This window comes from Pseudomonas sp. 1 (assembly GCF_056626735.1).
In genome coordinates this window covers 1-52907 of record NZ_JBWXMQ010000015.1, presented here as the reverse complement: position 1 = coordinate 52907, position 52907 = coordinate 1, and the positions used below count along the sequence as shown (strand labels likewise).

General features: G+C 61.2%; 60 protein-coding genes and 4 pseudogenes (1 of these 64 running past the window's edge). 35 read left to right on the top strand and 29 right to left on the bottom strand.

Annotated elements, in window-relative coordinates; genetic code table 11:
• The 5 genes in view from lolA to cysG are tightly spaced (at most 24 nt apart) and all read left to right on the top strand, a layout consistent with a single transcriptional unit that may run on beyond the window.
• Positions 1-325: the 3' portion of an outer membrane lipoprotein periplasmic chaperone LolA gene (gene lolA / locus AC1MDC_RS21655; protein WP_011334944.1), read on the top strand. It extends 296 nt beyond the left edge of the window; the window shows 325 of its 621 coding nt (coding positions 297-621); its start codon lies beyond the left edge, outside the window; the stop codon is at positions 323-325.
• Between the two features lie 24 nt (positions 326-349).
• Positions 350-1672: a replication-associated recombination protein A gene (locus tag AC1MDC_RS21650; protein WP_064597723.1), complete on the top strand. Its 1323-nt coding sequence runs from the start codon at positions 350-352 to the stop codon at positions 1670-1672.
• Positions 1672-2046, top strand: coding sequence for a fluoride efflux transporter CrcB (gene crcB / locus AC1MDC_RS21645; protein ID WP_085699148.1), 375 nt, complete (start codon positions 1672-1674; stop codon positions 2044-2046). Before AC1MDC_RS21650 ends, crcB begins: the two co-directional genes overlap by 1 nt.
• Positions 2047-2061: 15 nt before the next feature.
• Positions 2062-3342: a serine--tRNA ligase gene (gene serS / locus AC1MDC_RS21640; RefSeq protein WP_085703231.1), complete on the top strand. Its 1281-nt coding sequence runs from the start codon at positions 2062-2064 to the stop codon at positions 3340-3342.
• Complete coding sequence (cysG, locus tag AC1MDC_RS21635) at positions 3343-4737, top strand: siroheme synthase CysG (RefSeq protein ID WP_085699152.1); 1395 nt, start codon at positions 3343-3345, stop codon at positions 4735-4737. It begins immediately after the preceding gene.
• A 45-nt stretch (positions 4738-4782) separates the two neighbouring features.
• Here the strand turns inward: cysG and AC1MDC_RS21630 are convergent, their stop codons facing one another.
• The 8 genes from AC1MDC_RS21630 to AC1MDC_RS21595 all read right to left on the bottom strand — a co-directional run bounded on the left by AC1MDC_RS21630 (position 4783) and on the right by AC1MDC_RS21595 (position 9405).
• Positions 4783-5784 carry a glutathione S-transferase family protein gene (locus AC1MDC_RS21630; protein WP_085699155.1) on the bottom strand — a complete coding sequence of 334 codons (1002 nt, stop codon included), beginning with the start codon at positions 5782-5784 and terminating at the stop codon, positions 4783-4785.
• 91 nt (positions 5785-5875) lie between these two features.
• The gene (locus AC1MDC_RS21625; protein WP_480393619.1) at positions 5876-6877 is read right to left on the bottom strand and encodes a glycosyl transferase family protein; all 1002 of its coding nucleotides are present in this window, start codon (positions 6875-6877) and stop codon (positions 5876-5878) included.
• A complete protein-coding gene (locus AC1MDC_RS21620; RefSeq protein WP_085699159.1) occupies positions 6874-7209 on the bottom strand; it encodes a TusE/DsrC/DsvC family sulfur relay protein in 336 nt (111 codons plus the stop codon). The genes AC1MDC_RS21625 and AC1MDC_RS21620 overlap by 4 nt, the downstream gene beginning before the upstream one ends.
• Positions 7206-7499: a sulfurtransferase complex subunit TusB gene (gene tusB, locus AC1MDC_RS21615; RefSeq protein WP_085699161.1), complete on the bottom strand. Its 294-nt coding sequence runs from the start codon at positions 7497-7499 to the stop codon at positions 7206-7208. The genes AC1MDC_RS21620 and tusB overlap by 4 nt, the downstream gene beginning before the upstream one ends.
• Positions 7499-7855 (bottom strand): sulfurtransferase complex subunit TusC, encoded by a 357-nt coding sequence (tusC, locus tag AC1MDC_RS21610; protein WP_085703228.1) that lies wholly within the window; start codon positions 7853-7855, stop codon positions 7499-7501. The genes tusB and tusC overlap by 1 nt, the downstream gene beginning before the upstream one ends.
• A 1-nt stretch (position 7856) precedes the next feature.
• Positions 7857-8249 carry a sulfurtransferase complex subunit TusD gene (gene tusD / locus AC1MDC_RS21605; protein ID WP_085699276.1) on the bottom strand — a complete coding sequence of 131 codons (393 nt, stop codon included), beginning with the start codon at positions 8247-8249 and terminating at the stop codon, positions 7857-7859.
• Positions 8250-8349: 100 nt separating this feature from the next.
• Entirely contained in the window at positions 8350-9051 is a 702-nt protein-coding gene (locus AC1MDC_RS21600) for a YoaK family protein (protein WP_085699165.1), read from the bottom strand.
• A 24-nt stretch (positions 9052-9075) separates the two neighbouring features.
• Positions 9076-9405, bottom strand: a complete 330-nt coding sequence (locus AC1MDC_RS21595; protein ID WP_085703226.1) for a DUF6388 family protein — start codon at positions 9403-9405, stop codon at positions 9076-9078.
• A 135-nt stretch (positions 9406-9540) separates the two neighbouring features.
• Here AC1MDC_RS21595 and AC1MDC_RS21590 point away from each other — a divergent pair, with 135 nt between their 5' ends.
• Complete coding sequence (locus tag AC1MDC_RS21590; protein ID WP_085699169.1) at positions 9541-9891, top strand: hypothetical protein; 351 nt, start codon at positions 9541-9543, stop codon at positions 9889-9891.
• Positions 9892-9955: 64 nt separating this feature from the next.
• Here AC1MDC_RS21590 and AC1MDC_RS21585 read toward each other — a convergent pair whose 3' ends face one another.
• A complete protein-coding gene (locus AC1MDC_RS21585; RefSeq protein ID WP_234205604.1) occupies positions 9956-10381 on the bottom strand; it encodes a GNAT family N-acetyltransferase in 426 nt (141 codons plus the stop codon).
• A gap of 137 nt (positions 10382-10518) precedes the next feature.
• Here AC1MDC_RS21585 and AC1MDC_RS21580 point away from each other — a divergent pair, with 137 nt between their 5' ends.
• The 4 genes and pseudogenes from AC1MDC_RS21580 to AC1MDC_RS21565 all read left to right on the top strand — a co-directional run bounded on the left by AC1MDC_RS21580 (position 10519) and on the right by AC1MDC_RS21565 (position 13615).
• Positions 10519-10956 (top strand): hemerythrin domain-containing protein, encoded by a 438-nt coding sequence (locus tag AC1MDC_RS21580; protein ID WP_480393618.1) that lies wholly within the window; start codon positions 10519-10521, stop codon positions 10954-10956.
• A 223-nt stretch (positions 10957-11179) separates the two neighbouring features.
• Positions 11180-11815 (top strand): lytic polysaccharide monooxygenase auxiliary activity family 9 protein, encoded by a 636-nt coding sequence (locus AC1MDC_RS21575; protein WP_007958235.1) that lies wholly within the window; start codon positions 11180-11182, stop codon positions 11813-11815.
• A gap of 40 nt (positions 11816-11855) precedes the next feature.
• Positions 11856-12881, top strand: a pseudogene (locus AC1MDC_RS21570) (chitinase); the annotation flags it as partial.
• Positions 12882-13024: 143 nt separating this feature from the next.
• Positions 13025-13615 (top strand): NUDIX domain-containing protein, encoded by a 591-nt coding sequence (locus tag AC1MDC_RS21565; protein WP_085703222.1) that lies wholly within the window; start codon positions 13025-13027, stop codon positions 13613-13615.
• Here AC1MDC_RS21565 and AC1MDC_RS21560 read toward each other — a convergent pair.
• The gene (locus AC1MDC_RS21560; RefSeq protein WP_480393617.1) at positions 13612-14127 is read right to left on the bottom strand and encodes a methylated-DNA--[protein]-cysteine S-methyltransferase; all 516 of its coding nucleotides are present in this window, start codon (positions 14125-14127) and stop codon (positions 13612-13614) included. The genes AC1MDC_RS21565 and AC1MDC_RS21560 overlap by 4 nt on opposite strands.
• Positions 14128-14263: 136 nt before the next feature.
• Here AC1MDC_RS21560 and ggt point away from each other — a divergent pair, with 136 nt between their 5' ends.
• Together ggt and AC1MDC_RS21550 are read left to right on the top strand one after the other, a co-directional pair.
• A complete protein-coding gene (gene ggt, locus AC1MDC_RS21555; protein WP_085703221.1) occupies positions 14264-15991 on the top strand; it encodes a gamma-glutamyltransferase in 1728 nt (575 codons plus the stop codon).
• Positions 15992-16056: 65 nt separating this feature from the next.
• Positions 16057-16590 (top strand): cysteine hydrolase family protein, encoded by a 534-nt coding sequence (locus tag AC1MDC_RS21550; RefSeq protein WP_085703220.1) that lies wholly within the window; start codon positions 16057-16059, stop codon positions 16588-16590.
• Between the two features lie 121 nt (positions 16591-16711).
• Here AC1MDC_RS21550 and AC1MDC_RS21545 read toward each other — a convergent pair whose 3' ends face one another.
• Positions 16712-16984 carry a DUF3630 family protein gene (locus tag AC1MDC_RS21545; RefSeq protein ID WP_227232926.1) on the bottom strand — a complete coding sequence of 91 codons (273 nt, stop codon included), beginning with the start codon at positions 16982-16984 and terminating at the stop codon, positions 16712-16714.
• Between the two features lie 57 nt (positions 16985-17041).
• The gene (locus AC1MDC_RS21540; RefSeq protein WP_480393668.1) at positions 17042-17683 is read right to left on the bottom strand and encodes a TetR family transcriptional regulator C-terminal domain-containing protein; all 642 of its coding nucleotides are present in this window, start codon (positions 17681-17683) and stop codon (positions 17042-17044) included.
• Positions 17684-17807: 124 nt separating this feature from the next.
• Between AC1MDC_RS21540 and AC1MDC_RS21535 the strand changes: the two genes are divergently transcribed.
• Together AC1MDC_RS21535 and AC1MDC_RS21530 are read left to right on the top strand one after the other, a co-directional pair.
• Complete coding sequence (locus AC1MDC_RS21535; RefSeq protein ID WP_480393667.1) at positions 17808-18266, top strand: GNAT family N-acetyltransferase; 459 nt, start codon at positions 17808-17810, stop codon at positions 18264-18266.
• 116 nt (positions 18267-18382) lie between these two features.
• Positions 18383-18997 (top strand): hypothetical protein, encoded by a 615-nt coding sequence (locus tag AC1MDC_RS21530; RefSeq protein ID WP_085699189.1) that lies wholly within the window; start codon positions 18383-18385, stop codon positions 18995-18997.
• Between the two features lie 51 nt (positions 18998-19048).
• Here the strand turns inward: AC1MDC_RS21530 and AC1MDC_RS21525 are convergent, their stop codons facing one another.
• Positions 19049-19594: a hypothetical protein gene (locus AC1MDC_RS21525; RefSeq protein ID WP_085703217.1), complete on the bottom strand. Its 546-nt coding sequence runs from the start codon at positions 19592-19594 to the stop codon at positions 19049-19051.
• 76 nt (positions 19595-19670) lie between these two features.
• Positions 19671-19967: a DUF7693 family protein gene (locus AC1MDC_RS21520; RefSeq protein WP_085699193.1), complete on the bottom strand. Its 297-nt coding sequence runs from the start codon at positions 19965-19967 to the stop codon at positions 19671-19673.
• Between the two features lie 174 nt (positions 19968-20141).
• On the opposite strand from AC1MDC_RS21520, the gene AC1MDC_RS21515 reads away from it, so the two are divergent.
• Positions 20142-21587: a SulP family inorganic anion transporter gene (locus AC1MDC_RS21515; protein ID WP_480393616.1), complete on the top strand. Its 1446-nt coding sequence runs from the start codon at positions 20142-20144 to the stop codon at positions 21585-21587.
• A 126-nt stretch (positions 21588-21713) separates the two neighbouring features.
• Here AC1MDC_RS21515 and AC1MDC_RS21510 read toward each other — a convergent pair whose 3' ends face one another.
• On the bottom strand, positions 21714-22238 hold the full coding sequence (locus AC1MDC_RS21510; RefSeq protein ID WP_085699197.1) for a carboxymuconolactone decarboxylase family protein: 525 nt from the start codon (positions 22236-22238) through the stop codon (positions 21714-21716).
• A gap of 134 nt (positions 22239-22372) precedes the next feature.
• On the opposite strand from AC1MDC_RS21510, the gene AC1MDC_RS21505 reads away from it, so the two are divergent.
• A complete protein-coding gene (locus AC1MDC_RS21505; protein ID WP_085699199.1) occupies positions 22373-23194 on the top strand; it encodes an AraC family transcriptional regulator in 822 nt (273 codons plus the stop codon).
• A 3-nt stretch (positions 23195-23197) separates the two neighbouring features.
• Here the strand turns inward: AC1MDC_RS21505 and AC1MDC_RS21500 are convergent, their stop codons facing one another.
• Positions 23198-24091 (bottom strand): DMT family transporter, encoded by an 894-nt coding sequence (locus AC1MDC_RS21500; protein ID WP_480393615.1) that lies wholly within the window; start codon positions 24089-24091, stop codon positions 23198-23200.
• Positions 24092-24180: 89 nt separating this feature from the next.
• On the opposite strand from AC1MDC_RS21500, the gene AC1MDC_RS21495 reads away from it, so the two are divergent.
• Positions 24181-25512, top strand: coding sequence for an aminotransferase-like domain-containing protein (locus AC1MDC_RS21495; protein WP_480393614.1), 1332 nt, complete (start codon positions 24181-24183; stop codon positions 25510-25512).
• A 56-nt stretch (positions 25513-25568) separates the two neighbouring features.
• Positions 25569-25955, top strand: a complete 387-nt coding sequence (locus AC1MDC_RS21490) for a c-type cytochrome (protein ID WP_480393613.1) — start codon at positions 25569-25571, stop codon at positions 25953-25955.
• Between the two features lie 141 nt (positions 25956-26096).
• Here the strand turns inward: AC1MDC_RS21490 and AC1MDC_RS21485 are convergent.
• Positions 26097-26339: pseudogene (locus AC1MDC_RS21485) on the bottom strand (hypothetical protein); the annotation flags it as partial.
• A 126-nt stretch (positions 26340-26465) separates the two neighbouring features.
• Positions 26466-27032 (bottom strand): chorismate mutase, encoded by a 567-nt coding sequence (locus AC1MDC_RS21480; RefSeq protein ID WP_085699217.1) that lies wholly within the window; start codon positions 27030-27032, stop codon positions 26466-26468.
• Between the two features lie 148 nt (positions 27033-27180).
• On the opposite strand from AC1MDC_RS21480, the gene AC1MDC_RS21475 reads away from it, so the two are divergent.
• The 3 genes from AC1MDC_RS21475 to AC1MDC_RS21465 all read left to right on the top strand — a co-directional run bounded on the left by AC1MDC_RS21475 (position 27181) and on the right by AC1MDC_RS21465 (position 30337).
• The gene (locus tag AC1MDC_RS21475; RefSeq protein ID WP_085699219.1) at positions 27181-28536 is read left to right on the top strand and encodes an MATE family efflux transporter; all 1356 of its coding nucleotides are present in this window, start codon (positions 27181-27183) and stop codon (positions 28534-28536) included.
• A gap of 83 nt (positions 28537-28619) precedes the next feature.
• Positions 28620-29618 (top strand): acyltransferase family protein, encoded by a 999-nt coding sequence (locus AC1MDC_RS21470; protein ID WP_085699221.1) that lies wholly within the window; start codon positions 28620-28622, stop codon positions 29616-29618.
• Between the two features lie 161 nt (positions 29619-29779).
• Positions 29780-30337 carry a YceI family protein gene (locus tag AC1MDC_RS21465; RefSeq protein ID WP_085699223.1) on the top strand — a complete coding sequence of 186 codons (558 nt, stop codon included), beginning with the start codon at positions 29780-29782 and terminating at the stop codon, positions 30335-30337.
• A gap of 6 nt (positions 30338-30343) precedes the next feature.
• Here the strand turns inward: AC1MDC_RS21465 and AC1MDC_RS21460 are convergent, their stop codons facing one another.
• Positions 30344-30571 (bottom strand): YXWGXW repeat-containing protein, encoded by a 228-nt coding sequence (locus tag AC1MDC_RS21460; RefSeq protein WP_085699224.1) that lies wholly within the window; start codon positions 30569-30571, stop codon positions 30344-30346.
• 182 nt (positions 30572-30753) lie between these two features.
• Here AC1MDC_RS21460 and AC1MDC_RS21455 point away from each other — a divergent pair, with 182 nt between their 5' ends.
• Positions 30754-31440, top strand: coding sequence for a GNAT family N-acetyltransferase (locus tag AC1MDC_RS21455; RefSeq protein WP_085699225.1), 687 nt, complete (start codon positions 30754-30756; stop codon positions 31438-31440).
• Positions 31441-31507: 67 nt separating this feature from the next.
• Here the strand turns inward: AC1MDC_RS21455 and AC1MDC_RS21450 are convergent, their stop codons facing one another.
• A complete protein-coding gene (locus tag AC1MDC_RS21450) occupies positions 31508-31948 on the bottom strand; it encodes a hotdog fold domain-containing protein (protein WP_085699226.1) in 441 nt (146 codons plus the stop codon).
• A 156-nt stretch (positions 31949-32104) separates the two neighbouring features.
• On the opposite strand from AC1MDC_RS21450, the gene AC1MDC_RS21445 reads away from it, so the two are divergent.
• Positions 32105-32731: a TetR/AcrR family transcriptional regulator gene (locus AC1MDC_RS21445; RefSeq protein ID WP_227232922.1), complete on the top strand. Its 627-nt coding sequence runs from the start codon at positions 32105-32107 to the stop codon at positions 32729-32731.
• A 250-nt stretch (positions 32732-32981) separates the two neighbouring features.
• On the opposite strand, the gene AC1MDC_RS21440 is transcribed toward AC1MDC_RS21445, so the two are convergent.
• Complete coding sequence (locus AC1MDC_RS21440) at positions 32982-34100, bottom strand: DmpA family aminopeptidase (protein WP_480393612.1); 1119 nt, start codon at positions 34098-34100, stop codon at positions 32982-32984.
• Positions 34101-34140: 40 nt separating this feature from the next.
• On the bottom strand, positions 34141-35244 hold the full coding sequence (locus tag AC1MDC_RS21435; protein ID WP_085699229.1) for a polyamine ABC transporter substrate-binding protein: 1104 nt from the start codon (positions 35242-35244) through the stop codon (positions 34141-34143).
• A 112-nt stretch (positions 35245-35356) separates the two neighbouring features.
• Between AC1MDC_RS21435 and AC1MDC_RS21430 the strand changes: the two genes are divergently transcribed.
• On the top strand, positions 35357-36130 hold the full coding sequence (locus tag AC1MDC_RS21430; protein ID WP_480393611.1) for a helix-turn-helix transcriptional regulator: 774 nt from the start codon (positions 35357-35359) through the stop codon (positions 36128-36130).
• A 5-nt stretch (positions 36131-36135) separates the two neighbouring features.
• On the opposite strand, the gene AC1MDC_RS21425 is transcribed toward AC1MDC_RS21430, so the two are convergent.
• A complete protein-coding gene (locus tag AC1MDC_RS21425; RefSeq protein ID WP_085703206.1) occupies positions 36136-37077 on the bottom strand; it encodes a class I SAM-dependent methyltransferase in 942 nt (313 codons plus the stop codon).
• 188 nt (positions 37078-37265) lie between these two features.
• Here AC1MDC_RS21425 and AC1MDC_RS21420 point away from each other — a divergent pair, with 188 nt between their 5' ends.
• Together AC1MDC_RS21420 and AC1MDC_RS21415 are read left to right on the top strand one after the other, a co-directional pair.
• Positions 37266-37679, top strand: a complete 414-nt coding sequence (locus AC1MDC_RS21420) for a response regulator (RefSeq protein WP_085699232.1) — start codon at positions 37266-37268, stop codon at positions 37677-37679.
• A gap of 63 nt (positions 37680-37742) precedes the next feature.
• Complete coding sequence (locus AC1MDC_RS21415; RefSeq protein ID WP_480393610.1) at positions 37743-38411, top strand: HAD family hydrolase; 669 nt, start codon at positions 37743-37745, stop codon at positions 38409-38411.
• On the opposite strand, the gene AC1MDC_RS21410 is transcribed toward AC1MDC_RS21415, so the two are convergent.
• Positions 38405-39064, bottom strand: coding sequence for a methyltransferase family protein (locus AC1MDC_RS21410; protein WP_085703204.1), 660 nt, complete (start codon positions 39062-39064; stop codon positions 38405-38407). The two genes, AC1MDC_RS21415 and AC1MDC_RS21410, sit on opposite strands and share 7 nt — an antisense overlap.
• Positions 39065-39196: 132 nt before the next feature.
• Here AC1MDC_RS21410 and AC1MDC_RS21405 point away from each other — a divergent pair.
• The 4 genes and pseudogenes from AC1MDC_RS21405 to AC1MDC_RS21390 all read left to right on the top strand — a co-directional run.
• Positions 39197-39295 (top strand): annotated as a pseudogene (locus AC1MDC_RS21405) (pyridoxal-phosphate dependent enzyme); the annotation flags it as partial.
• Between the two features lie 132 nt (positions 39296-39427).
• A pseudogene (locus AC1MDC_RS21400) lies at positions 39428-39535 on the top strand (aldo/keto reductase); the annotation flags it as partial.
• A 32-nt stretch (positions 39536-39567) separates the two neighbouring features.
• Positions 39568-40365, top strand: a complete 798-nt coding sequence (locus tag AC1MDC_RS21395; protein ID WP_085703203.1) for an SDR family NAD(P)-dependent oxidoreductase — start codon at positions 39568-39570, stop codon at positions 40363-40365.
• Between the two features lie 25 nt (positions 40366-40390).
• A complete protein-coding gene (locus AC1MDC_RS21390) occupies positions 40391-40801 on the top strand; it encodes an SRPBCC family protein (protein ID WP_085703202.1) in 411 nt (136 codons plus the stop codon).
• Positions 40802-40928: 127 nt separating this feature from the next.
• On the opposite strand, the gene AC1MDC_RS21385 is transcribed toward AC1MDC_RS21390, so the two are convergent.
• Positions 40929-42323 (bottom strand): sensor histidine kinase, encoded by a 1395-nt coding sequence (locus AC1MDC_RS21385; protein WP_480393609.1) that lies wholly within the window; start codon positions 42321-42323, stop codon positions 40929-40931.
• Positions 42301-42984: a response regulator transcription factor gene (locus tag AC1MDC_RS21380; RefSeq protein WP_007952956.1), complete on the bottom strand. Its 684-nt coding sequence runs from the start codon at positions 42982-42984 to the stop codon at positions 42301-42303. Before AC1MDC_RS21380 ends, AC1MDC_RS21385 begins: the two co-directional genes overlap by 23 nt.
• 297 nt (positions 42985-43281) lie before the next feature.
• Here AC1MDC_RS21380 and AC1MDC_RS21375 point away from each other — a divergent pair, with 297 nt between their 5' ends.
• From AC1MDC_RS21375 to hcnC, 4 genes are all read left to right on the top strand, one after another.
• Positions 43282-44220, top strand: coding sequence for a hypothetical protein (locus tag AC1MDC_RS21375; protein WP_085703201.1), 939 nt, complete (start codon positions 43282-43284; stop codon positions 44218-44220).
• Positions 44221-44626: 406 nt separating this feature from the next.
• Complete coding sequence (gene hcnA / locus AC1MDC_RS21370) at positions 44627-44941, top strand: cyanide-forming glycine dehydrogenase subunit HcnA (RefSeq protein ID WP_480393608.1); 315 nt, start codon at positions 44627-44629, stop codon at positions 44939-44941.
• Entirely contained in the window at positions 44938-46347 is a 1410-nt protein-coding gene (gene hcnB, locus AC1MDC_RS21365) for a cyanide-forming glycine dehydrogenase subunit HcnB (RefSeq protein ID WP_480393607.1), read from the top strand. The genes hcnA and hcnB overlap by 4 nt, the downstream gene beginning before the upstream one ends.
• Positions 46340-47599, top strand: a complete 1260-nt coding sequence (gene hcnC / locus AC1MDC_RS21360) for a cyanide-forming glycine dehydrogenase subunit HcnC (RefSeq protein WP_085699246.1) — start codon at positions 46340-46342, stop codon at positions 47597-47599. Before hcnB ends, hcnC begins: the two co-directional genes overlap by 8 nt.
• Before the next feature lie 146 nt (positions 47600-47745).
• Here hcnC and AC1MDC_RS21355 read toward each other — a convergent pair whose 3' ends face one another.
• Positions 47746-49554 (bottom strand): monovalent cation:proton antiporter-2 (CPA2) family protein, encoded by a 1809-nt coding sequence (locus AC1MDC_RS21355; RefSeq protein ID WP_085699248.1) that lies wholly within the window; start codon positions 49552-49554, stop codon positions 47746-47748.
• A 162-nt stretch (positions 49555-49716) separates the two neighbouring features.
• On the opposite strand from AC1MDC_RS21355, the gene AC1MDC_RS21350 reads away from it, so the two are divergent.
• Complete coding sequence (locus AC1MDC_RS21350) at positions 49717-50631, top strand: LysR family transcriptional regulator (protein ID WP_064597602.1); 915 nt, start codon at positions 49717-49719, stop codon at positions 50629-50631.
• Here AC1MDC_RS21350 and AC1MDC_RS21345 read toward each other — a convergent pair.
• Both AC1MDC_RS21345 and tcuC read right to left on the bottom strand, forming a co-directional pair.
• Complete coding sequence (locus AC1MDC_RS21345; protein WP_085687497.1) at positions 50621-51391, bottom strand: substrate-binding domain-containing protein; 771 nt, start codon at positions 51389-51391, stop codon at positions 50621-50623. The genes AC1MDC_RS21350 and AC1MDC_RS21345 overlap by 11 nt on opposite strands.
• A 10-nt stretch (positions 51392-51401) precedes the next feature.
• Complete coding sequence (gene tcuC / locus AC1MDC_RS21340; RefSeq protein ID WP_085687499.1) at positions 51402-52694, bottom strand: MFS transporter; 1293 nt, start codon at positions 52692-52694, stop codon at positions 51402-51404.
• Positions 52695-52907: the final 213 nt, after the last annotated feature.

Genomic DNA, 52907 nt, shown 5'->3' with positions numbered 1-52907 from the left:
CATCAAGAAGCTCGATGAGCGCCTGACTCAGACTCCAGCCCTGTTGCTGTCCGGCGACGTATCGAAGATCAGCCAGAGCTTCGACATCACCGCCAAAGAGGCCGGTGGCGTGATCGACTTCACCCTGAAGCCAAAAACCAAGGACACCCTGTTCGACAGCCTGCGCCTGTCGTTCCGCAACGGTCTGGTCAATGACATGCAACTGATCGACAGCGTCGGCCAGCGCACCAACATCCTGTTTACCGGTGTGAAGGCCAACGAAGCGGTCCCGGCATCGAAGTTCAAGTTCGACATCCCGAAGGGTGCCGATGTGATCCAGGAATAAACACAGAGGTTTCAACGGTTCGTGATGGATCTGTTTCGCAGTGCACCGATTGCCCAGCCATTGGCCGCCCGTTTGCGGGCGACCAATCTGGATGAGTACGTCGGTCAGGAACACGTGCTCGCTCGCGGCAAGCCTTTGCGCGAAGCACTGGAGCAGGGTGCCCTGCATTCGATGATCTTCTGGGGCCCGCCGGGCGTGGGCAAAACCACGCTGGCGCGGTTGCTGGCGGAAGTCTCGGATGCGCACTTCGAAACGGTCTCGGCAGTCCTGGCCGGGGTCAAGGAGATCCGTCAGGCGGTGGAAATCGCCAAGCAGCAGGCCGGCCAGTACGGCAAGCGCACGATTCTGTTTGTCGATGAAGTGCACCGCTTCAACAAGTCTCAACAGGACGCCTTCCTGCCGTACGTTGAAGACGGCACGCTGATCTTCATTGGCGCCACCACCGAAAACCCTTCTTTCGAACTGAACAATGCATTGCTGTCGCGGGCGCGGGTCTACGTGCTCAAGAGCCTCGACGAAGCGGCGTTGCGCAAACTGGTGCATCGCGCGCTGACCGAAGAGCGTGGTCTGGGCAAGCGTCATCTGACCCTCAGCGATGAAGGCTTCCAGATGTTGCTGTCCGCCGCCGATGGCGATGGCCGGCGCCTGCTGAACCTGCTGGAAAATGCCTCGGACCTGGCCGAAGACCACAGCGAAATGGGTACCGAGTTGCTGCAGAGCCTGCTCGGCGACACTCGCCGGCGTTTCGACAAGGGCGGCGAAGCGTTCTACGATCAGATTTCCGCGCTGCACAAGTCAGTGCGCGGTTCCAATCCTGACGGCGCGTTGTACTGGTTTGCGCGAATGATCGATGGCGGCTGCGATCCGCTTTACCTGGCTCGGCGCGTAGTGCGCATGGCCAGTGAAGATATCGGCAACGCCGATCCTCGCGCCCTGAGCCTGTGCCTGGCCGCGTGGGAAGTGCAGGAACGTCTTGGCAGCCCGGAAGGTGAGTTGGCAGTGGCTCAGGCCATCACTTATCTGGCGTGTGCGCCGAAAAGCAATGCGGTGTACATGGGCTTCAAGACCGCGCTGCGCGCCGCCGCCGAGCATGGTTCACTGGAAGTGCCGCTGCACCTGCGCAATGCACCGACCAAATTGATGAAGCAATTGGGCTACGGCGACGAATATCGTTACGCCCACGACGAACCGGATGCTTACGCGGCCGGCGAAGACTATTTCCCGGAAGAACTCGACCCGATTCCGTTCTACCAACCGGTGCCCCGTGGCCTGGAGTTGAAGATCGGCGAAAAGCTCAATCATCTCGCCCAACTTGATCGTTTAAGCCCCCGGCAGCGGAGAAAATAGTGGTTCCATTGATCGTTGCAGTCTCCGTCGGCGGGATGGCCGGCACCTTGTTGCGCTTCGCCACCGGCAATTGGGTCAACGCCAATTGGCCGCGGCACTTCTATACCGCGACGCTGGCCGTTAATATCGTGGGCTGCCTGCTGATTGGCGTGTTGTACGGCCTGTTTTTGATACGCCCGGAAGTGCCGATCGAGGTACGTGCCGGGTTGCTGGTCGGCTTCCTCGGGGGGCTGACGACTTTTTCATCCTTTTCACTGGATACGGTGCGCCTGCTGGAAAGCGGGCAGGTGCCGCTGGCCCTGGGCTATGCGGCCATCAGCGTATTCGGCGGGCTGCTCGCGACCTGGGCCGGCCTGTCCCTGACCAAACTTTGATAACGAGAAACCGACATGCTCGATCCCAAACTGTTACGTAGCAACCTTCAGGACGTAGCGGACCGCCTGGCTTCCCGTGGCTTTGCCCTGGATGTCGCGCGCATCGAAGCGCTGGAAGAACAGCGCAAGACTGTCCAGACCCGCACCGAAGCACTGCAGGCTGAGCGTAACGCGCGTTCCAAATCCATCGGTCAGGCCAAGCAGCGCGGCGAAGACATTGCGCCGCTGATGGCGGACGTCGAGCGCATGGCGGGCGAACTGAGCGCCGGCAAAGTCGAACTGGACGCGATCCAGACCGAACTGGATTCGATCCTGCTGGGCATCCCGAACCTGCCGCACGAATCGGTACCGGTCGGCGAGGACGAAGACGGCAACGTCGAAGTCCGTCGCTGGGGCACTCCGACCGCTTTCGATTTCCCGGTTCAGGACCACGTGGCCCTGGGCGAGAAGTTCGGCTGGCTCGACTTCGAAACCGCCGCCAAGCTGTCTGGCGCCCGTTTCGCCCTGCTGCGCGGCCCGATTGCCCGTCTGCATCGCGCGCTGGCGCAGTTCATGATCAACCTGCACGTCACCGAGCACGGCTATGAAGAGGCCTACACGCCTTATCTGGTTCAGGCCCCGGCGCTGCAAGGTACCGGTCAACTGCCGAAGTTCGAAGAGGACCTGTTCAAGATCGGTCGTGAAGGCGAAGCCGATCTGTATCTGATCCCGACCGCCGAAGTGTCTCTGACCAACATCGTCGCCGGTGAAATCGTCGATTCGAAACAGCTGCCGATCAAATTCGTCGCCCACACTCCGTGCTTCCGCAGCGAAGCCGGCGCGTCGGGTCGTGACACCCGCGGCATGATCCGTCAGCACCAGTTCGACAAGGTCGAGATGGTCCAGATCGTCGAGCCGTCGAAGTCGATGGAAGCGCTGGAAGGCCTGACCGCCAACGCCGAGAAGGTCTTGCAACTGCTGGGTCTGCCATACCGTACCCTGGCGCTGTGCACCGGCGACATGGGCTTCAGCGCGGTCAAGACTTACGACCTGGAAGTGTGGATTCCGAGCCAGGACAAATACCGCGAAATCTCGTCGTGCTCCAACTGCGGCGACTTCCAGGCCCGCCGCATGCAGGCGCGTTTCCGCAACCCGGAAACCGGCAAGCCTGAGCTGGTGCACACCCTGAACGGTTCCGGCCTGGCGGTCGGTCGTACTCTGGTGGCCGTGCTGGAAAACTACCAGCAGGCCGACGGTTCGATCCGTGTGCCGGACGTGCTGAAGCCGTACATGGGTGGCCTTGAGGTCATCGGCTAAATGAAATATCTGCCGCTGTTTCACAACCTGCGCGGCAGTCGTGTGTTGGTTGTCGGTGGGGGGGAGATTGCCTTGCGCAAGTCCCGCCTGCTGGCCGATGCCGGTGCGCTGCTGCGGGTGGTTGCACCTGAAATCGAAGCGCAACTGCGCGAACTGGTTGCCGCCAGCGGTGGCGAATGCCTGCTGCGTGGCTACGCCGAAACGGATCTGGACGGTTGCGGGCTGATCATTGCCGCCACCGATGACGAAGCGTTGAACGCGCAGGTCTCCGCCGATGCTCATCGGCGTTGCGTACCGGTCAATGTGGTGGATGCGCCAGCGTTGTGCAGCGTGATCTTCCCGGCAATTGTCGATCGTTCGCCGCTGATCATCGCGGTCTCCAGTGGCGGCGATGCGCCGGTGCTGGCCCGGTTGATCCGCGCCAAGATCGAAACCTGGATTCCTTCGACCTACGGCCATCTGGCCGGTCTGGCCGCACGGTTTCGCGATCAGGTCAAAGGCCTGTTTCCCGATGTGCAGCAACGTCGCGGTTTTTGGGAGGACGTGTTCCAGGGGCCGATTGCCGATCGCCAGCTGGCTGGGCAGGGCGCCGAGGCCGAGCGTCTGTTGCAGGCGAAAATCGACGGCGAAGCGAGCGTAACCACCGGCGAGGTTTATCTGGTGGGCGCAGGGCCGGGCGATCCGGATCTGCTGACCTTCCGCGCCTTGCGTCTGATGCAGCAAGCCGATGTGGTGCTGTACGACCGCTTGGTGGCTCCGGCGATTCTTGAGCTTTGCCGCCGCGATGCCGAGCGGGTCTACGTCGGCAAGCGACGCGCCGATCACGCCGTGCCGCAGGATCAGATCAACCAGCAACTGGTGAATCTGGCCAAGGCCGGCAAGCGCGTGGTGCGGTTGAAGGGTGGGGATCCGTTCATCTTCGGCCGTGGCGGCGAAGAGATCGAGGAACTGGCGGCCCATGGCATCCCGTTCCAGGTGGTGCCGGGCATCACGGCGGCCAGCGGTTGCGCGGCGTATGCCGGGATTCCGCTGACTCATCGCGATTACGCGCAGTCGGTGCGTTTCGTCACCGGCCACCTGAAGGACGGTTCCAGCGATCTGCCATGGGCCGACCTCGTCGCGCCGGCGCAGACGCTGGTGTTCTACATGGGCCTGGTGGGGTTGCCGATCATTTGCGAGCAGTTGATCAAGCATGGTCGTGCAGCCGAAACGCCGGCCGCGCTGATCCAGCAGGGCACCACGGTCAATCAGCGAGTCTTCACCGGCACGTTGGCCGACCTGCCGCGTCTGGTGGCGGAGCATGAAGTGCATGCGCCGACGCTGGTGATCGTCGGCGAAGTGGTGCAACTGCGCGAGAAACTGGCCTGGTTCGAGGGCGCTCAGGGTCAAATCTGACGACTCTGAAGGGATTGTTCCCACGCTGTGGGAACAATCCTGCTTTCAACCTCTGCGCCAGATCCCTTTCCCGCTCAACCGGTTCCGGTCATGGGCAACAGTGAAATCCTGCTTCGGCCCCTTCGGCACAACTCCGGTCGGGTTGATGGTCTTGTGGCTGCCGTAGTAATGATTCTTGATGTGCTGGAAATCCACGGTCTCGGCAATGCCCGGCCACTGGTACATCTCCCGCAGCCAGTTCGACAGGTTCGGATAATCGCTGATCCGCCGCAGATTGCATTTGAAGTGCCCGTGGTACACCGCGTCGAAACGAATCACCGTGGTGAACAGACGCACGTCCGCCTCAGTCAGGTATTCGCCCGTCAGATAACGGTTGGCGCCCAGAACCTGCTCCAGATGATCCAGTTCGGCAAACACATCGTCGAACGCTTCTTCATAGGCTTTTTGCGAGGTGGCGAACCCGGCGCGATACACGCCGTTGTTCACGGCAGGGTAGATCCGCTCGTTCAGCGCATCGATCTCGCCGCGCAATGGCGCCGGATAGAAGTCCAGATCGTTGCCGGTCAAGTCATCGAAGGCACTGTTGAACATGCGGATGATCTCCGCCGATTCGTTGCTGACGATACGTTTCAGTTTCTTGTCCCATAGCACCGGTACGGTGACGCGGCCGGTGTAGTCGGCGGTGTCGGCGGTGTAGCGCTGATGCATGAAATCGAAGTGGTCGAGTTTGTCGCCGGTCGAACCGAGGTTCTGGTCGAAGGTCCAGCCGTTTTCCAGCATCAGCCAGCTGACGACTGACACGTCGATCAGGCTTTCCAGGCCCTTGAGCTTGCGCAGGATCAGCGTGCGATGAGCCCATGGACACGCCAGGGAGACGTAAAGGTGATAACGCCCGGCTTCGGCGGCAAAACCGCCTTCACCGCTCGGGCCCGGCTCGCCGTTGCGAGTGACCCAATTGCGGCGTTGCGCCTGTTCGCGCTGGAACGCGCCGTCCTTGCTGCTTTCGTACCACTTGTCCTGCCAGCGGCCGTCGACGAGTAAACCCATGATCAAGACTCCATAAACCAATATTCGTTGGAGCCGAGTCTATTCCGATGAGTTCGAACAAAAAGCGCAAAGATCGGGCGTTAATGATCGGTTAAATCGATTTGTCCCGCGCGGCCCAGTATTTCTCGGCGGTTTCGAAAGCCTGTTCACGGGAGTGGCCAAGGCCACGCAGTGCCAGCGCCATGGTCGAAATCAGCGCCATTTGCGGGTAGCTGTCGATCACATCGCCGCGCCAGACCGCCTTCAGATGCTCGACATCCAGCGACGCCGGTTTGACATGACGCTGCGTCGACAGTTGCGGCCATTCCTCGTCCCAGCTCTCGCCGCCGGTGGTGCCGTATAAGTGACTGTCGGCATCCGGGTTGATCTCGATTTCGCCGCCGTCACCCTTGATCACGATCGCCGTGTCACCGAGCAGGCCGCTGGCATCGCGATGCACCGCTTGGTAGCCGGGGTGGAAAATACTCTGCAGGCCGCAACGCGCACCCATTGGATTGAGGATTCGCGCCAGCGAATGGATCGGCGAGCGCAGGCCCAGGGTATTGCGCAGGTCGATCATCCTTTGCAGCTGCGGCGCCCAGTCCACCAGTGGCATGAACGCCAGGCCACCGTTATCCAGCGCCGCACCGACTTGCTGCCAGTTGCGGCACAGCGGAATGTTCAGCTCACCGAGCAACTGTTCGGAATACAAACGCCCGGCGGTGTGGGCGCCACCCCCGTGCATGAAGATGCGCACGCCGTTCTGCGCCAGGCACTTGGCAGCCAGCAGATACCACGGCAGGTGACGCTTCTTGCCTGCGTAGGTCGGCCAGTCCAGATCGACGTTCAGTGCCGGTGCCTGCAAGCGTTCACGCAGAGCTTCGGTGAAGCCGGCCATTTCCTCGGCGCTTTCTTCCTTGTGCCGCAGCAACATCAGGAACGCGCCGAGCTGGGTTTCCTCGACCGCTTCATCGAGCACCATGCCCATGGCTTGCCGGGCTTCCTCGCGGGTCAGGTCTCGGGCGCCGCGCTTGCCCTTGCCGAGGATACGCACGAACTGGGCGAACGGATGCTCGGCGGGCGTTTCGAGGGTCAGCGCTGGATAGTCGGTCATAGGCAATTCGTCGGTTTGGGCAGGCCCGCCAGTTTCGCGGCGAGTTTGGCAGGGGTGCCTTTGAACAGTCGGTTCAGGTGCAGGCTGTTGCCTTTCTCCGCGCCGAGTTTGAGCGCGGTGTACTTGATCAGCGGCCGGGTGGCCGGGGAGAGCTGGAATTCGGCATAGAAGCTGCGCAGCAGCTCGAGGACTTCCCAGTGTTCCGGGCTCAGTTCGATGTCTTCGGCAGCGGCGAGGGCGCTGGCGACTTCGGCCGACCAGTCGTTGAGGTCGACCAGAAAGCCGTCCTTGTCCAGTTCAATGGCGCGAGCGCCGACGGTCAGCGCACTCATAGCCAGCTGTTGACCTTGGCGTGGTGGATCGACAGCTCGACGAAGGCCGGGTAATCGATGGCTTCGGCCCAGTCCGGAACCTGCACGGCGCGGGCTTGCGCATCTTCGGCCAGCACGAACAATTTCACCTTGCGGAATTCCAGCGCACTGAACGGCGCAGTGCCGGGTTGTAGCGCATAAGCGGCATCGCCACACAGCAACAACGCATCGCTGGCACCCAGCAGACGCAGGCAACTGGTCAGGCGTTCGTCGCCGAACGGGGAATGGGACAACACATGCAGAGTCGACATCAGAGGGTGATCACCTGGTCGTAACGGTCAATGAGGGCGGTGATTTGCTCGGCGGCCAAAGGCTGCGCCTCGTCCAGCGAACGATTGACGAGGCCGCGAGCACTGGCGCTGTCGGCGCAGTAGAACAGCTCTTCGACACCGAACATCGGCAATGCTTGCAGGTTGGCGCTCAGGTCTTTCTGTTGCAGGGCCTTGGCATTCTGCCCGGCGGCGAGTTGCAACACACCGTCGTCGAGAAACAGCAGGCCGATCGGCAGATCGAACGCGCCACCGGCCAGCACGATGTCCAGCGCTTCGCGGGCGCCGGGGCCGGACCACGGCGATTGACGGCTGATAATCAGAAGGGACTTGGCCATGTCATGCGCCTCCGAAACAGATCAGGCGGTCGGCATCCTGCACCGCGTCATGCAACTGACCGAGGCCGGACAATTCCCACGGTGCGCTGACTGCCACGGCATCACGCTGATAACGTCCGGCTTCCTCGGCATTCAACACGCCACGGCGCAGGGCCGCGGCGATGCACACCACGCCGTCGAGGTTTTGTTCGGTGATGAAGGTTCGCCACTGCTTGGGCAGGTCCAGTTCGTCCTGCGGCGTGACCACGGCGTCGGACGCGTTGTGGACCCCGTCCTGATAGAAAAACAGCCGGACAATCTCATGCCCGCCAGCCAGCGCAGCCTGGGCGAACAGCAGGGCGCGGCGCGAGGACGGCGCATGGGCGGCGGAAAACAGCGCAATGGCGAACTTCATGACGGACTCGATCAGCAAAACTGCGGCCATGATAAAGCTTTCTCGGCGGGGCGGCGAAGTCGATGTTTCCCGCGCCCGTCTCGATGCGAACAGGAGGTTGTCAGCGCGGCATGTAGCCCAACTGCCAGCGCCGCGGAATTTTCAGGGTCAGTAGCCCCAGAACGCCTGCAAACAGTCCGCTGACCAACATCGCCTTGAGCCCCAGATGATGTTCCAGCACCGCCCCCAGAATGGCCCCGACCAGCATCCCGCTCCACGGCACCAGTTGCACCCGCCAGCCACTTCGCCGTTCGCCTAGCACCCACCGCCCCAATCCCCGGCCGAATCGTGACAGTGCGCCGGTGACATACGTCAGCCCGACCGGCAGACCGTTCACTTCTTCCACCGCCGCGTTGAGCATGCCCATCGCAATGATCGCCGCCAGCAGGGCCGGCAGTTGCGTGTCAAAGGGCCAGGCTGCCAAACAGAGCAGAGCGGCGATGGACAGCAGCAATGGCAGCGCCCGTCGTCCACCCAGTCGGCTGACCACGACACCCAGGGCATTGCCGACAATGAACGTCGCCACCAGCAGGATCAGCCTCAATGTCAGTCCGCTGTCACCCTCGCTGATCGCCACTGCCAGTCGCGTTGTGTTGCCGCTCATGAAGGAAACGAAATCGCCGCTGGCCATGAAGCCGATGGCGTCGGTCATGCCGGCCAATACCGACAGACAGGCAACCAGCGCCAGGCCAACACGGCCGCGCCATTTCTGTATGTGAAGGTGTCCGGGGCTGGCGCGGTGGGTCGAGGTGGAAGGCAGCATCGAGGCAGCATCCTTGTGCAGGGGTTACGGTTCTATGCCATACAGATCGCAATATTCCAGCCAGTCCATCCCGGCCATTTCCGCTACTTCGCGATGCACTTCCAGGCGTTGCGCCTGGTACTCCTCGGGCGTCGCGGCGGTGAGCTGCAACGTCAGTTCCCAGGCAAACAACCCTTGGCTTTCGGCCTCGGCTTCGAAAGCTTCGTGCAGCCGTTCTTCGCGGTACTGCGCCTGGGTTTCGCCCTTGGCCTGGGCCAGTAGCGGGTTGAGGTGGTCGAGGGTTTCGCGCAGTTCCGCATGCGCATCGAGAAACAGTTTCAGGGCCTGTTCGTGTCGCTGTTCAGTAGGCGCCATGGGCTTTCCTTGTAAGGCGGATGACCGTTAATGTGCCGCAGCGGCCCGCCTGTGTCGCGCTCTAAATGCAGTAAAGCAGAACGTTTTTTGGCGTTGCGGTGATACAGTCCGCTTTTTTCCGAATGAGCGAATGCAATGCGAATGCTGATGGTGGCACTGGCGGCAACCCTGCTGGCCGGTTGCGCGGGTTCGGCGATGGAAGATGCCCGCACGCAAACCCCTTACAAGACCCTGAATTCGGACAAGCCCGAAAAAGACGTGGCCCGGTGTGTGCAATTCGCCTGGCAGGACGAAGCGGTGTTCGGCGTGGACGCGGCGGCGTATCTGCAACCGGGCAAGAAGGGCGGTTCGACGGTCTATACGCGCTCGGCGGAGTCGTTTGTCGACTTGACCACGGAGGCGTCCGGCACCGTGCTGAATTACTACGCGCAGAAGGATGATTTTGTGGCCAAGCGCCGCTTGGCGGCACTGGCAACCTGTCTGTAAAGAGGCAGCTGGATGCGTTGACGCTACGCGCCCCGCGCCAGCCTGCGGGCGAGGGGCGCTGAATTCAATCAATCAAGCGCTTCTGGAAGAAATGCCGCTTGTGCCCCAGCGGGTAATCCGCAATCTCGCCACACTCGATATACCCCAGTTTTTTGTAGAACCCGGGCGCCTGAAAATCAAAGGTATCGAGCCAGATCCCTACGCAGTCTTTTTCCCGGGCGAATTCCTCGACCATTTGCATCAGCTTCGAGCCGATTCCCTGTCCCCGACCTTCCTCCGGCACCGCCAGCAACTCGATAAACAGCCACCGATAGAACGTGTGCCCATAAAGGCCACCGAGGATCGCGTCATTATCGTCGCGCACCAGCAGAGCAACCGGTTCGTACAGCGAAGGCCCGGCCTTGGCGATGTTATGGGCACGCAGGGGCGCCAGGATGGCTGCGCGCTGTTCTTCGGTGGGGTCTTGTGACAGCTCGATCCGCAACGTCATGTTGTCTTCCTTGTAGTAATGAATCGGCAGCCTATCGCGCCGCAGCCGATTCAGGCAAACGCTTGGAACCGTCGCTGTTGTGCCGGGGTCTAGCCCTTTAGGGCGTCCATCCGGAACGCGTTTGCCTGGGAGATTCCATGAACATTTTCGAAGCCCTTCGTGAAAGCCACGACCGTCAGCGGACCTACGCGAAATCGTTGATCGAGACCAGCGGTGACACCCCGGAAAGGGTCGAGGCCTACAAGCAGTTGAAGGCTGAGTTGCAGGCCCACGAAACGGCCGAAGAGCGCCACTTCTATATCCCGCTGATGGAGTTCGACAACGGTATCGACCTCAGCCGCCATGCCATTGCCGAACACCATGAAATGGACGAGATGATGGAAGAACTCGACGAGATCGAGATGTCCAGTCCGGCCTGGCTGGCCACGGCGAAAAAGCTTTCGGAGAAAGTCCATCACCACCTGCAGGAAGAAGAGCAGAAGTTCTTCCAGATGGCCGGCAAGCTGCTCGACGACAAGCAAAAGGAACAGCTCGCCGGGCAATATGAAAAGGAGTTCAAGGCACAGCTTTCCTGAACCGCTGAATGCAGGTTTTTGCAATAACGCGGTGTAGTCCTTTTGCCATGCGTTGAGTGAGCCTCATCGCAGTGCACTGTGTTTATATACAGTATTTTCGGCGTTTTTTGAATTTCGTCGAGGCAGACTGCGACAAAACCGCCGATGGACAAAAAATCCTCCTCCGTTAGCTTGAAGGCCTCTCCTTGGACAGGAGAGTTCTTAAATCAACGGAGTGAAAAACATGAATCAACCACAAGCTCAAACTCAACTGCGACACGGTCGCGTCATTTCCCCTGCAAGCCGCGGTGCGGTGGCCATCGAGCAAGGATTGCTCGGCGGCTGGCAGGTCAATGAAATGGAAGGCGGCAAGAACTTCCCGGCACTCGCGGCCGGCCCGTTTCCCGCGCCATTCGAAAGCGACAATCCGAGCGTCGTGCCGCCCGCTGACGGCTATATTCTCAGTGGCGGCAAAAACGACGCACGTGATTGCGTGAACTTCACCGCAGAAGAAATGAGCAAGAAACTCGGACGTCCGTTCTCCTGGCCGCTGCTCAATGTCACCCCCGGCCAGACCCTTGAGGTCAAGTGGGAGTACACCGCGCCGCACACCACCCGCGGTTACCGCTGGCTGATCACCAAGGATGGCTGGGACCCGAAACAACGCATCACGCGAGCGCAACTGGAGGCGCAGCCGTTCGCCGAGGATTTCTATCCGCAAGTGCCTTATTACAGTCACTCGGCGGAATTGAAAGCCAAGGTCAACCACGCCGTGAAACTTCCCGGCAACAAGCAGGGGCATCACGTCATCGTCCTGATGTGGATCGTCGCCAACACCGGCAACGCCTTCTATCAGGCCTTCGATGTGGACTTCAAATAAGCTCGCAATGCCAAACCCACAGGTTCTGAAGGATTAGAACATGTCAAACATCGACTTCACCCTATTGAAAAACCAGGCCAGCGACGCGGCGTCGCTGATGCCGACACTTGCCAGCAAGAAGATCCTCATGGGCTTCTGGCACAACTGGCCAGCCGGACCGAGCGATGGTTACCAGCGCGGCCAGTTCGCCAACATCGCTCTGGAAAACGTGCCGAAGGAATACAACGTGGTCGCGGTGGCCTTCATGAAGGGCAGCGGGATTCCGACCTTCAAGCCGTTCAACGTCTCCGATGCCGAGTTCCGCCGTCAGGTTGGCGTGCTCAACAGTCAGGGGCGGGCCGTGCTGATTTCCCTGGGCGGTGCCGATGCGCACATCGACTTGCGCCCCGGCCAGGAGCAACCGCTGGCCAATGAAATCATCCGTCTGGTGGAAACCTACGGCTTCGACGGCCTGGACATCGATCTTGAACAGAGCGCGATTGATTTCGCTGCCAACAAGACCGTCCTGCCCGCCGCACTGAAACTGGTCAAGGATCATTACGCCGGCCAAGGCAAGCATTTCATCATCAGCATGGCGCCGGAGTTTCCGTACCTGACCACCTCCGGCAAATACGTCGGTTACTTGCAGGCGCTGGAAGGTTATTACGACTTCATCGCTCCGCAGTTCTATAACCAGGGTGGCGACGGGGTCTGGGTGCCGGAAGCCAATAACGGCAAAGGAGCGTGGATCGCCCAGAACAACGATGCGATGAAAGAGGACTTCCTCTATTACCTGACCGAGAGCCTGGTGACCGGCACTCGCGGTTTCACGAAGATCCCGGCGGACAAATTCGTCATCGGCCTGCCGGCCAACGTCGATGCCGCTGCCACCGGTTACGTGATCGACAAGACCGTGGTCGGTAACGCGATGAAACGCCTGGCGGTCAAAGGGCATCCGATCAAGGGGCTGATGACCTGGTCGGTGAACTGGGATAACGGCACCAGCAAGGATCGCGTGTCGTACAACTGGGAGTTCAGTCGGCGTTATGGACCGCTGATTCACGGGGCGCCGTCTGCGGCGCAGGGCACTGATGCAGCAACCATGAACGTGGCTCATCAGTAGTCAATGAAGTAAAAGCCCGGTAGCGCTGCCGGGCTTTTTTTCGTCGGCGGTTCGCATCATTTCACCTACCATGGCCATCTTCCGAATGACAAAAAGGATCAGGCGTCATGTCCAACACAACCGAGCGGGTCAACATCGTCGATACCCAGGTGTTGTCCCACGACTGGTATCTGCTGAAGAAAATCACCTTCGACTATCGCCGCAACAACGGTGACTGGCAGCGTCAGACGCGCGAGGTCTACGACCGTGGCAATGGCGCGGCGATTCTGCTGTTCAACCGCGAGCAACGCACCGTGGTGCTGACCCGACAATTCCGCCTGCCGGTGTTCGTCAACGGTCACGACGGTTTGCTGATTGAAGTGGCGGCCGGGTTGCTTGAAGGTGCGGCGCCTGAGCAGCGCATCCGTGACGAAGCCGAGGAAGAAACCGGCTACCGCGTGCATGACGTGAAGAAGGTGTTCGAGGCCTACATGAGTCCCGGCTCGGTGACCGAGAAGTTGCACTTTTTCATCGCCGAGTACGATGCCTCGTCAAAGGTCAGTGAAGGGGGCGGTCTGGAAGAGGAGACCGAAGAACTTGAAGTGCTGGAGTGGCGTTTCGACGACGCGCTGGCGGCGTTCCAGCGTGGTGAGATCTGCGATGCCAAGACCATCATGCTGCTGCAATATGCGGCGATGAATAACCTGTTTGGCGGTTAAAACAGATCACCGGTTTTGCCAATGTCCGACCACTGGCCACCCTCAAGGGTCAGCAAGCGCTCCTTGGCTTCCAGGCCTCCGGCAAACCCGGTCAGTTTTCCTGATGCGCCGATGACTCGATGGCACGGCGCGATGATCGAAATCGGATTGCGCCCGTTTGCCGCGCCGACCGCACGCACCGCGCTCGGATGGCCGATCTGTTCGGCGATCTTGCGGTAGGTGCGGGTTTCGCCAAACGGAATGGTGAGTAGTGCGTCCCAGACTTTTTTCTGGAACTCGGTGCCGGCAAAGTCCAGCTCCAGATCGAACGCGTTTCGCGTGCCTGCAAAATATTCTTCCAGCTGTCGCGCGGTTTTCATCAACACCGGGTTGTCCGGTGCCTCGCTCATCGGTCCGAGGCGCACCCGGTTCGGTTTGTCGTTTTCCCAGAGGATGGCAGCCAGACGTGAACCGTTCGCGACCAGCTTCAACTCGCCGACGGGCGAGGGCAGGGTGATGAACGTGTAGGCCATGGAAAAAACTCCGGTACGGGGGCGAAAACTGCGCCCAGCATACTGCCGGATCGGGGAGGCGCAAACCGTAAACGCGACCATACTGGCTGATGCTCTTGAAGCGCTTTCCTACCTTATAAAAAGAAGAGACCGACTCATGAAGTACGAACCTTTTGCCAAATCGCTGATTGCGACCTCATTGGCGCTGAGCTGCCTGATGGCCCACGCCGCTTCGGTTGCCCCGGTTGCCGCCGAAAACGGCATGGTGGTCACCGCCCAGCACCTGGCCACTCACGTGGGCGTCGACGTCTTGAAAAGTGGTGGCAACGCGGTGGATGCGGCGGTTGCCGTGGGTTATGCACTGGCGGTGGTTTACCCGGCGGCGGGTAACCTCGGTGGCGGTGGTTTCATGACCATTCAACTGGCGGACGGACGCAAGACCTTCCTCGACTTCCGGGAAAAAGCCCCGCTGGCCGCAACGGCCAACATGTACCTGGACAAGGACGGCAACGTCATTCCGGACCTGAGTACCCGTGGCCACCTCGCGGTGGGCGTTCCGGGCACCGTGTCCGGCATGGAGCTGGCGCTGAGCAAGTACGGCACCAAACCGCGCAAGGACATGATTGCCCCGGCGATCAAACTGGCGGAAGAAGGTTTCGAGCTGCAACAGGGCGACGTCGAACTGCTGGAGTACGCTACCGACGTGTTCAAGAAGGACATCAAGGATTCCGGCGCGATCTTCCTGAGCAACGGCGAGCCGATGCAGGTCGGGCAGAAACTGGTGCAGAAGGATCTGGGCAAAACCCTGCGCACCATTTCCGAAAAAGGCGCCGATGGCTTCTACAAAGGCTGGGTGGCCGACGCCATCGTGACGTCCAGCCAGGCCAACAAGGGCATCATCACCCAGGCCGACCTCGACAAATACAAGACCCGCGAACTGGCCCCGGTGGAGTGCGACTATCGTGGCTACCACGTTGTGTCGGCACCACCACCGAGCTCCGGCGGGGTGGTGATCTGCCAGATCATGAACATTCTCGAAGGCTACCCGATGAAGGATCTGGGCTTCCATTCGGCCCAGGGCATGCACTACCAGATCGAGGCGATGCGCCACGCGTACGTGGATCGCAACAGCTACCTGGGCGACCCGGACTTTGTGAAAAACCCGATCGAGCACCTGCTGGACAAGAACTACGCAACCAAACTGCGTAACGCGATCCAGCCGCAGAAGGCCGGCGTGTCGGCGGAGCTCAAACCCGGTGTCGCACCTCATGAAGGCAGCAACACCACGCACTACTCAATCGTCGACAAATGGGGCAACGCGGTCTCGGTCACCTACACCCTCAACGACTGGTTCGGCGCGGGCGTGATGGCGAGCAAGACCGGGGTGATCCTCAACGATGAAATGGACGACTTCACTTCCAAGGTCGGCGTGCCGAACATGTACGGCCTGGTGCAGGGTGAAGCCAACGCTATCGCCCCGGGCAAGGCGCCGCTGTCATCGATGAGCCCGACCATCGTCACCAAGGACGGCAAGGTGGTGATGGTGGTCGGTACGCCGGGCGGCAGTCGCATCATCACCGCGACGTTGCTGACCATGCTCAACGTCATCGACTACGGCATGGGCCTGCAGGAGGCGGTCGACGCGCCGCGCTTCCACCAGCAGTGGATGCCGGAGGAAACCAACCTCGAAGACTTCGCCGCCAGCCCCGACACGAAGAAGATCCTCGAGAGCTGGGGCCACAAGTTCGCCGGGCCGCAGGACGCCAACCATATCGCCGCGATTCTGGTCGGTGCACCGTCGCTGGGTGGCAAACCGGTCGGCAAGAACCGCTTCTACGGCGCCAACGATCCACGGCGCAACACCGGGTTGTCATTGGGTTACTGAGCGGAGTAAAAAGGGGCGGGCACACGTCCGCCCCTGTCTCAAGGACCGATCAAGGAAGGCTCACCATGACCACCGCATTGCTGATCATCGATGTCCAGCGCGCCCTGTGCGCAGGCGAGTACGAGTGCCACGACGCCAAGCGGGTAATCGACACCATCAACGGCCTCAGCGCCCGCGCCCGCAAGTCGGGCATTCCAGTGGTGCTGATCCAGCACAGCGAAAAGGACAGCCCGTTCGCTCACGGTGCCGAAGGCTGGCAACTGGCTGAAGGACTGGAAACCGCGCCCGGCGATTTGCGCGTCGACAAGACTGCCAACGACTCGTTCTACCAGACCAACCTGCAGAAACTGATCCCCCGGGAGGACTTCGACCGCCTGGTGATCTGCGGTATGCAAACCGATTACTGCGTCAACGCCACCGTGCGTCAGGCCCACCAGCTGGGGTACGACGTGGAACTGGCGGCCGACGCCCATACGACGGTCGACAACGGCAACATGAGCGCCGAAGACATCATCGCCGAGTACAACAAGGATTGGGCGCATCTGAGCGGTTCCGTGGCGCGGATCGATGTGAAGCCGGCGGCCCAGATTACGTTCTGATGGGTTATCACAGTCATTGTGGGAGCGAGCTTGCTCGCGATGGCATTCGTTCAGTCACCGATGATGTTGAATGTGCTGCCCTTATCGCGAGCAAGCTCGCTCCCACACTGACGCGTGTGAATCACGCCATTTGCAACCGCCGTACCACGGCCTGAAACCGCTCCGATTCTACCCACTGCGGATCCGCGTCCTCCACCAGCAACATGATCCCCAGGTGATGCTCCAGGTGAAGGGTGATCACCTGACCGTCGACTGCCAGGTCCCAGTAACACTGATCCAGACCGCTGGCCTGGGTTGTCCAGGTTCCGCTCAGCGTCTGCTGGAGCTCATCGGCGATGCGCTTGAAGGATTCTGTGTCCGAACTGCCCGACAAGTGAATATCTGACTCGGCCATGTGTTGCTCCTTGAATGACGTCGGGAATAAGCGAAGGCATATTGCGACCGCCTGAAATCAAGTCGCAAACATCAACCTGCGAACATCGCTCACCGGCTCGGACACCGCACCGCTCAGCACCAACCGCGTAATCGTCTCCGTCGCCAACGCATAGTCCTCATCCTGCGGCACTTCCCGCCCGGTGATGCGCCCCATCTGCCAGCCAATATTGGTGTAGGTGCGCGTCGCCGACCAGATGAAGAGCATTAAATGCTCGGGATCGACCGGCGCCAGCAGCCCACGGTCGATCCAGCTGCGCAGGCACTCGACATTGCGCCGGGCTTCGCCGTGCAGCAGGTCGCGGCATTCGTCGGGCAGTTGGCGACCGCCGAGCAGCAACTCGCCGCTGAACACTTTGGCAATTGCCGGATATTCGCGGGCGATGCGGATGCGGGCGGCGACGTAGGCGCGCAGGCCGATCAGCGGATCGTCACTTTCGCGCAGTACCGCCGAGGCTTCCAGCAACGGTTCGACAAAGCCGAGCAGCACTTTGCCGTAGAGGTTTTCCTTGCTCTGGAAGTAGTAATACAGGTTGGCTTTGGGTACACCGGCGCGAGCGGCGATGTCGCGGGTCTGGGTCGCGTCGAAGCCGTTGGCGGCGAATTCTTCGCTGGCGGCGGCCAGAATTAGTTGCTGGTTGCGTTCGCGGATGCTGCTCATGGACGGCATGAAGGGTCTGGCCATTGCGGGTTCGCAATATACAAAACTATATAGCGATTGGGCCAGCGAACTTGTTCCTCAGCGCTATGCTGGTGTCAGTTTCGGTAACCTCAGGAAAATGACAATGACCCTTCAGGCTCTGCGCGCAACGACAATTCACCTCGACGCGGTGGCGAAGCTGTTCGACGCCTATCGTGGTTTTTATGGCCAGCCGTCAAATCTCGAGCAATCGCGGGCCTTCATCTCCGAGCGCATGACCGGCAATGAATCGGCGATTTTTCTGGTTGAGGATGAAAGTGGTGAGGCGCTGGGATTCGTCCAGCTATACCCGACGTTCTCTTCGATAGACGCCCACCGAACCTGGCTGCTCAGTGACCTGTTCACCACGCCGGCCTCTCGGGGCCGTGGAGTCGGGCGGCTATTGATGAACACCGCCCGCGACTTTGCCGTCAATACCGGCGCCAAAGGGCTGGTGCTGGAAACCGCCACCGACAATTTCACCGCTCAGGGTTTGTACGAATCACTTGGCTGGGTGCGTGATACGGCCTATTACACGTACACCCTCGATTTGCGTCAAAGCTGAATCGGCTTTTTCAGGTTTTTCCCGAATCAGGTCTTTCCCCGAACGTAGACCATCACTAGAATCCGCCCCGGCGCTCCGCAATGGAGGCTCTTTGATATCATTTTAGGGACGACATCATGCAATTCGGGAAAATCCTTGCGCTGGGTCTGGTGCTCGCGCTGGGTGGCTGTGCCAGTTTCACCAAGGACGAAGTGGCCCCGGTCACGCTGCCATCGATGGCCAGCTATGCCAACAAGCCAAATGTCTATGTGGATTTCGACTTCTACCAGGGCGAGCCGAAAAGCGCTTCCGCCGTGGAAATGCCGCAAGCTCGGGAGATGCTCAAACCGCAATTGCAAACCGTCCTGAAGGATTCCGGTTTGTTCGGTCGTGTCACCTTCGACCAGTTCGAGAAGCAGCCAGGTGACTACAGTCTGCGTCTGAAAATGTACAACCATCCACCGAATGGCGGTCAGATGGTGCTGGCGTTCATCAGTGGCCTGAGCATGACGATCATTCCGGCCTACGCCACCGACCAATACACCATGAGCCTGGAAACTCTCGATCAGCAAGGCCAGCCGTTGTCCACCGCCAGCAACCATGACGCGGTCGGCACCTGGATGGGCATCTGGTTCCTTCCGCTGGCGTTCAATACGCCGAAAGCGGCGGTGACCGATACATTCACTCGGCAGGTCAATGCGTTGCTCAAGGAGTGGGCCGACAGCAACCGTCCGAAATATTCGGGCATCTGACGCACGCCAGCAGCAAAAAAAAGAGCCGCAATCGCGGCTCTTTTTTTGCCCTTACTTCAGGGCCTGGATGAACTGTGGATCGCTGTACAGATTCTTCAGCAAGTCCTGCAGCATCGGGTTGTAGGCGTTGGTCGCGTTGGGGATCGCGATAAAGCCGAAAAAGCTGCTGTTCCACTGATGGCTGACATCTTTGGTGGCGTCGTACACCACATCGTTGCCATTGCGCAGGGTGAAGCGCGCAGCGATGGTGCCGTCACCTGTGCCCATGCCGGCGTTCAACTGGTTTTTCACCACCAGCACTTGCAGATGACGCGTCGCCTGCGGATCAAGCAGACCGGCCTTGCGCAGTTCTTCGGTGATTGCGTCCTGGATATGCGCCGGGATGCTGCCTGTCGGCGACTTGATCGGGTTGGCGCGGACCATCAACGAGCCTTCGCCCGATTCGGCGGTGACCTGCGGATTGCTGATCGCGTGCAGCGGCGGGGTTTGCTTGAGCTTTTGAACGTTGTCGAAGCTTGGCTCGTAGCGGGTCATGGTCATGCCACAGCCTTGCAGGAGCAGAGCAAACAGCGGGACCAACAGCAGCGATTTTTTCACGGCAGTTCCTTGCGCGTAGAAGAGGGGGGGCGAATTATGGGCAGAGTGCCATCATTGGGCAACTGTCTTCGCCGCCTCATTCACGTTGCCGCAACAAGCCCTCGATCTGCGCCAGTTCCCAGGTACTTAAGAGACTCACCGGATCGGTGCCGAAACGCTGCCGGGTGTCGAGGGTCCATTGGCGGCCGTCCGGGCAAAAACAATCAGCGCAGTGATGCAGGCGCTGGCCGTCGAAGTCCAGCTGCAAACGCCAGCCTTCGATTTCGACCGACACCCGATCCGCTCGTGCGCTCGTCACCCGCAAGGTACACACGCCCAACGCGGCATCGCGCAATCGCTGGCACACTTCGCGGCTGGTCAATTCGGTCGGCATCCTGGGCTCCATAGCCTGAAACAGCGCGTCAGCATAGAGCGCACGCCAGCGGATGTCAGCGATCACTGGCCCACGCCGGTGCATTTGCGTAACATCCGCAACCCTCTTTTTCCGCAGCGCTCTTTTGCGCAAATGCATGCGGCCGCGCCCGTCGGCCGCTCTGTCAGGTAAGCCATGAAACCGATTCGTCTGCGCGCCGATGTCCTGGCCGGACTCACCACCTCGTTTGCCCTGTTGCCCGAATGCATTGCGTTTGCGCTGGTGGCTCATCTCAATCCGCTGATGGGCCTGTACGGCGCCTTCATCATTTGCACGTTGACCGCGTTATTCGGTGGCCGGCCGGGCATGGTTTCCGGGGCCGCCGGTTCGATGGCGGTGGTGATCGTCGCGCTGGTGGTTCAGCACGGTGTGCAATATCTGCTGGCGACGGTATTGCTCGGCGGTTTGATCATGATGGCGTTCGGTCTGTTGCGACTGGGCAAACTGGTGCGCATGGTGCCGCACCCGGTGATGCTCGGGTTCGTCAACGGTCTGGCGATCATCATTGCGTTGGCGCAACTGGAGCATTTCAAGAGCGGTGAGCAGTGGCTCAGCGGCACGCCGTTGTACCTGATGACCGGGCTGGTGCTGCTGACCATGGCCATCGTCTATGTATTGCCGCGCCTGACCCGGGCTGTGCCGCCAGCGCTGGTGGCGATCCTCGGTGTCGGTTTGCTGGTTTATGTGCTCGGTCTGCCGACCCGTACCCTCGGCGACATGGCGCACATCGCCGGCGGCTTGCCGACGTTCGCCTTGCCGGACATCCCGTGGACGCTGGACACCCTGCGCATCATCGCGCCTTACGCGATTCTGATGGCGCTGGTCGGCCTGCTGGAAACCCTGCTGACCCTCAACCTCACCGACGAAATCACCGAAACCCGTGGCTACCCGGATCGCGAGTGCGTGGCGCTGGGCGCGGCAAACGTAGTCTCCGGCGCGTTCGGCGGCATGGGTGGTTGCGCAATGATTGGCCAGACTGTGATCAACCTCAGCTCCGGCGGACGCGGGCGCTTGTCCGGCGTAGTGGCGGGTGTGTTGATTCTGCTGTTCATCCTGTTTCTGTCGCCGCTGATCGAGCGGATTCCGCTGGCGGCGCTGGTGGGGGTGATGTTCGTGGTGTCGCAACAGACTTTCGCCTGGGCGTCATTGAGGGTGCTGAACAAAGTGCCGCTCAACGATGTGCTGGTGATCATCGCGGTAACGACCATCACCGTGTTCACCGACCTGGCCACGGCGGTCTTGTGCGGGATCATTATCGCGGCGCTGAATTTTGCCTGGCAGCAAGCGCGCGAGCTGTACGCCGACGAACATCTGGAAGCGGACGGCAGCAAACTCTATCGCCTGCACGGCACGCTGTTCTTTGCCTCGACCACGCCGTTCCTCAATCAGTTCGACCCGGCCAGCGACCCGCAGCGGGTGACGCTGGATTGCCGGCACCTGAGCTTCGTCGATTACTCGGCCATCGCGGCGCTGAAAACCCTGCGTGAACGCTACGCCAAGGCCGGCAAGCAGTTGCAGGTGTTTCACCTGTCCGAGCGCTGCAAGAAGTTGCTGAAACGCGCCGGGGTCGATCACGACTGACGCGTCCTACGCAGTACAAAATTCAATGTGGGAGCGAGCTTGCTCGCGATAGCGGAGTATCAATCGACAAAGATGCCGACTGATCCACCGCCATCGCGAGCAAGCTCGCTCCCACAGTTTTTTGCATTACGCTGGATTTTCAATGGCGGGGAAATCGATGTCGGTCAGCGCCGCGTTGTTCAGGTAGTTGGTGAGGGTCTGCGCGGCGACGATGGCGATCACTTCGATGATCTTCTTGTCGTCGATGCCGGCAGCGCGGGCGGCGGCGATCTGTTCATCGCTCAGATGACCACGGGTTTCGGTCAGTTGATGGGCGAGGGTGGCAAAAGCATTCAATCGACCGTGACGTGCTTCGATGATTTCCTCTGCTGCCAGCCCGGCCTTGCTGGCGAACAGGGTGTGCGCCGCCAGGCAATAATCGCAACCGTTGACTTGCGAGGTGGCCAGATACACCGCCTCTTTTTCCTTGGCGCTCAGGGACGTTTTGCCCAAGGTTGCCGAGATTTGTACGTAGGCATCCAGCGCAACGGGCGCGGTGGCCAGGGTCTTGAACATATTGGGCAGGAAGCCGATTTTTTTCTGCACGCCTTCAAGTGTCGGGCGAGTGGCGTCGGTGGCGGTTTCGAGGCTGAGAGGGGCGATGCGGCTCATGGTGATTCTCCGAAAGTCCGGTGCGAAGTGCGCCGGGGATGGAGTGAATGCTACGGAACGCGGCTGGTGCTTTGGGTGCAAATCGTCGAGGATATGCGACAGATCGTCCAAACCTGTCGTTGCGAGAATCAGTCATGGATCGCCTTTCTACGTTACTCAGCCATTTCGGCGTCAATGCCGGCACCTTTCACAGCGGCACGTTTTGCGGGGTGAGCGCCTACGGCGGCGATCAGGTGTGCGGGCATGTGCATCTGTTGCAGGCGGGGGAGCTGCTGCTCAAACCGGGCAATGATCCTGAAATCTCGCTCAATGAACCGACCCTGATCTTTTTCCCCCGCCCCATGGCCCATCGCTTGTTCGCCAACGAAGCCATGGGCACGCAATTGGTGTGCGCATCGCTGACGTTCGACGGCGGCGCGGGTAATGCCCTCGCGGCAGCGCTGCCGGATTATCTGGTGCTGAAACTCGCCGACCTTCCCGAAATGGCCAACACTCTGGAGTGGCTGTTCAAGGAAGCGTTCGATGGCCATTGCGGGCGCGAAGCGGTGATGGATCGGCTGTTCGAATTACTGGTGATTCTGTTGTTGCGCCACCTCATCAGCAGTCGCCACCAGCAGCCGGGCATGATGGCGGGACTGGCGGATCCGAAGATTTCCCGAGCCTTGAACCTGATGCACGACCAACCGGCCAAGGCCTGGAGCGTCGCTGAACTGGCGAGTGCCGCCAACCTGTCTCGCGCCGGTTTCGCCGAACACTTCCGGCGGGTAGTGGGGCAGACGCCGGTGGATTATCTGGTGAACTGGCGGATCAGCCTCGCTCAGAAACGCCTGCGCGAGGGACGACCGATTGCCCTGATCGCCGAAGAGGTCGGTTATGAAAGTCCCTCGGCGCTGGCCCGGGCGTTTCGGCGCAAGACCGGGCTCAGCCCGCGGGAATGGAAATCCGGCGCAAGCTGAAAACTATCTGGCGAATTTCTTTGCCCCGGCCACGCACAGGATCACCCCCAGCGTGACCACCAGCATGCCCGCGCTGACGTGCTCATGGAGCAAGGTCGCGGCCAGTGCCAGGCCAAAAAACGGCTGCAGCAATTGCAGCTGTCCGACCGCCGCAATCCCGCCCTGCGCCAGCCCGCGATACCAGAACACAAAACCGATCAGCATACTGAACAGCGAAACGTAGGCCAGGCTCACCCACGCCGACAGGCTGATACCGCTGAGCGAGGCGGGCGCCAGCCACACACTCAGCATGGCCATCACCGGCAACGACAGCACCAGCGCCCAACAGATCACCTGCCAGCCGCCGAGGGTGCGCGACAGTTTGGCGCCTTCGGCGTAACCGAGGCCGCAGGCGAGAATCGCCGCCAGCATCAGCAGATCGCCGGTGGGCGAGGCGGTCAGTCCTTGCGAGATCGCAAAACCCGTCACCAGCGAACTGCCCAATACCGAAAAAATCCAGAACACCGGACGCGGTCGTTCACCTCCGCGCAGTACGCCGAAAATCGCCGTCGCCAGCGGCAGCAATCCTACAAACACAATGGAATGCGCCGACGTTACGTATTGCAGCGCCAGGGCCGTCAACAACGGGAAACCCACGACCACGCCCAGCGCGACAATCAGCAATGACAACCACTGGTCCCGCGCCGGGTACCGTTCGCGAAACAGCCACAGCAGACATAACGCCAGGACGCCGGCGATGGTTGCGCGGATGACCGTGAGAAACACCGGGTCGAATTCCAGCACTGCCAGCCGCGTGGCCGGCAACGACCCGCTGAAGATCACAACGCCGATGAAGCCGTTGATCCAGCCGCTGGTTTTTTCCAGCGCCGGGGTGCCGAATTGGGTGGTTCGTTCCATACGCGTTGCGCTCAGAGGTGGGTTGCGTTGCAACAATCCTAGGGTCGAGAATCAGCACAATCAAAGAATTGTCATGGATACAGCCCGACATGCCGCGCTCCCGTTACAAAACCCTCGTCGACACCTATGCGGCTGACATTCGCGCCGGTCGCCTGCTGCCCGGCACGCGTTTGCCGACTCACCGACAACTGGCGGCCAGCGAAGGACTGGCGCTGGTTACCGCGTCGCGGGTATATGCCGAGCTTGAGGCCATGGGTCTGGTCAGCGGCGAAGCCGGACGCGGCACCTTCGTGCGGGAAACCTCGTTGTTGCCGGGGCAGGGCATCGATCAGAAAGACGTCGCGGTCGGCATGATCGACCTCAACTTCAATTACCCGTCACTGCCGGGGCAGGCCGAGTTGCTGCGCACCGCGTTGCGGCAACTGGCGTTGTCCGGCGACCTCGAAGCGTTGCTGCGTTACCAGCCCCACGCCGGTCGCCAGCATGAGAGGGCCTCGGTGGCACGACACCTGCAGACACGGGACTTGAATGTCGAGGCCGAGCAGGTGCTGATCGTCAACGGTGCCCAGCAAGGGCTGGCGGTGACGCTGATGGCCTTGCTCAAACCCGGTGATGTGATCGCCGCCGACGCCTTGACCTATTCCGGATTCAAAGTGTTGGCCGAAGCGCTGCACCTTGAAGTGGTGGCGATTCCCGTCAATGAGCAGGGCCCCGATCTGGCGGCCCTCGACAAACTCTGCCGCCAGCGCCCGGTGCGTGCGGTGTACAGCATGCCGACCCTGCACAATCCACTGGGCTGGGTGATGCCTCTGGAGCAACGTGAGGACTTGATCGCGATTGCCCGCCGGCATGATCTGACGATCATCGAAGACGCGGCCTACGCCTTTCTTGTCGATACCCCACCGCCCCCGTTGGCGGTTCTGGCACCGGAGCGCACGGTCTACGTTTCAGGCCTGTCGAAAAACATCGCCACCGGCCTGCGCGTAGGCTTCATCGCCGCGCCGATCGAGCGGGTGGCGGCACTGGAGCGGATCATCCGCGCCACCACCTGGAACACGCCTGGCGTGATGACCGCCATCGCCTGCGGCTGGCTGGACGACGGTACCGTCACCTTGCTCGAAGCACAAAAGCGCAGCGATGCTCGGGCCCGGCAAATCCTGGCCGCGCAGATCCTCGACGGCCTGCCGACCGTGGGCCATCCCTCTTCGTATTTTCTTTGGCTGCCGCTGCCGGAAGATGTCCGGGCCGACCATATCGTGGTCGAGTTGATGCACGAACAGGTTTCCGTCACCACCGCAGAACCCTTCACTGTGTCCGGCCATGTGCCCCACGCAATTCGTCTGGCGCTGGGGTCGGTGGACATGCTTGTCCTGCGTCAAGCCTTGCTCAAAGTCCGTCAGGTGGTGGGTGCCTACCTGTAGCGCAACTTGCCGCGCCCGATTACCCTTGGCGCCGCCGACGATCTGGAAAACCCCTGATGAAAAACGCTGCATTCGCTCTCGCCCTGATCCTCAACACAGGCCTGTTCAGCACGCCGACACTGGCAGCCGGTGACGCCGAGGCCGGCGCAAAAATCTTCCCGCGCCTGTGCGGCGGTTGCCATCAGGTCGGCGAATCCGCCCGCCCGGGCTTCGGCCCGGAACTCAACGGCATCATCGGCCGCCAAGCGGGGACGTCGGCGAATTACGTGTACTCCGACGCCATGAAAAACTCCGGCCTGACCTGGGATCGTGAAACGTTGACGAAGTATCTGAAAGATCCGAAGGGCGTGGTGCCGGGGACTCGGATGATCTTTTGGGGGCTGAGTGACGAGGAGAAGATTGATAATTTGTTGGCGTATTTGCAGACATTTCAGTCCGAGTAGTCGCGGCTGACCGGTTACAACACCAGAATCTTCGGTGACGTGATCAAACTGAAACGGTGCAGTAAGCACCGGTTGGACGTGAAAAAGCCCGGCTGATCAGGCCGGGCTTTTTGTTTGTTCAGCAGTAGAGCGTCAGATTCAGGCGACGCGACGTTCGATCAGGCGATCAGCGCCACCTTCAGCCACACGACGCTCGATCAAACGATCAGCACCACCTTCAGCAACACGGCGTTCGATCAAACGATCAGCGCCACCTTCAGCCACACGACTTTCAATCAACCGGTCCGAACCGCCTTCGGCGATCATGGTGTGGGCGGGTTTGGCTGCAAAAGCGTTGACTGCAAGAACCGAGAAAGCGATGCCGAGAAGGATTTGGCGTTTCATGATCGTGTGCTCCAGGGGTGTTGTTTGTTGGGTATGGAGCGGATGTTACGCCGCGGATTTTTTATGAGAACTTCATTGACGTGATGGTGACTATCGACGCCAGCAATGAATGCCAGGACCCTTGTTCTAGGGCGCCAGCGGCCGAATGCACAGCTCTCCGGTGGCGCGGATCAATGCCAGATCATGCAGTGCATCACGACTCAGACCGGTGCGCGCCTTGGCCAGCCACGCCGGACAGTTCGGGTCGTGGCGGTAGGGTGTGAAGTCGGCATATTGCTGCAACAGACGGGTTTGCAACTCATCCAGACGCGGGCGAATCTGCTTGCCCAGATCCGGGCGCGGCGTATCGGGCGCCGCACCGGACGCTTGCCATTGTGCGAGCAAACCGTACTGCACCAGTTTGTTGGCCTCAATCTGCGCGGCGATCAACTGCGCGACGTCTTCCGGGTCGAGCTGGCGTTCGGTGGCGAGCTTGCGCGCGTTGTCGAGCACCTGCGCTTCACGGGGACTGTCCTGGATCGGCTTGCCGCTGTCCCATTTGGTCAGGGCGACGAGGTCACCGATGTTCAGGCGTTCGTTCAGGGTGTTCATCAATCCTTGCACTACCTCGGGCGAGGGCGCAGGGCTGGCGTGGGCAGTCGACGCCAGTACAGTCAATAAAGTGCAGCTCAGCAGAAACGGGGAACGGCGCATGGGAGGGATTCACTTCCTGTCGTGATGGAAAGACTATGCAGATGGGTCGAGGTGCAGATTACGAAGTTTTAATGCAAACGGGTACGACCTGAACGGCATTGCATACCTTAGACTCTGTCATCAGCTCCTGCCCCGAGATGGATCCTCAATGCAAACCCCCGCTCATTCCCCCCTCTGGAAAACCTACTTGCTGTTCCTGGCCCCAATGGTGCTGTCGAACTTCCTGCAATCGATGTCAGGCACGGTCAACAGCATCTACATCGGCCAGATGCTCGGCACGCAGGCGCTGGCGGCGGTGTCCGGCATGTTTCCGATCATCTTTTTCTTCATCGCGCTGGTCATCGGCCTGGGCGCCGGGGCAGGGGTGCTGATCGGTCAGGCGTGGGGGGCGCGTGAGTCGCATATGGTCAAGGCGATTGCCGGGGCGACGCTGTTGCTGGGGGTATTGATCGGGCTGGTGGCGGCGGTGCTGGGCAGTGTGTTTGCGCGCCAGGCCTTGCAGGGGTTGGGGACGCCGACGGATGTGCTGGATGATGCGGTGGCCTATGCCCGGGTGATGATGTGGACCTTGCCGGTTGTGCTGGTGTATGTGCTGTTCACCCAGTTGTTGCGTGGGGTGAGTGACACGCTGTCGCCGATGCTGGCGCTGTTATTGTCGACCATTGTCGGGCTGGCGCTGACCCCGGCGTTCATTCGTGGCTGGTTCGGCCTGCCGCAACTGGGCATTCAGAGCGCGGCGTTCGCAGGCCTGGCCGGAACGCTGGCGGCGATGGCGTGGCTGTCATGGAGCCTGATCCGCAAGGGCCATCCGCTGGCGCCGGATCGCGAGTTTTTCGCGTCGCTGCGACTGGACGGCGCGATTCTCGGCAAAGTGCTGCGTATCGGTCTGCCCACCGGGGTGCAGATGATCGTGCTGTCGCTGTCGGAGCTGGTGATTCTGGCGCTGGTCAACCAGCACGGCTCGCAGGCGACGGCGGCGTACGGTGCGGTCACGCAGATCGTCAACTACGTGCAGTTTCCGGCGCTGTCGATTGCGATCACCGCGTCGATCCTCGGCGCCCAGGCGATCGGTGCCGGACGGCTGGAGCGGATGGGCCCGATCCTGCGCACCGGGCTGTGGATCAACGTGTGCCTGACCGGTGGTCTGATCCTGTCGGGTTACCTGTTGTCGCACTGGTTGCTCGGGCTGTTCCTGACCGAAGACTCGACCCGGGCGATGGCCGAACACCTGTTGCACATCATGTTGTGGAGCCTGCTGATCTTCGGTTTCCAGGCGATCATCGGCGGCATCATGCGCGCCAGCGGCACGGTGCTGGTGCCGGTGGGCGTGGCGATCATCTGCGTGCTCGGCGTGCAATTGCCGGCGGCCTACTGGCTGGACGGGCAGTTCGGTCTGCAGGGCGTGTGGATGGCGTTTCCGATCGCGTATCTGGGGATGCTGGTGTTGCAGACGCTGTATTACACGCGGGTCTGGAAGCATCAGAAGATCGAGCGGCTAGTGTAGGAATCAACGAAAAATAACTGTTTTCCTGTCGCAAAGCGTCGTAGCTTAGCCGCCCATAACGATAAGGACATTGGAGCGGGTTCGTGGGTGTTTATCGATTGTTGCTGGCGGTGCTGGTGGCTTTGTCCCATATGGGGATCAAATTCGCGGGGCTGAATCCGGGTGTGGTCGCGGTGATCTCGTTTCTGATCATCAGCGGTTTCGTGATGACCTCGCTCATCGAACGCAATTACAACGCATTGAGTAAAGTCGGCCTGTTTTACGTGGACCGGGCGTTGCGGCTCTACCCACAGTTCCTGTTCTATCTGTGCCTGTCCTGTGCCGTGATCTATTTCTTGCTGCCCGGTACGCCTCAGGCTGCCGAGCTGACCTTCAGGCACATCGTCGCGAACCTGACGATCGTGCCCCTCGATTTCTACATGTTCGGACTGGCCGGAACCGAACTCATGCCGCCGGCGTGGTCGCTGGGGCTGGAGCTGTGTTTCTACCTCGCGATTCCGTTTCTGCTGATCTTCAAACTTCGCGGGGTGGCATTCGTGCTGTCCGTCGCGGTGTTCCTGGTCGCCTGCCTGGGCTACATCAACACCGATGTCTATGGCTACCGACTGCTGCCGGGCGTGTTGTTCATGTTTCTCTGCGGCAGCTATCTTTACGGCAAGCAAGCCAAGGGCCGGTTGATCGTGGCAGGCACCCTGGTGGGGGCGGCCTTGCTGTTTATCGCAATCATGGCTGGCTGGATCGAGCGGCGACCCTTCAATGCCGAAGTGACACTGGGCGTCGCGCTGGGCATTCCCGCCGTGTTTTTGCTGACGAAACTGCGCCAGCATCCGCTTGACGAATTCTTCGGCAACATCAGTTATGGGGTGTTTCTCAATCATTTCGTGGCGATGTACCTGCTGCGTGCCCTTTGGCCGCTGGCCTACATCGGCTGGTACACCGAAGCCGTGATGGTCTTGTCCTTTGTCATGAGCATCGTGTCCTACCATGCCGTCGAACGACCGGCCCTGAAGCTGCGTCACAAAGTGCGGGCCGGCGTGCGATTGGGCGTGGCACAGGCACCCGGCAGTCAATCGGTTGCCTGAATGGCTTCAGTCCGGTTGGCCAGCCCGGATCTTTGGACGCCGATGTTGCCACGGCAACGCTTCTTCAAGTTGCGCTGCCAGGCGCGTATGGCCGACGAAGTGGCGTAACCGAAGGATGTTTGCTTAAGTCATTCGAGACCCATCGGGCGCCGGAGCATTCCATGTCGATTCGATTGTTGTTGGCGGCCGCGTGTTGCCTGATCGTCGTCCCTGCCGCGCAGGCGGTGGAGTACACCCGGGTCAATACCACCGCCAGCCAGATCAGTTTCACTTACAACCAGATGGGCTCGCGGATGTACGGCACGTTCGGCAAGTTCGACGCGACGCTGGATTTCGACACCGACAACCTCGCCAGTGCGCGCACCACACTGCACATCGATCTCACCAGCATCGACGCCGGCAGTGAAGACGCCAACACCGAACTGGTGAAACCGGCATGGTTCGACACCGAAAAATTCCCGGTGGCAGTGTTCGAATCGACCCGCTTCAGCCCGGCCGGGGACAACCGTTATCTGGTCGACGGCCACCTCACCCTTAAAGGCATAACCCGGGAGGTGCAGGTGCCGGTGCAGCTCAAGCCCGACAGCAGCATCGGCATCTTCGACGGCGAACTGGTGCTCAAGCGCGACGAGTTCGGCCTCGGCGCGGGGGAGTGGGCCGATACCGTGGTGTCGAAGGATATCGACATCAAGTTCAAGGTCGTTACCCCCGCGCAGTGACCGGCCTCAATACGCCCGCCAGTGCCCCGGCATCCAGCGCCATTGGTTGCCGGCCCAGCGGTAATGCCCGGCGACCCAGTGATAGCCCGGTGCAGGCATCGCCGGAACCACTTCGACGATCGGGGGTGGCCGATGCGGGCGAGCCGGTTCGACGACACAGCCTGACAAAGCGATTGCCACCAGCGTGGCAGCGAGCAAGGGTTTCATGGTTTTCGGGGAACGCGGAACGTTCATGACAGCTCCTCAAGGCCTGCGTCGGGAAATCAAAGCAGCTGAAAATTGGACGCCAAATCGGCGAAAAGTCCGTTCTCGGGCAGATGAAATTTTTGTCAGGCTTGCACAAGGTATGATGTCGCGGTTCGCCGGTCGCTAAAGCTGCGCGGCAACTTGTGTTTTACCGTTGGAGTCCGCCCGCCATGCCCCGCATCACCCACTACAAATCCCCATGCCCCGAAGGCGTCAACAGCCAGATCCTGCAGATGGTGGTCGATAACCTGACCGACATCAGTGCCATCGGCCTCGGCCCGAGCAACCTGCTGTACAACGTCTATCAATACGCGGTGGGCTACGAGGTGCATCTGTATCTGGAGGCATTGAACGGCGAGAAGGGCACCGAAGTGGAACTGCTGGTGGCCACCGACGACGATGATCCGGAGCAGGTGACCGGCTTCCTGTTGTACCTGCCGGTGCAGGGCGATTGGGAGGCGTGCAACGTGGCCTATCTGGCGGTGCGCGAGGGGCATAGGCGTCAGGGCGTGGGCCGTTCGTTGATCGCGGACATGGTGGCGCGTTACCCCCATGCCGAGTTGACCTGCAGCGTCGGCAAGGTGCCGTATTTCGAGGCGCTGGGCTTTGAAGTGCTGGGTCGATTGGAGACGCAGGTGCTGATGAGCACCCGGCATTACCGCAGCAACGGGCTGCGCGGTTTCATCGACACCACACCGATCTACCGCTCACTGGAAGTGCAGCAAATCCACACCTACCTGCTGCAAAAACACGGCAAACGGGCAATGCTCGATGCGGAGAAACAGCGCGACCGGCATCTGGATCAGGTCACTCGGCGCACTGAAGAATTTGTCCGCCAGCGCCTGACCGTTCACTGATTCTCTTCGAAACGGCAAAAGCCCTTGTTGCGATCAGCGCAGCAAGGGCTTTTTTGTGCCGGTGATATCAGGACAGTTTCACGTTCATGGTGATGCGCGCCGTAAACACTTTCTTGCCCTCGGCATCATGGACATCCACCGGCACGATCTTGTCGCCTTCGGTCTGCCAGTCCAGCCCGTCGCCATTGGCCACGGCGGTCACGTCGGTCTTGGCCTTGGCCAGGTATTCGACGGTCATGCCTTTGGGAATCCAGCGCGCGCCGGCGGGAATCGACACGTCGGTCATCATCCCGGCCGCCAGTTCGGCGGCATTGCACAGGGCGATGGCATGCACGGTGCCGAGGTGGTTGGTGATCTCGCGGCGAAACGGCACTTGTACTTGCGCCGAACCGGCGCGCAATTCGGTCACCAGCGGGTTGATGGTGCTGAAGTACGGTGCGACCTGGCAGGCCATCTGGCTGAACGCCTGGGAACCGACGCTGTTGAACATGCTGAGAAACTGACTCATGGAAGAAGCCTCGCGGTTAGAAATTTACAGAATGATGTTCCGTTACAGAATAATGTTCTGTAACGGAACGGTATTCTGTCCGCGGGAAATCTGTCAACCTGTGCGCGTTTCGATGACCGGCACCGATGTGCCCTTTACCCGGATTTTTCAACGCCCATGGACACCGCAGATCTACTCGAACGCAGCTACCCCGGCCGCCGCGCCGAACTCAAGCGCGACATCTTTCGCAAGGCCTTGCGCCTGTTCAACGAGCAAGGCATCGAGGCCACCACCATCGAAATGATCCGTGCCGAGTGCGACACCAGCGTCGGGGCGATTTACCACCATTTCGGCAACAAGGAAGGACTGGTGGCCGCGTTGTTCTTCACCGCGCTGGAGGATCAGGCGCGCCTGCGTGACGCCTATCTGGCGCAGGCGACGACCACCGAAGAGGGCGTGCAGGCGCTGGTCTACAGCTACGTGGATTGGGTCGAGAACCAGCCTGAATGGGCGCGGTTCCAGTATCACGCGCGTTATGCCGTGACCCGGGGCCCGCACAAGGATGAACTGGCCGAGCGCAACAAGACCCGCAATCTGGGCCTGCGCAACTGGCTGGCCGAGTCCGGACGCGCCGCTGAACTCAACGAGTGCCCGGCCGAACTGTTGCCGTCGCTGATCGTCGGTCAGGCCGACAGCTATTGCCGGGCGTGGCTGTCCGGGCGAGTGCAGGGCAGCCCGAAGGCGTATCGCGAATTGCTGGCCCAGGCCGCATGGCGTTCGATCCGTCGCGAACCCGAACGCTGATTTTCAGAGACAAAAAAAGAGCCTCAAGACTCTTTGATGGGGAGGAAGTAGAGCCCGCGAGGCTCAAGATGCGCATGAAGCCAGGTGCGGGCTTGATTGGGGTTCAGAGCACCCGCACCTACGCAGCAGCCTGGTGGCCCAGGCGATTGCGTAACTCCATCGTAGGAAGGTGAGGTTATGTGCTCAAGTACCGTCAGTCACCTGCATTTGAGGCGCGGGCGGCTCCCTCCACCCCAGGGGCATCAGCGTGTCAGCGAGCGCCCGGCCAGCCGGCTTTTTCGAGGGCTGCGAGCAGGGTGGCAGCATCCAGCCCCGGTACCGAATGCCCGTTGCCTTCGGTACTGTCGCTGGCCAGCAACGCGTTGATGATCGCTTCTTCCACCGCCTCGGTCGCCGCCAGAAAGAGCTCGCTGATGTGGTCGTTGTTGACCATGCGCAGGCCGTCGCAGGTCGGTGCACCTTTGCCTTCATAGGCGGCGGGCGGGACATGATCGTTGCCGGTGGCGAAGGCGATGAAGATGTCGCCGCTGTGATCTTCATTGCCGCCGCCGGTACGCGCCAGACCAAGGCTCGCCCGTTGCGCCAGTCGCGTGCATTGATGCGGCAACAGCGGTGCATCGGTGGCCAGGCACACCACGATCGAGCCCATGCCCGGATGCGGCAACGAAGCGCGCAGGAACGGCGAATCCACCTGTTCCATGTAACGCCCGACCGGGTAGCCGTCGACCCGCAACTCGCTGCGAATCCCGTGGTTGGCCTGGACGATGGCGCCCACCGTCCAGCCACCCTGAGCCTTGCTCAATCGGCGTGATGCGGTGCCGATCCCGCCCTTGAATTCATGGCAGATCATGCCGCTGCCACCGCCCACCGAGCCTTCCTGCACAGGGCCGTAAACGGCATTGTTCAGCGCTTCGGCCACATGTTTGGGCTGCACATGAAAGCCGTTGATGTCGTTGAGCAGACCATCGAAGGTTTCCAGCACCACCGGCATGTTCCAGTAGAGCCGACCGTCATCCGGTTGCTGCTCGCGATCCAGTTCGATCAAGGCATCGCGCACCACACCCAGGCTGTGGGTGTTGGTGAAGGCGATCGGACTGGTCAGCAGACCGGCCTCACGAATCCATTCCAGCCCTGTGGCATCGCCGTTGCCGTTGAGTACATGAACGCCAGCGAAACACGGTTGCGCGTTGGTCGAACCGACGCGGGGTTCGATCAGGGTGACGCCGGTGCAAATGTCACGACCGCTGGCGCTGCGGCCGCGCACGTTGCTGTGGCCGACCCGTACGCCGGGTACGTCGGTGATGGCGTTGAGCGGGCCGGGCTGCAATTGGCCGATGCGGATATGGAGATCGCGGGCACGTGGTTTCATTGATGTTCTCTCTATTGGAAGGCAGTGATTTGAACAGTTGTTACTGGCCATTCTTGATCTTGCTCCAGACCCGCGTGCGCACTCGCTCGGTGGCTTTGGGCAACGGCTCGAGGGTGTACAACGTGGCCATCGCCGTGGCGGACGGGTATACCGCCGGGTTGTCGCGAGTGGTCCGGGCAACCAGTGCCGTGGCGGCGCGATTGCCATTGGGGTAGGAAAGGTGATCGCTGACCGGCGCAATCACTTCGGGCCGCAGCAAATAGTCAATGAACGCGAGACCCTGAGCCGGATGCGGCGCGTCCTTGAGCAACACCAGCGTGTCGAACCACACCGGCGCGCCTTCCTTCGGCAGGCTGTACTGAATTTTCACGCCGTTGCCGGCCTGCTCGGCGTTGGTCTTGGCTTCGAGCATCGCGCCGGACCAGCCGACTGCCACGCAAATGTTGCCGTTGGACAGATCGCTGATGAATTTCGAGGAATTGAAATAGGCAATGTGCGGGCGCAGTTTCAGCAGCAGCGCTTCGGCTTTCTGATAGTCCGCGGCGTTGGTGCTGTTCGGCGGCAGGCCGAGGTAGTGCAGCGCGACCGGGAGCATTTCCGACGGCGAATCAAGCATCGCCACGCCGCATTCGCCGAGCCTGGCCAGGTTTTCTTCCTTGAACACCAGATCCCAGGAATCCACTGGCGCCTTGTCGCCCAGCACGGCACGTACCTTGTCGACGTTGTAGCCGATGCCGTTGGTGCCCCACAGATACGGCACGGCGTACTGGTTGCCGGGGTCGTTGTTGGCCAGTTTGCCGAGCAGATCGTTGTCAAGGTTCTTCCAGCCCGGCAGTTGTTCGCGGGGCAACGGGGCGAGGGCGCCGGCCTTGATCAGGGTCGGCAGGCTGAAGTTGCTCGCCACCACCACGTCGTAGCCGCTGCGGCTGGTCATCAGTTTGCCTTCCAGCACCTCGGCGCTGTCGAAGGTGTCGTAGACCGGTTCGATACCGCTGTCACGCTTGAAGTCATGCAGGGTGTTCGGGCCGATGTAGTCGTACCAGTTGTAGACATGCACGCTCGGCGCATCGGCCGCCTGCGCACTCAGCGCTGCGGACAAAACGCCCATCAGCCCCAGGTTGATATACCCACGATGACCACGCATGATGCGGCACTCCTGGCCTGTTGGCAGGCCGGTGATGAACAGGAGTGGTCAGCCTATCGGGCGGGCCGCACCGCACCCATTCCCATCATGGGTTACTCAAAAGGGGTAGTGCGTGGACGCGTTGCTGCAGGAATTGCCGGTGCATCAGAGCCTGTCGCGGGTGTTCGCAACGGTCGGTCAGGACGGTTTCTGGCGGGCGCTGGTGGATACGCTGCGGTTGCTGGTGCCGCTGGACAATGCGCTGGTGGCGGTGATGCAGGCGGGGCGGCCGCCGCAATTGCTGATCGACTTCGACAGCCAGGGGCGCGCCGACGAGCAGGAAGAACTGGCCGGTTACTGTGCCGGCATGTACCTGCTTGATCCGTTCTATCAGGCCGCCGTCGCCGGGATCGCCGACGGTCTGCATAGTCTCGCGTCCGTGGCGCCGGACCAGTTTCTGCACAGCGAGTACTACCAGAGCTACTTCCGTTCGGTGGTCGGCGCGGATGAGCTGCAATTTCTGGTCAATCTCGATGACGGCGTGCTGGGCTTGTCGATGGGCCGCTCGACGGCGTTCAGTTTGCAGGAGCAGGGGCGCCTGCTCTGCGTGCGGGACTGGGTGCTGTCAGCGATGCGCCGGCATGTGCAGTTGATGCCGCCGCAAGGCGCAGCGGTCGAGGCGCCGGTCGGTGATATTGCGGCGCTGCTCGACCGCTTCGACGCGCGACTGACTGTGCGCGAAATCGACACGGCGCGCCTGATTCTCCGGGGCTTTTCCAGCAAGGCCATCGCCCAGCACATGAACATTTCGCCGGAGACCGTGAAGGTGCACCGGCGCAATCTCTATCACAAGCTCAACGTCACCGGGCATGGCGAGTTGTTTGCGCTGGTATTGCGCCCGCGCTGACGGGGTCAGCCGATCTGCTTGAACAGCAGCGCCTTCAGGCCGCTTTCAGGATCGACATCTGGAAACTCCGGCGGATTCTCCAACCTTTGCTCGAAGCGCAGGCTTGGCGCTTCCTGGGTCACGCCGTCGATCAGGAAGTCCGAACCGAACGAAGGATCGTTCATGCACGCCAGCACCGTGCCTTGCGCGGTGAGCAGTTCCGGCAGACGACGCAGCACACGCCGGTAATCCTTGGTCAGCAGAAAACTGCCTTTCTGGAACGACGGCGGGTCGATGATCACCAAATCGTACGGGCCGCTGTTGATCACCTTGCCCCAGGATTTGAACAGGTCATGGCCCAGGAAACTCACCTTGCTCAGGTCATGCCCGTTCAACCGGTGATTGTCGCGGCCCCGGCTCAGGGCGGCGCGGGACATGTCGAGGTTGACTACATGGCTGGCGCCGCCCTCGATGGCCGCCACCGAGAAGCCGCAGGTGTAGGCGAACAGGTTCAGCACCCGTTTGCCCGCCGCTTGTTCGCGCACCCAGTTGCGGCCATAACGCATGTCGAGGAACAGCCCGGCGTTCTGCTTGCGGCCCAGGTCCACGCGGTATTTCAACCCGCCCTCGGCGATGGTCATTTCGTCGATCTCGTCCCCCAGCAGCCATTCGGCGGTGCTTTGCGGCAAGTAACGGTGCTGGATCAACAAAGTATGGGCGCCGGATTGCTGCCATTGCTCTGAACCGGTGATCTCCAGCAACAGACGTTTAAGGTCTTCCAGCTGCGAAGCCTCGGGCTCCTTGAACAGCGACACCAGCACCACGCCCTGCAGCCAGTCCACGGTGACTTGCTCCAGCCCCGGCCAGCAACGTCCGCGCCCATGGAACAGGCGCCGGGTTTCGGTCGGTGCCGACGTCAGCGCCGTGAGCAGATGGGTGTGAAGAGTGGCGAGGGCTTGAGGGTTCATCAATCGGAATCGGCCAGCAAAAGGGCGGGCATTTTAACCACAAACAGGCCGTGACGAGGGCTCGCCGACCGACGTTATCGAAAAGACCTGTATCTAAAATGAATTTCTGTACAAGGTGTCGCTCATACCAGATAAGCAGCGGGTTCAATCCGCTGAAAATGTTCATGTTGTTCAGGGAGTGCCAGTTCATGTGTCCAGTTCCGTCGTCGAGCGCGCACCTTCCTGACGGGTTGATTCTGGTAGTGGAAGACGATCCGTTGATTCTGGAGTTTCTGTGCGAAATTCTTCAGGAGGAAGGTTTCAAGGTAGAGCCGCAGACCAGCGCCGATGCGGCGTCGCAATACCTGGAGGAGCACGCGCCGGAAGTCGCGCTGTTGCTGACCGATATCACTATGCCCGGCACGCTTAACGGCGCCGACCTGGCCAATCTGGTCGGTGATCGCTGGCCGGACAAACCGGTGATGGTCATGTCCGGCTATGAAACACCGGAAACCTCGGGCGTGAAGCATCCGGTGGCGTTCATCAAGAAGCCCTGGGCCATCGGGCAGTTGCTCGATTGCGTCGACGGTGCGTTCAAATCCAAGGCGCCGCGGCTGCACTGAAGCGTCTCGCAAGTGCTACATTGCCGGGCATCGTTGCCCGGCCCCTTGCGAGGAAGTGATCTTTTGTCTGCTCACGATGCTGTTTTCAATCGCGCGTTCGGCGCGTTCCTGTTCGACATGGACGGCACCGTCCTCAACTCCATTGCCGCTGCCGAGCGAATCTGGTCCGCCTGGGCCGTGCGCCACGGGGTGGACGTCGACACGTTCCTGCCGACCATCCACGGAGCGCGCGCCATCGACACCATCACGCGTTTGAAGCTGCCGGGCGTGGACGCCGAGGCGCAAGCGGCGTTCATCACCGAGGCGGAAATCGAAGACGTCGAAGGCATTGTCGAAATCCCCGGTGCGGCGGCGTTTCTCAAGTCGTTGCCGGCGGATCGCTGGGCCATGGTGACTTCGGCGCCTCGGGACCTGGCGTTGCGGCGGATGGCGGCGGCAGGGATTCCTGAACCGACGGTGATGGTCACCGCCGAGGACGTGACCGCTGGCAAACCTGATCCGGCCGGTTATCGGCTGGCGGCCAAGCGTATGGGCCTGGAACCGGCGGACTGCCTGATCTTCGAAGACGCCACCGTCGGTATTCAAGCCGCTGAAGCCGCCGGTGCGCTGTTGATGATCATCACCACGACTCACCAGCATCCGCTTGAAACCGCCCACGCGACCATCGCCAGCTACCGCGACCTCACGCTGAACATCGACAGCGACGGCCAGTTGCGCCTGCAACCTCAATAAACACCGGGCACCAAGCGCCAGCTGCGCGCGCAATAGGCGTCGTATTCGGCGCCGAACTGCGTGCGCAGCAAGGCCTCTTCGGAGTGGATGCGGGCGATCAGCGGGATCAGCGTCAGCGCTGCCAGCAACAGGCCGACCACCGAGCGAAACGCCAGCGCCCAGCCGATTGCATTGATCACCAGCCCCAGATAACTGGGGTTGCGCAGGTGCCGATAAATGCCCTCGGTCACCAGCCGATGCCCCGGCTGAATCGCCACCAGCCCGCTGAACCGATGGCCGAGCACAAACACCGGCCACAAGCGCAACACGCCACCGACAATGAACAGCAACGCTCCCAACCAGCGGGTGCCTTCGCGGCCGATGGTCCAGAAACCGATGCGGTCGCAGTAAGCCGGCAGAACGGCACTGACCAGACCGATCACGGCGAACGCCGGAATCACCCAGCGATTGGCCCGATCCTCGCGTTCGCCGGTGCTCAGGTTCACTTCCGTGAACAGCGACGCCACCACCATGGCCAGCGTGGCCAGCGCCACCACGACCAGCGCCCCGTGAGAAAAAAACACCGCCACGCCACCGATGCCCCACATCGCCAGGCCCAGATAGGCGAGGGTGGCGAGCACTGCGACCACGGTCATTTGCGCTGACATTTTCATAGGCACCTCACGGCTGTTCCGTTCAGTGTAGATCCCGGCACGATCCCCGGCGTTTAACCGCTGGCAGGGCCGTGGACCAAACTCCAGGCTGAGACCTTCCGATCATCCGAATCGCCGCTTCGGGAGTCCGCCATGCTGCATATCCGCACGCCGCTGGTCTTCCATCCAAGCCTGTCGACCGCATCCCGGCGCATCTGGCTGAAGCTGGAAAACCAGCAAACGTGCGGCTCGGGGGTGAGTATCAGTGCGCAACGGTTGGGGGAGTGGGCGCGGATGGGGATTTGAGCGCTCAGGGATTGCACGTTGACCGCCGGCTCCGTCCAGCTCCACCGCCCACTTCAATTCCCCACACTGGAAATCCACATCGCCGCAATCCATGGCGTCGATATCAAGGCGACTGCACTACAATTCTCGCTGGCCGGTCCGGCCGGTTTCTGGCAGGCCATGCGTGAAGCGAAACGGGTGTCCTGACGTGCACCATTACCCATTGATGAGGTGAAAGCATGAAGATCGATCTGAGCGGAAAACTGGCGATTGTCAGCGGCAGCACGGCGGGCATTGGTTTGGGCATCAGCCAGTCGCTGGCCGAGGCGGGCGCTACGGTGGTGGTGATCGGTCGCGACGCGGCCAAGGTCGAACAGGCGCTGGCAAGCATTCGCGACAAGGTGCCGGGTGCGCAACTGCGCGGTCTGACGGCGGATCTGGGCACGGCCGAAGGCGCGCAGAAACTGTTCGCCGCTGAACCGAAAGCCGACATCCTGGTGAACAATCTCGGGATTTACAACGCCGTGGATTTTTTCGACGCGCCGGACGATGAGTGGACGCGCTTTTATGAAATCAACGTGATCTCCGGCGTGCGCCTGTCGCGCCATTACGTACCGGCGATGGTCGAGCAGGGCTGGGGCCGGGTGATTTTCCTGTCTTCGGAATCCGGCGTGGCTACCCCGGCCGACATGATCAACTACGGCGTGACCAAAAGCGCCAACCTCGCGGTGTCCCATGGCCTGGCCAAACGCCTGGCGGGCACCGGGGTGACGGTCAACGCGATCCTGCCCGGGCCGACCTTGACCGACGGAGTCGAGGAAATGCTCAAGGATGCCGCCGCCGAGTCTGGCCGCAGCCTGCGGGACGAGGCAGACGCGTTTGTTCGCCGGGCCCGTCCGAGCTCGATCATCCAGCGTGTGGCGGATGTCGAAGAGGTCGCGCACCTGGTCACCTACATCGCTTCACCGCTGTCCTCGGCCACCACCGGCGCCGCGTTGCGGGTCGACGGCGGCGTGGTCGACAGCCTGACTATCTGAATTCATTGAGAGAGACTTTTCATTTATGGCAACAGCATCGGCAACGATCGACATCCCGGCTTCGGCCGATCAGGTCTGGCAATTGATTGGCGGCTTCAACACCTTGCCGGACTGGCTGCCGTTCATTCTCAACAGCGAACTGAGCGAAGGCGGGCGCGTGCGCACTTTGCAAACTGCTGACGGCGCGGTGGTGGTCGAGCGTCTGGAGACGTTCGATAACGCGGGCAAAACCTACAGCTATTCGATTCTGCAGGCACCGTTTCCGGCCACCGATTATCTGGCGACGATTCGTGTTGAAGCCCAGGGGCAGGGCGCGCGGGTGACGTGGTCGGGGCGCTTCACGGCCAAGGGCGTGAGCGATGAGGAGGTGGTGGCGTTGTTCAGCGGCGTCTATCAGGGCGGGCTTGAGGCCCTGCGCGCCAACTACCCCACCTGAGTTTGTTGATCGTTCCCACGCTCTGCGTAGGAATGCCTCAAGGGACGCTCCGCGTTCCAGCTCTGGAAGGGACGCGGAGCGTCCCGGGCTGCATTCCCACGCAGAGCGTGGGAACGATCTATGAAGGTCAAGCCTGTGAAATCAGGCTCTGCCGACAATCCAGCACCAGCTTCGCCCCGCCCAGATCGCTGCGTCCCACCTCAAGGCTGAACCCGTGCAGGTTGACGATCGCCGCGACGATCGACAGCCCCAGGCCAAAACCATTTTGCAGTTGCCCGCCCTCGGCGCGGTAGAAACGCTGGAACACCGCTTCCCGTTCGGATTCGGGAATGCCGGGGCCGGAGTCATGCACTTCGATCCGCGTATGCCCCGCATCATTGACCCCGCGCAACACCACCGTGCCACCGGCCGGGGTGAACTTGATCGAGTTGCTCAACAGGTTCGCCAGGGCTTCAAACAGCAACGCCCGGTCACCGTTCAGCATGGGCAGAGTTTCTGGCATGTTCAGCTCGAAACGCAGCTCGTCGTCTTCGGCCAGCGGCAGATAGAATTCGTGCAGTTCCTGCAACAACAACACCGGATCAAGCTCGACAAACCCCGAGCGCCGCTGACGATCCTCAAGTTCCGAAATTCTCAGCAACCCGCGAAACCGTGCCATCAGCGTATCGGCCTCGGCCAGCACCAGATCCAGTTGCGCCGCTTCCGGCGAGCCTTCGCCGGCCTGTTGCTGCATGCGATACAACTGCGCCCGCAAACGGGTCAGCGGGGTGCGCAGGTCATGGGCGATGTTGTCGCACACGCCTTTGACTTCATTCATCAGGCGCTCGATGCGATCGAGCATGGCGTTGACGATGGCGGCGAGCATGTCCAGCTCATCGCGGCGATTGGACAGCGGCAAACGGTGAGTCAGGTCGCCGGCGACAATCGACTGGGCGCTGGCCTGAATCGCCCGAATCCGCCGCAGCGGCCGCCGGCGCAGCAAATGCCAGCCGATGATCCCCGGCACAATCGTCAGCGATACGCCCCAGAACAACGCATGCAGAATGATTTTCGTCACCGCAAACAGCGAACCGTTGTCCCGCAGCAGCACCAGCCAGCGGCCGTCGCGGGTCGGGGTGGCGACCGCGTCGCAACTGTCATTGGGCAGGGTCGGATCTTCGGAGTCGGCGCATTCGCTGAGCATGTGGATCTTGCCGTCCAGCGGCAGCCCCTCGGGGATTTTCTGCAACGCGCCGCCGAGGTAGCGGTGCTGGGCGTCAAACAGACCATAGGCGTCGATGCCGCGAATGTCGAAGGTCATGCTGGCGGCGAGCGCGTCTTCCAGTTGATCGCCGCGAAAGTGCGAAAACAGATGCTGACGTTGCATCAGCGAATGCTTGGCGAGGTTGTCGAGATAACCGGAAACCTCGAAGTACATGACCCCCATCAGGATCGCACTCCACGCCACGAACAACGAACTGTACAGCGCCAGCAAGCGGCTGCTGGAGGAGCGCCAACCGTCAGACGGGTTCGGCAATGACATAACCCGAGCCTCGCACTGTGCGGATCAGCGGGACATTGCCCGGCGGGTCGATCTTCTTGCGCAGGCGGCCGATGTGCACGTCGATCAGGTTGGTGCCGGGATCGAAGTGATAGCCCCAGACTTCCTCGAAAATCATCATCCGCGACAGGATCTGGCCGCTGTTGCGCATCAGAAACTCCAGCAATTTGTACTCGGTCGGCAGCAGCGTCAGCACCTGTTCGGCGCGACGGGCTTCGTGGCTGATCAGGTCGAGTTGCAGATCCGCCACCTGCAAGGTGGTCGGTTGGGCGCCGTTGCTGTTCTGCCGGCGCAGCAACACTTCAACCCGGGCGGCCATTTCATCGGTGGCGAACGGTTTGGTCAGGTAGTCATCGCCACCGGCGCGCAAGCCGCGCACGCGCTCGTCGACGTCGGAGAGGGCGCTGATCATCAGGATCGGTGTGGCCACGCCCATGGTGCGCAGGGTGGTGACGATGGCCAGGCCATCGAGTTCCGGCAGCATGCGGTCAAGGGTGATCAGGTCGTAGTTGCCGCTGACGGCGCGGTCCAGGCCTTCACGGCCGTTGTCGACCCAGTCCACGTCGAGGCCGTGGCTGCTCAGTTCGGCGACAATTTCCCGGGCGGTCACGGCGTCGTCTTCGATGGTCAGGATGCGAGTCATGGTGGGCCTGCTGGTCTGTTCAAACGCAATGGCAGCATTTTGCCAAGATTTTGCGCTGGCGCTTTAAATTAACTTTCATGTTTTAGCGGATAGAAACGCGATGGCGCGGCTTTTGTGCCAATGCATAAAACCCGCTGATATCGACCCGTTGTTGCAAATTGCATGGTCCTGGGAAGTTCATAATTTTTAACTGATTGAATTAAATCGAATTATTTAATGTTGGCGACTGGCACGGTCACTGCAATTCCTCTGATGACGAGTTGTAACACCATTTTTCATGCCTGGAGCACTACAACAATGAATAGATCCTCTGATGGGTTTTATCCTGCCTACGAAGGAGAGTCGAGCAACGTCTCAGGGGTGTCCTGGGGCGCGATTTTCGCAGGGGCTGCCGCTGCAGCGGCACTGTCGCTGATTCTGGTGCTGTTGGGTTTCGGTCTGGGCTTCTCCGCCGTTTCACCCTGGGCCGGTGAGGGCGTCAGTGCCAAGGGCCTGGGCATTTCAACCATCATCTGGCTGGCCGCCACACAAATCATCGCTTCGGGACTGGGTGGCTACATCGCCGGTCGCCTGCGGGTGAAATGGGCCAACATGCACGGTGACGAAGTGTACTTTCGCGACACCGCCCATGGCTTCCTCGCCTGGTGCGTAGCAACGCTGGTTACCGCGACGCTGGTGGTCGGTTCGGTCAGCAGCATCGTCAGCGGCGGTGTGCAGGCCGGTGCAAGCGTTGCCGGTGGCGCAGCCAGTGCGATGACCCAAGCAGCCGGCACCGCAGCGTCCAACACTGACAGTGATCAGTACGGCTACTTCGTCGACAGCCTGTTCCGCGACGATCGTCCCGCCGCCGTCAGCGACGACGCCGCCCGTGGCACCGTGACCCGGATCTTCGCCCAGAGTCTGGCCAACGGTCAGCTCAGCGCCGAAGACCGTAGCTACCTCGCCCAACTGGTCGCCCAGCGTACCAACCTGACCCAGGCCGACGCCGAACGTCGGGTCGATGAAATCTACGCTCGCACCCAGAAGGCAATCGCCGACGCCAAGGTTAAAGCGCAACAAGCTGCCGACACCGCCGCCAAAGTCGCTGCCTGGACTTCGTTGTGGATGTTCATCGCGCTGCTGGCTGGTGCGTTCTTCGCCAGTCTCTCGGCCACCTTCGGCGGTCGCCGCCGGGATGCGGTCGAGTACGTCGAAGTCGAAACCTACACCACGACCACGCTGCCGCCAGTCCGTTAATCAAGGAGAACCACCATGCGCTCACTACTGCTGTTTTTCCTCGGCGTTCCAATCCCGATCATCATCCTGATCGCCCTGTTCGTGCACTGATTACTTGAGGCATATGCCTTGGCCGCTTCCACCTTCGGGTTGAAGCGGCTTTTTGCTGTCTGCGCGGGCCGAAGGCGCAGAACCGACCAGTCATTTCCATGGCGTGGATCAATATTCGTCGGCGCAATATCCCCTACCGTGAAATTTCCAGGCCCTTGCCGCTGGATCGACTACATTGCTTGCGCGCACTTTGCTGCGCGAGCAGGAATAACCTGCCGGCCCGATAGAGAGCGATAACCCCCACGAGCCGGCGAGGTGTAGTGCAGCAAGGAGCTGTTTCAACCTCACCTGAACCTTTTCACGGATGATCATTGCAATGCACTGCCTAGAAAGAACCTTCGATATCCAGCCTTTGACGCAGGCGGATATGACTGTCCACATCAACGGCCAGCCGGTCACCGCCGCCATTGGCGAAACCGTGCTCAGCGTCATTCAGTCCCTCGGCGTGCGCCAGGTCGCGCGCAACGATCACAACCAGATCAGCGGTGCCTATTGCGGCATGGGCGTGTGCCAGTGCTGCCTGGTGAGAATCAATGGCCGGCACAAGCGCCGCGCCTGCCAGACCGTGGTGCGTGAGGGCATGTTGATCGAAACCCAGGTCAACCGTATTCACGGGCAGGAGGTGATATGAGCCTGCATCCGGTGATCGTCGGCGGTGGCCCGGCGGGAATGGCCGCAGCCATCGAACTGGCCCTGCACGGGGTGCGCTGCACCTTGCTTGAAGAAGCTTCGCGTCTTGGCGGCGTGGTCTATCGCGGGCCGCTACGTGACGGGGTGCAGCTGGATTATCTGGGGCCGCGTTATTCCGAGGCGCTGGGCAAATTGCACGGTGATTTCCAGGAGCAGTCCGGGCTGATCGACGTGCGTCTCAACCACCGCGTGGTCGGCGCCGAAGGCACGCGCTCGCTGGTGGTGCTGGACGGCGACGAGCGTCTGCACGAAATCCAATACCCGCAGTTGCTGCTGGCCGCCGGTTGCCACGAGCGCAGCGTGCCGTTTCCCGGCTGGACCTTGCCCGGTGTGATCATGCTCGGCGGTCTGCAATTGCAGATCAAAAGCGGCGTGGTCAAACCGCAGGGGCCGGTGGTGATTGCCGGCACCGGGCCGCTGTTGCCACTGGTGGCGACCCAGTTGCATGCGTCGGGCGTGAGTGTGGCGGGTGTCTACGAGGCCTGCGCATTCGGCAAGATCGCCAAGGAAAGTCTGGCACTGCTGAACAAGCCGCAGTTGTTCCTCGATGGCCTGAGCATGCTCGCCTATCTGAAATTGCACGGCATCCCGATGCACTACGGCTGGGGCGTGGTCCAAGCGCACGGCGAAGGCGAACTGAAAAGCGTCAGCGTGGCGCCGTACTCGGCAACGTGGGAGCCGGACATGAGCCGCGTCGAACGCTTCGAAGCGACAACGCTGGCGGTCGGCTACGGCTTCATTCCGCGTACGCAGCTGAGTCAGCAGATGGGCCTGGATCACGGCTTCAGCGACGACGGCTACCTGCGCGCCAATGCCAACATCTGGCAGCAAAGCAGCGAGCCCCACGTGCATCTGGCCGGTGACATGGGCGGTATTCGCGGCGGCGAAGCGGCGATGTTGGCCGGCAAGATCGCGGCGACCTCGATCCTGCTGCAACGCGGTGTGCTGGAGGAGGAACTGGCGCGAGTCCGTCGCGACCGTTACCTGGGCAAACTCAAAGCCATCGTGCGTTTCCGCGCGGCGGTGGATCGCTACACCGAACGCGGCGTCGGGCAGACCGCATTGCCGGCCGCCGACACGGTGATCTGCCGCTGCGAACATGCGACCCGCGCCGACATCGACCGCGCCCTGGAGCAGGGCGTACAAGACATCGCCAGCCTGAAAATGCGCACCCGCGTGAGCATGGGCGATTGTCAGGGGCGGATGTGCGTCGGTTATTGCAGCGACCGCTTGCGTCAGGCCACCGGGCGCAAGGATGTCGGCTGGCTGCGACCGCGTTTCCCGATCGATCCGATTCCTTTTTCCGCGTTCCAGTCCCTCGGCACGGAGGCCGTTTCCCATGAGTAAGTTCTATGACGTGGTCATCGCCGGCGGCGGTGTGATCGGTGCGTCCATCGCCTATCAGTTGTCCAAGCGCAAAGACCTCAAGGTCGCGTTGATCGACGCCAAGCGTCCGGGCAACGCGACCCGCGCTTCGGCCGGCGGCCTGTGGGCGATTGGCGAGTCGGTGGGGCTGGGCTGCGGGGTGATTTTCTTCCGCATGATGTCGGCCAACCGCAAGCGCGAAACCCAGGGCGCGGCGGTGGCGGTGGACTCCAGCACGCCGCACATCCTGCCGCCGTCGTTCTTTGATTTTGCCTTGCAGTCCAACGCGCTGTACCCGGCGCTGCACCGTGAGCTGAAAGACAATCACGGAATGGATTTCAAGTTCGAAAAGACCGGGCTCAAATTCGTCATTTATGACGATGAAGACCGGTTGTACGCCGAGCACATCGTCGGCTGCATCCCGCATCTGGCCGATCAGGTGCGCTGGCTCGATCAGGCTGCATTGCGCGAGTCCGAGCCGAGTGTCAGCCATGAAGCGCGCGGTGCGCTGGAGTTTCTCTGCGACCATCAGGTCAGCCCGTTCCGCCTGGCCGACGCCTACACCGAAGGCGCCCGGCAGAATGGCGTGGCCATGTTCGTCAACACCAACGTCACCGGCGTGCTGCACCACGGTCGGCGGGTGACTGGCGTACAGACGGCCGAAGCCGGGGTGTTCCACTGCAAGACCCTGATCAACGCCGCGGGTGCCTGGGCTGCAGACTTGAGCGAATGGGCGACCGGCATCCGCATTCCGGTGAAACCGGTGAAAGGTCAGATCCTGCTGACCGAACGCCTGCCGAAAATCCTCAACGGTTGCCTGACCACCAGCGATTGCTACATGGCGCAGAAGGACAACGGCGAAATCCTCATCGGCAGTACCACCGAGGACAAGGGCTTTGACGTCACCACGACCTGGCCGGAAATCGCCGGGCTGGTTCAGGGCGCGGTGCGTTGTCTGCCGGAACTGGCGGACATCAACCTCAAGCGCACCTGGGCCGGGCTGCGGCCGGGCTCGCCGGACGAATTGCCGATTCTCGGGCCGATGGCCGGAGTGGAGGGTTATCTCAATGCCTGCGGGCATTTCCGCACCGGCGTGCTGACGTCGGCGATTACCGGAGTGTTGCTGGACAAACTGGTCAACGATGAACCGCTGCCGCTGGACATCACGCCGTTTCTGGCGGATCGGTTTGAAGTGGCGCCGGCCAAAGAAGAGAGGGAGCTGGAGATGGCCTGAACCTGTGGGAGTTTCCCACGTGATCGTTCCCACGCTCTGCGTGGGAATGCCTCAAGGGACGCTCCGCGTTCCAGCTCCGGAACGGACGCGGAGCGTCCCGGGCTGCATTCCCACGCGGAGCGTGGGAACGATCAACTCTGAAAACGTCAGGGCTTGCCCGATTGTTCTTCCAGTTGATCCGACTCGAACAACCGGGCCAGTTCCGCCCGCGCTTCCTGGGCGGTCTGCAGGACTTTGGCCGCGTCGTCGTACACCGCGTGTTGAGCCTCGAGCACCTGTTCGTCATGGTGCTTGAAGCGCTTGATCCGTGCATCGGCCTGGGCCTGGGTCAAGCCAAGGCCAACCAGCGTGCGGCGGCTCATTTCCAGACTTGAGTAATAAGTCTCCCGGATCGGATCGGCACCGACATCCACCAACCGATGAACATGCTGCCGGTTACGCGCCCGGGCGATGATTTTCATGTGCGGGTAGAGCTTGCGCACGATTTCGGCAGTCTTGATGTTGGTTTCCGGATCGTCCGTGGCAATCACGAAATATTCCGCCTCACCAACCTTGGCCGCGTTGAGGATTTCCGGGCGCATCGGGTCACCGTAGAACACCGGCACACCACCGAAACTGCGGGACAGTTCGATGGTTTCCACCGACGTATCCAACGCCACGAACTTGATGTTCTGCGCCCGCAGGATCCGCGCCACGATCTGACCCATCCGGCCCATGCCGGCGATCACGACACGTGGGGCTTCGGTTTCGATCTGACGGAATTTCTCCGGCACTTCTACCGGCTGCACTTTCGGGCTGACCAACCGTGCGCAGACCAGCAGCAACAACGGTGTGACCGCCATCGACAGGGTGATGGTCAGCACCAGCAGGTCGTACAGACGCGGTTCGAACAGGCCCTGATCGCGACCGATCTTGAACACCACAAAGGCGAATTCACCGCCCGCCGCCAGCACGATGCCGAGGCGAATCGCGCTGACCTTGTTCAGCCCACCGGCCAGACGCCCGACCACAAACAGCAACGGCAACTTCAAGGCGATCAGCAGCAGCGTCAGCCCCAGCACCGTGATCGGCGCGCTGAGCAGCAGACCGAGGTTGGCGCCCATGCCGACGCTGATGAAAAACAGCCCCAGCAGCAGGCCCTTGAACGGCTCGATCTGCGCTTCCAGCTCATGGCGATATTCCGAATCCGCCAGCAGCAATCCGGCAAGAAACGCGCCCAACGCCATCGACACGCCGACCATGTCCATCAGCCACGCGGTGCCGATCACCACCAGCAACGCAGTGGCGGTGGAGACTTCCGGCAGACCGGTTTTCGCCACCACGCGAAACACCGGACGCAACAGATAGCGCCCGCCGATCACCACCACGGCGATGCTGCCGAGCACCTGCAAACTGTGGCGCACATCGTCGGCAGTGCTGGTGTGGTGATCGACGCCCGCAAGCATCGGCACCAGCGCGATCAGCGGGATCGCGGCGATGTCCTGGAACAGCAGAATCGCAAACGCCAGCCGTCCGTGCGGGCTGGTCAGTTCCTTGCGCTCCGCCAGGCTTTGCAAGCCGAACGCGGTGGACGACAGCGCCAGACCCAGGCCCAAGACAATCGCGCTGTTCAGCGGCTGACCGAACACCAGCAACGCCAGCACACCAATCACCGAACCGGTCAGCAGCACCTGCGCCAGACCCACGCCGAATACCGATTTGCGCATCACCCACAAACGTCGCGGCGACAGCTCCAGACCGATGATGAACAACAGCAAAACCACGCCCAGTTCCGAGATATGGCTGACGCTTTGCGGATTGCCGATCAGGCCCAGCACCGACGGGCCGATGATCACCCCGGCAAACAGATAGCCGAGCACTGCGCCCAGTTGCAGGCGCTTGGCCAGCGGAACGGTAAGCACGGCGGCCAGCAGAAAAACGACGGCGGCTTGTAACAGATTGCCTTCATGGGGCATGAGCGGAACTCCAGTAACGCGGTACGGCGGGGGCGACAAGGATAAAGGTTGCAACAATGGCAGATCTACCGCATGCCCGGCTTGAGCAGATGTGCTTGTGTAATAATTTGCATCAATTGGTTACATTTATAGCCTCAGCGAATCAATCCTCCAGAGTTTTCCATGGCCATCAACTTCGACCTCAACGACCTGCAAGCCTTTCGCGCGGTGGTCGAGCAGGGCAGTTTCCGCAAGGCCGCCGACACCGTGCGCCTGTCGCAACCGGCCCTGAGCCGACGCATCGAAAAGCTCGAAGACGCCCTCGGCGTGAAGCTGTTCGAACGCACCACGCGCAAGGTCAGCCTGACCCAGGCCGGACGCGGTTTCATGCCCAGCGTCGAACGTTTGCTCGACGATCTGGACGTCGCGTTGCTCGGCATCAGTGAAGTCGCCTCGAACCGGCAGGGCCACGTGACTGTCGCCTGCGTGCCGTCGGCGGCGTATTACTTCATGCCGAGCGTGGTCGCCCGCTATCACCGGCAGTTCCCGCGCATCAAAGTCAAAGTCCTCGACTCCAGCGCCCACGACGTGCTGAGCGCGGTGGTCAATGGCGAGGCGGATTTCGGTCTGAGTTTCATGGGCACTCAGGAGGCGGGCGTGGATTTCGAGCCGCTGGTGCAGGAGAGCTACGTGGTCGCCTGTCGCCGCGATCATCCGCTGGCCGGGCGCAGCAGCGTGACCTGGGACGAGTTCTACCGGCAGGATTACATCTCGCTCGACAAGACCTCGGGCAACCGTTTTCTGCTGGATCAGGCTTTGGCCAAAGTGGTGCCGCAACGCCCGAGTATCTGCGAGACGCGGCATGTGACGACCATGATCGGTCTGGTGGAAGCGGGGCTGGGCGTGGCGGCGGTGCCGTTGATGGCGATGCCGGCGGCGGATCATCCGATCCTGACGCGGGTACCTCTGACCGAACCACAAGTGATGCGCAGCGTCGGCATCATCAAACGCCGGGGCCGTACGCTGACCCCGGCGGCATTGGAACTGGAGCGGCTGGTGGTGGAAATGAAAGTCCAGCCGCCGACGGTCAGCGCTTGACCGAATCCAGCCCGGTGGCCTGCACGTCAGGCTGGGCGGCAGGCGCGGCCAGATAAGCGAGCAAGGCTTTCGCTTCCTCTGGATGCTGCGCACCCACCGGAATCCCTGCTGCAAATCGTGTTACCGACTGCACCGATTCCGGAATCTTCGCCACAAAACTCACCCCTGGCACCGGCAGCAACTCGCTGACCTGCTGGAAGCCCAGTTGATAGTCGCCCGTGGCGACCACCGAGCCCACAGGGATTTTCGGGATCATCTTCGCCTTCGGTTTCAGCTGATCTTCGATACCGAGTTTCTTGAACAACTGCTGCTCGATGTACACGCCGCTGGCGCTGTCGGAGTAGGCCACCGATTTTGCATCCAGCAGGGTTTTCTTCAGGGCATCGACATTGCTGATGTCCGGTTTTGGCGCACCTTCGCGCACCACCAGGCCGATTCGCGAATCTGCCAGTTCTACCCGCGACGCCGGGTCGACCTTGCCTTGCTTGATCAGATCATCGAGGGCGTAGCCGACCATGATCACCACGTCGGCCTTTTCGCCACGGGCAAGGCGATTGGGGATTGCCTCCGGTGCCTTGCCCATCGACGGGCCGAGTTGGGTGTCCAGGGTGTTGCCGGTGGCAGCGGCGAATTTCGGCCCGAGGATCTTGTAGGCAGCGGTAAAACCGCCGGAGGTCATGACCCGCAACTCTTCGGCCTGGGCCGCAACGTTGAACGCAAGACCGGCGAGCAGGGCTGTAACGGTAAACAGTTTTTTCATGGTGATGTTCTCAGGCAGTAGCAGGTTGCAGACGACCGCCGGCGCGGCGATACAGATACAGCGTCGCACCCAGTGCGCAGAGCGCGCCGATGCTCATCCAGTAACCCGGAGCGGCTTTGTCGCCGGTGTACTGGATCAGGAAGGTCGACATCGCTGGCGTGAATCCGCCGAACACGGCGGTGGCGAGGCTATAGGCCAGGGAGAAACCGGCCACGCGCACTTCTACCGGCATGATTTCGGTCAGGGCCGGAATCATCGCGCCGTTGTACAGGCCGTAGATAAACGACAGCCACAACAGCGACAGCAGCATATGGCTGAAGCTTGGCGCCTGCACCAGATACGACAGCGCCGGATACGTGGTGGCCAGGGCCAGCAACGCCATGGCGATCAGCACCGGACGGCGCCCGACACGATCAGACAACGCGCCGCCAATTGGCAGCCAGAAAAAGTTGGAAACGCCCACCAGCAGAGTCACCAGCAACGCATCGGAGGTGCTCAGGTGCAGCACGGTTTTACCGAAGGTCGGTGCGTACACGGTGATCAGGTAAAACGCGGTGGTGGTCAGGGCAACCATCAGCATCCCGCCCAGCACTACGCCCCAGTTCTGACCGAGGGTGCGGAACACTTCCTTCATGCTCGGACGATGTTTACGAGCGGCGAACTCTTCGGTTTCCGCCAGATTGCGTCGCAGAAAGAAGATGAACGGGACGATCATGCAGCCGACGAAAAACGGAATCCGCCAGCCCCAATCGGCAACCGCTTGCGGTGCCATCCACTGGTTCAAGCCATAACCCAGCGCAGCGGCGACGACGATGGCCACCTGCTGACTGGCCGACTGCCAGGCGGTAAAAAAGCCTTTGCGACCGGGCGTGGCGATCTCCGAGAGATACACCGAAACCCCGCCCAGTTCCGCACCCGCGGAGAAGCCTTGCAACAGCCGCCCGATCAACACCAGCGCCGGGGCAAACAGGCCGATGGTTTCATATCCGGGCACCAGCACAATCAGGATCGTGCCGCTGGCCATGATCGACAGGGTGACGATCAGACCTTTGCGCCGACCGACGTCATCGATGTACGCGCCGAGCACGATAGCCCCCAGCGGACGCATCAAAAAGCCTGCGCCGAACACTGCAAAAGTCATCATCAGAGAGGCGAACTCACTGCTCGCCGGGAAGAACACCGCCGCGATCTGCGTGGCGTAGAAGCCGAACAGAAAGAAGTCGAACTGTTCGAGGAAGTTACCCGAGGTCACCCGGAAAATGGCGCCGGCCCGCGAGCCGCCGTGTGGGATTGAGGCTGTCATAGAAAAGTACTCCACCGCTTTTATGACGTGCGCGACGGGGAGGCGGCGCACGGTTTTTATTGGGGCGGATAGTGGCGCGCAGGGATCGATTTGTTAATTGCATAGTTGGCATGGATTGATGTGCGGAGCGGATCAATGCAGTTGTTCCTATTTAGCGACTGTTCCTACGAAGACTGACGAAGCGCCTTACATAAAATCACTGCCTTCCCTTGA

Excerpts from the sequence above, each read along its gene's own strand:
- AC1MDC_RS21625 (WP_480393619.1), bottom strand. The coding sequence starts at position 6,877 with ATGACCGACTATCCAGCGCTGACCCTCGAAACGCCCGCCGAGCATCCG.
- tusB (WP_085699161.1), bottom strand. The coding sequence starts at position 7,499 with ATGTCGACTCTGCATGTGTTGTCCCATTCCCCGTTCGGCGACGAACGC.
- AC1MDC_RS21395 (WP_085703203.1), top strand. The coding sequence starts at position 39,568 with ATGAAGATCGATCTGAGCGGAAAACTGGCGATTGTCAGCGGCAGCACG.
- AC1MDC_RS21530 (WP_085699189.1), top strand. The coding sequence starts at position 18,383 with ATGCAATTCGGGAAAATCCTTGCGCTGGGTCTGGTGCTCGCGCTGGGT.
- AC1MDC_RS21350 (WP_064597602.1), top strand. The coding sequence starts at position 49,717 with ATGGCCATCAACTTCGACCTCAACGACCTGCAAGCCTTTCGCGCGGTG.
- AC1MDC_RS21495 (WP_480393614.1), top strand. The coding sequence starts at position 24,181 with ATGCCGCGCTCCCGTTACAAAACCCTCGTCGACACCTATGCGGCTGAC.
- AC1MDC_RS21440 (WP_480393612.1), bottom strand. The coding sequence starts at position 34,100 with ATGAAACCACGTGCCCGCGATCTCCATATCCGCATCGGCCAATTGCAG.
- AC1MDC_RS21520 (WP_085699193.1), bottom strand. The coding sequence starts at position 19,967 with ATGCCGACCGAATTGACCAGCCGCGAAGTGTGCCAGCGATTGCGCGAT.
- ggt (WP_085703221.1), top strand. The coding sequence starts at position 14,264 with ATGAAGTACGAACCTTTTGCCAAATCGCTGATTGCGACCTCATTGGCG.
- AC1MDC_RS21535 (WP_480393667.1), top strand. The coding sequence starts at position 17,808 with ATGACCCTTCAGGCTCTGCGCGCAACGACAATTCACCTCGACGCGGTG.
- AC1MDC_RS21410 (WP_085703204.1), bottom strand. The coding sequence starts at position 39,064 with ATGAAAATGTCAGCGCAAATGACCGTGGTCGCAGTGCTCGCCACCCTC.
- AC1MDC_RS21595 (WP_085703226.1), bottom strand. The coding sequence starts at position 9,405 with ATGGCGCCTACTGAACAGCGACACGAACAGGCCCTGAAACTGTTTCTC.
- AC1MDC_RS21545 (WP_227232926.1), bottom strand. The coding sequence starts at position 16,984 with ATGGCCGAGTCAGATATTCACTTGTCGGGCAGTTCGGACACAGAATCC.
- AC1MDC_RS21355 (WP_085699248.1), bottom strand. The coding sequence starts at position 49,554 with ATGCCCCATGAAGGCAATCTGTTACAAGCCGCCGTCGTTTTTCTGCTG.
- AC1MDC_RS21510 (WP_085699197.1), bottom strand. The coding sequence starts at position 22,238 with ATGAGCCGCATCGCCCCTCTCAGCCTCGAAACCGCCACCGACGCCACT.
- AC1MDC_RS21650 (WP_064597723.1), top strand. The coding sequence starts at position 350 with ATGGATCTGTTTCGCAGTGCACCGATTGCCCAGCCATTGGCCGCCCGT.
- AC1MDC_RS21385 (WP_480393609.1), bottom strand. The coding sequence starts at position 42,323 with ATGTCATTGCCGAACCCGTCTGACGGTTGGCGCTCCTCCAGCAGCCGC.
- AC1MDC_RS21540 (WP_480393668.1), bottom strand. The coding sequence starts at position 17,683 with ATGAGCAGCATCCGCGAACGCAACCAGCAACTAATTCTGGCCGCCGCC.
- AC1MDC_RS21450 (WP_085699226.1), bottom strand. The coding sequence starts at position 31,948 with ATGAGTCAGTTTCTCAGCATGTTCAACAGCGTCGGTTCCCAGGCGTTC.
- AC1MDC_RS21375 (WP_085703201.1), top strand. The coding sequence starts at position 43,282 with ATGAATAGATCCTCTGATGGGTTTTATCCTGCCTACGAAGGAGAGTCG.
- AC1MDC_RS21565 (WP_085703222.1), top strand. The coding sequence starts at position 13,025 with ATGTCCAACACAACCGAGCGGGTCAACATCGTCGATACCCAGGTGTTG.
- AC1MDC_RS21560 (WP_480393617.1), bottom strand. The coding sequence starts at position 14,127 with ATGGCCTACACGTTCATCACCCTGCCCTCGCCCGTCGGCGAGTTGAAG.
- AC1MDC_RS21420 (WP_085699232.1), top strand. The coding sequence starts at position 37,266 with ATGTGTCCAGTTCCGTCGTCGAGCGCGCACCTTCCTGACGGGTTGATT.
- AC1MDC_RS21425 (WP_085703206.1), bottom strand. The coding sequence starts at position 37,077 with ATGAACCCTCAAGCCCTCGCCACTCTTCACACCCATCTGCTCACGGCG.
- AC1MDC_RS21435 (WP_085699229.1), bottom strand. The coding sequence starts at position 35,244 with ATGCGTGGTCATCGTGGGTATATCAACCTGGGGCTGATGGGCGTTTTG.
- tusC (WP_085703228.1), bottom strand. The coding sequence starts at position 7,855 with ATGGCCAAGTCCCTTCTGATTATCAGCCGTCAATCGCCGTGGTCCGGC.
- AC1MDC_RS21345 (WP_085687497.1), bottom strand. The coding sequence starts at position 51,391 with ATGAAAAAACTGTTTACCGTTACAGCCCTGCTCGCCGGTCTTGCGTTC.
- AC1MDC_RS21550 (WP_085703220.1), top strand. The coding sequence starts at position 16,057 with ATGACCACCGCATTGCTGATCATCGATGTCCAGCGCGCCCTGTGCGCA.
- hcnC (WP_085699246.1), top strand. The coding sequence starts at position 46,340 with ATGAGTAAGTTCTATGACGTGGTCATCGCCGGCGGCGGTGTGATCGGT.
- AC1MDC_RS21600 (WP_085699165.1), bottom strand. The coding sequence starts at position 9,051 with ATGCTGCCTTCCACCTCGACCCACCGCGCCAGCCCCGGACACCTTCAC.
- AC1MDC_RS21505 (WP_085699199.1), top strand. The coding sequence starts at position 22,373 with ATGGATCGCCTTTCTACGTTACTCAGCCATTTCGGCGTCAATGCCGGC.
- hcnA (WP_480393608.1), top strand. The coding sequence starts at position 44,627 with ATGCACTGCCTAGAAAGAACCTTCGATATCCAGCCTTTGACGCAGGCG.
- AC1MDC_RS21515 (WP_480393616.1), top strand. The coding sequence starts at position 20,142 with ATGAAACCGATTCGTCTGCGCGCCGATGTCCTGGCCGGACTCACCACC.
- AC1MDC_RS21445 (WP_227232922.1), top strand. The coding sequence starts at position 32,105 with ATGGACACCGCAGATCTACTCGAACGCAGCTACCCCGGCCGCCGCGCC.
- hcnB (WP_480393607.1), top strand. The coding sequence starts at position 44,938 with ATGAGCCTGCATCCGGTGATCGTCGGCGGTGGCCCGGCGGGAATGGCC.
- tcuC (WP_085687499.1), bottom strand. The coding sequence starts at position 52,694 with ATGACAGCCTCAATCCCACACGGCGGCTCGCGGGCCGGCGCCATTTTC.
- AC1MDC_RS21480 (WP_085699217.1), bottom strand. The coding sequence starts at position 27,032 with ATGCGCCGTTCCCCGTTTCTGCTGAGCTGCACTTTATTGACTGTACTG.
- AC1MDC_RS21500 (WP_480393615.1), bottom strand. The coding sequence starts at position 24,091 with ATGGAACGAACCACCCAATTCGGCACCCCGGCGCTGGAAAAAACCAGC.
- AC1MDC_RS21455 (WP_085699225.1), top strand. The coding sequence starts at position 30,754 with ATGCCCCGCATCACCCACTACAAATCCCCATGCCCCGAAGGCGTCAAC.
- tusD (WP_085699276.1), bottom strand. The coding sequence starts at position 8,249 with ATGAAGTTCGCCATTGCGCTGTTTTCCGCCGCCCATGCGCCGTCCTCG.
- AC1MDC_RS21590 (WP_085699169.1), top strand. The coding sequence starts at position 9,541 with ATGCGAATGCTGATGGTGGCACTGGCGGCAACCCTGCTGGCCGGTTGC.
- AC1MDC_RS21620 (WP_085699159.1), bottom strand. The coding sequence starts at position 7,209 with ATGAGTGCGCTGACCGTCGGCGCTCGCGCCATTGAACTGGACAAGGAC.
- AC1MDC_RS21460 (WP_085699224.1), bottom strand. The coding sequence starts at position 30,571 with ATGAACGTTCCGCGTTCCCCGAAAACCATGAAACCCTTGCTCGCTGCC.
- AC1MDC_RS21465 (WP_085699223.1), top strand. The coding sequence starts at position 29,780 with ATGTCGATTCGATTGTTGTTGGCGGCCGCGTGTTGCCTGATCGTCGTC.
- AC1MDC_RS21575 (WP_007958235.1), top strand. The coding sequence starts at position 11,180 with ATGAATCAACCACAAGCTCAAACTCAACTGCGACACGGTCGCGTCATT.
- AC1MDC_RS21390 (WP_085703202.1), top strand. The coding sequence starts at position 40,391 with ATGGCAACAGCATCGGCAACGATCGACATCCCGGCTTCGGCCGATCAG.
- AC1MDC_RS21490 (WP_480393613.1), top strand. The coding sequence starts at position 25,569 with ATGAAAAACGCTGCATTCGCTCTCGCCCTGATCCTCAACACAGGCCTG.
- AC1MDC_RS21580 (WP_480393618.1), top strand. The coding sequence starts at position 10,519 with ATGAACATTTTCGAAGCCCTTCGTGAAAGCCACGACCGTCAGCGGACC.
- AC1MDC_RS21475 (WP_085699219.1), top strand. The coding sequence starts at position 27,181 with ATGCAAACCCCCGCTCATTCCCCCCTCTGGAAAACCTACTTGCTGTTC.
- serS (WP_085703231.1), top strand. The coding sequence starts at position 2,062 with ATGCTCGATCCCAAACTGTTACGTAGCAACCTTCAGGACGTAGCGGAC.
- cysG (WP_085699152.1), top strand. The coding sequence starts at position 3,343 with ATGAAATATCTGCCGCTGTTTCACAACCTGCGCGGCAGTCGTGTGTTG.
- AC1MDC_RS21380 (WP_007952956.1), bottom strand. The coding sequence starts at position 42,984 with ATGACTCGCATCCTGACCATCGAAGACGACGCCGTGACCGCCCGGGAA.
- AC1MDC_RS21585 (WP_234205604.1), bottom strand. The coding sequence starts at position 10,381 with ATGACGTTGCGGATCGAGCTGTCACAAGACCCCACCGAAGAACAGCGC.
- AC1MDC_RS21630 (WP_085699155.1), bottom strand. The coding sequence starts at position 5,784 with ATGGGTTTACTCGTCGACGGCCGCTGGCAGGACAAGTGGTACGAAAGC.